Genomic DNA, 57,498 nt, shown 5'->3' with positions numbered 1-57,498 from the left:
GTCGCCCTCGGAGACCTGCGGCAGCCGGCGCTCGCGGTCGTCCAGCTCGGCGTTCGGGTCGTCGGCGCCCTCGACGTAGGCCTTCAGGAAGCCGTGGAAGGTGATCGTCTTGCCGGAGGCACTGAACTCGACGTCCCGGCCGTCGGCCGCCGTGCCGCCGATCTTCACCGTGACGCTGTTGCCGGTGGCGTCCTTCATCTGGGAGGCGACGGTCCGCTTCCAGATCAGCTCGTACAGCTTGAACTGGTCACCGGTCAGTCCGGTCTCGGCCGGAGTGCGGAAACGATCACCCGAGGGGCGGATCGCCTCGTGCGCCTCCTGCGCGTTCTTGACCTTCCCGGCGTACGTCCTCGGCTGCGGCGGCAGGTAGTCGGCGCCGTACAGCTGCGTGACCTGGGCGCGGGCGGCGGAGACCGCCGTGTCGCTCAGGGTCGTGGAGTCCGTACGCATGTAGGTGATGTAGCCGTTCTCGTACAGCTTCTGCGCGACCTGCATCGTGGCCTTCGCGCCGAAGCCCAGCTTGCGGCTGGCCTCCTGCTGCAGCGTCGTCGTACGGAACGGGGCGTACGGCGAGCGGCGGTACGGCTTGGACTCGACGGAGCGGACGGCGAACCGCGTCTGCTCCAGGGCGGCGGCCAGGGCGCGGGCGTTCGCCTCGTCGAGGTGGAGGGTGTTCGCGCTCTTCAGTTGTCCCAGGGAGTCGAAGTCGCGGCCCTGCGCGACCCGCCTGCCGTCGACGGTCTGCAGGCGCGCGACCAGCGACGACGGGTCCGACGAGTCTCCGGCGCGGCCGGTCGCGAAGGTGCCCGTCAGGTCCCAGTACTCAGCCGAACGAAACGCGATGCGCTCGCGTTCCCGCTCCACGACGAGTCGTGTGGCCACCGACTGGACACGGCCCGCGGACAGGCGCGGCATGACCTTCTTCCACAGGACCGGCGAGACCTCGTAGCCGTAGAGGCGGTCGAGGATGCGGCGGGTCTCCTGGGCGTCGACGAGCTTCTGGTTGAGCTCGCGCGGGTTGGCCACGGCAGCCTGGATCGCGGCCTTGGTGATCTCGTGGAAGACCATCCGCTTGACCGGGACCTTGGGCTTGAGCACCTCCTGGAGGTGCCAGGCGATGGCCTCGCCCTCGCGGTCCTCATCGGTGGCGAGGAAGAGTTCGTCGGACTCCTTCAGCAGGTCCTTGAGCTTCTTGACCTGCGCCTTCTTGTCGGCGTTGACCACATAGATCGGCTGAAAGTCATGTTCGACGTCCACACCGAGGCGGCGGACCTCGCCGGTGTACTTCTCGGGCACCTCGGCGGCGCCGTTGGGAAGGTCGCGGATGTGCCCGACGCTCGCCTCGACAATGTATCCGGGACCGAGATAGCCCTTGATCGTCTTCGCCTTGGCAGGCGACTCGACGATGACGAGTCGGCGGCCGCCCTTCGCGGTCTCGCTGGTCGGGGACAACTTCGCTCTTCTCTCCGGTCGACGCTGGGGCCTCCCCGGAGTCGCTTACCGGGGCTGGGTACGTGGTGACGCTGCGGAGTGTGACGGTACATCCCGCCCCCGTGTCAAACGGGAAAAGCCCGCAACGGCCACTCGAACGGTAACCCGACTACCACCAATCCTGCCGCCCGGAGTGCCCGGAGCAGGCCGGTCCCTGTGCGGAGTGCGACCTGCCGGTCACCGGCGGACACGTCCGCGGCGCGAGCCTCAGAGGCGGCCGAAGCACCACGTTCCGATGGCCAGGGCGAGCACCGCGACGACCCCCGCGAGCGTCGCGGACGGGACGGGCCTCACCCCGTGGGCGACGGGCCTGTGGTTGTGCACGCAGGTCGCGGTCCACACCAGCAGCCCGCCTCCGAACAGGGAGAACACCGCTCCCGCGAAGATCGCCGCTTCGCTCTCCATGGCCCGCCGTGCCCCCTTTCTCCTGTCCGCCCAGTGTCAGCCCCGGGAGGCTGACACGCGCGGGCGGCGGGCAGGCGAACCCGAGGTGAACAGGGGCGCCGCACAGCAGTGGATCAAAGGCGTCCGGTTCCTCACGGCCCGTCTCGAACGAGGTGTCCAAATCGACTCGAATTTGTTGGCGAGCCTCCTCGACGGACCCGGTGAAGCGGCTCTCGGCGAGGAATCTCCCCCGGCCCGCCCGCCCTCTCAGCGCACCGGCTCCAGGTACCCCTGCTCGACCAGCAGCCGGATCTGGGCCGGTGTGCGGTCGCGCAGCAGCACCGGGTCCTCTCCGATCAGCTGGGCGATGGCGTCGAGGATGCGGCCCGCGCTCATCGTGCCGTCGCAGACACCCGCGAAGCCCGCGCCGACCGTGTCCACCCGGGTCGCCCGGCGCATGCCGCGGTTCTGGCGCAGCACGACGTGCTCGGGGTCCTCGGCCCCCGGCAGCCCGACCTGCTCCTGGACGACCTCCGCGGCGAGCCGGAAACGCCCTTCGAGCAGCGCGGCGTCGTCGTGGTCGCGCAGGTGGTCGAGCCGGTCGAAGTGGGCCCGGATCGTGTCGCCGAGCGGCTGCTCCACCGGGTGCGGCCACTCCTCCGCCGTGATCGAGGGCACGGCCGCGCTCGTCCTGCGCAGGGTGATCCAGCCGAAGCCGACGGCCTTCACCTTGCGCGCCTCGAACTCGTCGAGCCATGCGTCGTACCGCGCCCGGTACTCCGCCGTGTCGCCCTGGTGGTCGCCGGCGTCACGCAGCCACAGCTCGGCGTACTGGTTGATGTCCTGCACCTCGCGCTGCACGATCCACGCGTCGCAGCCTCGGGGCACCCAGGACCTGAGCCGGTCCTGCCAGTCCTCTCCTTCCACGTGCTGCCAGTTGGCGAGGAACTGCGCGAAACCGCCCTCGTTCAGATACTCGCCCGCTTGCTGAACGAGCGTGCGGCACAGATCGTCCCCGCCCATCCCGCCGTCGCGGTAGGTGAGCCGCGCACCGGGAGAGATCACGAAGGGCGGGTTGGAGACGATCAGGTCGAACCTCTCATCGCTCCGGACCGGCTCGAAGAGGGATCCCTCACGCAGCTCGGCGGCCGCGGTGCCGGACAGTGCCAAGGTGAGGGCGGTGATGTGCAGGGCACGTGGGTTGAGATCGGTGGCCGCCACGCGCGTGGCGTGCTGCGCCGCGTGCAGGGCCTGGATGCCGGAACCGGTGCCGAGGTCGAGCGCGGCGGCGACGGGCGTGCGGACGGTGATGCCGGCGAGGGTCATGGAGGCGCCGCCGACCCCGAGGACGACCCCTTCGTCACGTCGGCCGATGCCGCCGGCGCCGCCGACCGCGCAGCCGAGGTCCGAGACGATGAACCAGTCCTCGCCGCCGGGCCCGCCGTAGGGCCGGACATCCACCGTGGCGGCGAGTTCGTCCCCGCCGGACCGGGCCAGCCAGCCGCTGTCCAGGCAGGCGTCGACGGGCAGGACGTCCGCCACGCGCGCGTGCGGCACGGGCTGCTGGAGCAGGAACAGCCGGACGAGCATCTCCAGCGGGGTGTCCCCGCGGGTCGCCCGGAGCGCGGGCACGGTCTCGCTCCGGGCCAGCGCCGCGTACGCGGGGGCGCCGAGCAGGTCGAGCAGTCCGTCGGCGGTGAAGGAGGCCGCGAGCAGGGCGTCCCGGAGCCGGGCGGCGACATCGGGGCGGTCGGAGGCGGGCAGCGGGGGCAGGGGTGATGGGCTGGCGTTACTCACGCCCCCATTGTGGCCGCCGGGACGGGTGCCGCGCGTGCCCGTCCCGGGGGTATCGCACGGGTGCTCGCGGGAACACCCGGACACTGCCGCCGTGACGAAAGTCGCACGGCGCGTGCCGAGGTATCGCACGGGTGCCTGCGGGAACACCCGAACACCGGTTGCGGCAAGCACGACGGCGACGGTCTGCCGTGCAGTGCGGCCGCGCGCGTACGTGCCGCCCGGCACATCAGGTGACCCGCCGGGGCGGGCCACCACCGGGTGAGCCGTCGTGCTCCCGCCTGCCGCCGGGCACATCAGGTGGCCCGCCGGTGCGGGGTCACCACCGGGTCAGCCGTCGTGTCCCGCGTCCCGGCCCCTCAGCTCTGGGTGGCTCCCGACGACGCCGTGGCCGCCTTGCAGCTGGACTGCCGGGCCATGGCCTGGCCGACCTCGCCCTCCTCCAGGTTCCTGAGGGCGTCGTTCCCGCTCTGGCTCAGCTTGTCCAGCTCGGTGGCGATGTCCTTCAGGCCGTCGGCGAACTTGCCCTGGTCCTTGGTGTCGAGCCCGTCGACCTGCTTCTTCAGGGAGGCGTACGAGGTGGCGATCGCGTTGAGCTCCTTGACCGCGTCCTGCTGCTTCTTCTCGCCGTTCTCGACGTTCGGCGCCCCGGCCTTGTCCACGGCGGTTCCGATCGCCTTGTAGGCGTCGGACATGTCCTGGAAGGCCTGCGCGTCGGTCTTCTGGACGTCCTCCGGCGTGCTGTTGTCGGAGGTCTCCTTCTGGATCGCGGCATTGGCCGACTCGATCTTCTTGGCCTGCGGCTGCACGGAGTCACAGACCTGCTTGGCCCAGGAGTCCAGCTTGTCGTTGCCGTCGTCGCCGCCGCAACCCGACAGCGCCAGTACCAGTACCGCACCGCCGGACAGTGCGGCCGCGAGCTTCTTGTTCACCGGTTTGGTCCCTTCCATGGCTCTCGGCCCCGGAACATACACGTCAGATGCACGGCAACCGCACGCCGAACGTCCATTAAGACCGTTTCGTAACCTATTGCACCAAGCGAGAGAAGGCTCACGCGTGATCCTCTACCCACAAGGTGCGGGCGGGCGACGCGCCAACGCGCACCGCCCGCCCGCACCTTGAGCTGGGGCTCGAAGATCCTCCCTACGAAACCACCGCCGTATCGGCCGACTTGGGCTCCGTCCCGGCGTTGTCTTCGTCACCCATGGCGATTCCTCGCCGCTTCGACACGTACACCGCCCCGGCGATCACGACGAACGCCAGGGCGGCGATCAGGATCCGCACCCCGATGCTCTCGTCCGGGCCGTAGGAGAACTTGATGACCGCGGGCGCGATGAGCAGCGCCACCAGGTTCATGACCTTCAGCAGCGGGTTGATCGCGGGGCCCGCGGTGTCCTTGAACGGGTCGCCGACCGTGTCGCCGATCACGGTCGCCGCGTGGGCCTCGCCACCCTTGCCTCCGTGGTGGCCGTCCTCGACGAGTTTCTTGGCGTTGTCCCAGGCGCCACCGGAGTTGGCGAGGAACACCGCCATCAGCGTGCCCGCGCCGATCGCGCCCGCCAGGAACGCGCCGAGCGGGCCGACGCCGAGCGTGAACCCGATGAAGACGGGCGCCAGCACGGCCAGCAGACCGGGGGTCGCGAGCTCGCGCAGGGCGTCCTTGGTGCAGATGTCGACGACCTTGCCGTACTCAGGAGTCTCGCTGTAGTCCATGATCCCTGGCTTCTCACGGAACTGCCGCCGCACCTCGTAGACCACGGAACCCGCCGAGCGCGACACGGCGTTGATCGCCAGCCCCGAGAAGAGGAAGACGACCGCCGCGCCGGCGACGAGACCCACCAGATTATTGGGCTGCGAGATGTCCATCATCAGACTCATCGGGGCACCGTCCCCGCTGAGTGCCTCGCCCACGTCCCGCGCGCCGGTGAAGATCGCGTCGCGGTACGACCCGAACAGCGCCGCCGCCGCGAGGACGGCCGTGGCGATGGCGATGCCCTTGGTGATCGCCTTGGTGGTGTTGCCGACCGCGTCCAGGTTGGTGAGCACCTGCGCGCCCGCGCCCTCGACGTCACCGGACATCTCCGCGATGCCCTGCGCGTTGTCGGAGACCGGCCCGAAGGTGTCCATCGCGACGATCACACCGACCGTGGTGAGCAGGCCGGTGCCGGCCAGTGCCACCGCGAACAGCGCCAGCATGATGGACGTACCGCCCAGCAGGAACGCCCCGTACACCCCGAGGCCGATCAACAGGGCGGTGTAGACGGCGGATTCGAGACCGACCGAGATTCCGGCGAGGACGACGGTGGCCGGGCCGGTGAGCGAGCTCTTGCCGATGTCCCTGACGGGGCGGCGGGTGGTCTCGGTGAAATAGCCGGTCAGTTGCTGGATCAGGGCGGCGAGCACGATGCCGATGGCCACCGCGACCAGCGCGAGGACCCGCGGGTCGCCGTCCTTGCCGAGGATCGCGGTGTCGGTGACCCCGTCGAGCTCGGAGTAGTTCCCGGGCAGATAGACGAAGACGGCCACCGCCACCAGCACCAGCGAGATCACCGCGGAGATGAAGAACCCGCGGTTGATGGCGCTCATGCCGCTGCGGTCGGCCCGCCTGGGCGCCACCGCGAAGATGCCGATCATGGCGGTGATCACGCCGATCGCCGGCACCAGCAGCGGGAAGCCGAGCCCGGCGTCGCCGAAGGCGGCCGAGCCCAGGATCAGCGCGGCCACGAGGGTCACGGCGTACGACTCGAAGAGGTCGGCCGCCATGCCCGCGCAGTCGCCGACGTTGTCGCCCACGTTGTCGGCGATGGTCGCGGCATTGCGCGGGTCGTCCTCCGGAATGCCCTGCTCGACCTTGCCGACCAGGTCGGCGCCGACGTCGGCGGCCTTGGTGAAGATGCCGCCGCCGACACGCATGAACATCGCGATCAGCGCGGCCCCGAGGCCGAACCCCTCGAGCACCTTCGGCGCGTCGGCCGCGTACACCAGCACCACGCAGGAGGCGCCGAGCAGGCCGAGGCCCACCGTGAACATGCCGACCACACCGCCCGTACGGAAAGCGATCTTCATCGCCTTGTGCGAGACGGTGGTCAGATCCTTTTCCGGCGCGCCTTCCGCCGGGGTGGCTTCACGCGCCGCCGCGGCGACACGCACATTGCTGCGTACGGCGAGCCACATGCCGATATAGCCGGTGGCCGCCGAGAACGCCGCTCCGATCAGGAAGAACACCGAACGTCCGGCACGCTGATTCCAGTCGTCCGCGGGCAGCAGCATGAGCAGGAAGAACACGACCACGGCGAATACGCCGAGCGTGCGCAGCTGACGGGCCAGATAGGCGTTCGCGCCTTCCTGGATCGCTGCCGCGATCTTCTTCATGCTGTCGGTGCCCTCGCCGGCCGCGAGTACCTGGCGCACCAGGACGCCCGCGATCGCCAGTGCCGCCAGTGCCACGACCGCGATGACCACGATGAGCACGCGGTTGCCATCGGTCAGTACGGCGGCTGCGAGGTCGGTGGGATGGCCCGACTGTGGTGAGAGGGAAAGCCCCGCCATTCGTCCTCCTTGACGCTTGGGCTGAGCTCAAGATGTGGACGGGATTCTAGGTACCGGAACCTGATCAAAACAGAGCGCGATAAGCGGAATTGGTCTTCCGAGGTAATGCCTTGAAAGCATTCTGAAGCTGCCGTGGAGCGCGCGAATGATCGTGAACGAATTCACGCGATGAACGGCACAGGAACCACTGTAAAGGCGAGAACTGACACCCGCACGTGACGAAGGGCCCCACGGGTGGGGCCCTTCGTCAAGAACGGGATGTGCGGTGGCGGGGTCAGACCAGAATCGTCGGCGGCGGTGTGGTCGGCCAGGTCATCTTGATCAGCCCGCCGTGCTCGCCCGCGCTGACCTCGACGTCGTCGACGAGTCCGCTGATGACCGCGAGGCCCATCTCGTCCTCGTCGGCCTCCCCGCCGGAGTCGCCGGGTCCGCCGCCGGGGCCGCGCTCGCCGGAGACCGCGTGCGGGGCCGCGTCGCCGACCTCGATGGAGAACTGCTTCTCCTCCTCGATCAGCAGCACCTTCACCGGTGCCGAGATCCCGCCGGTCTGGTGCAGCCCGACGGCCCGGCTGCACGCCTCGCCGACGGCGAGCCTGACCTCGTCGAGGACGGCCTCGTCCACTCCGGCCCTGCGCGCCACCGCTGCCGCCACCAGCCGGGCGGTCCTGACGTGCTCGGGCAGCGCGCTGAAGCGGAGCTCAACCGTGGCCATGCATCCCCCTCGCAACTACGGGCGTGCTGTCGGGAGGCGCCGGGCCGGCGAGACCCGGGCCCCCTCGCTTGTCACTTCTGCCGAATGCCGGCCGGCCCGGGCACATGGCCCGGGACCGGCGTCAGTCGGTGGCCGCAACCGCTTCCTCGACCGAGGTGTGAATCGGGAACACCTTGGTGAGGCCGGTGATGCGGAAGATCTTCAAAATGCGCTCCTGGTTGCAGACCAGGCGCAGGGAGCCCTCATGGGCCCGCACACGCTTCAGGCCGCCGACCAGCACGCCGAGCCCGGTGGAGTCGAGGAAGTCCACGCCCTCCATGTCGACGACAAGGTGGAAACTGCCGTCGTTCACCAGCTCGACCAACTGCTCGCGCAGCTTGGGCGCGGTATATACGTCGATTTCGCCACCGACCCTGACGATCGTGCGATCGCCCATGGTTTCGGTCGACAGGGACAGGTCCACGGATCCTCCAGCACCTTGCTATCGAGCGGTCGCCCTAGGGGCATTCGGCTTCAGCCCCTGGACGCTTCGCCAGCCGCGATGGCATTCAATCACTTACCGGCAGGCGTGCACGACGCCTTGGCTCCATTGTCCGTCACGCCAGTGACACACTCGGTGCCGATGGCCAAGAATCACCGATCCGATCGAACCCCGACGGACCCCGCCTCCCGGCCCGCGCCGAGCGCGATCCTGGACCGGCTCGCGTCCGGCCCGGGCAGGGCTTCGCGCATTACTCATACGGAGCACTTGCCCCCGCGCGCGGGTCGGCATGCCGTCTGGCCGGACCGGATCCGCACGGAGGTCGTCGCCGCCGTTCGGGCCGCGGGCATCGAACATCCCTGGGCCCACCAGGCACGCGCCGCCGAGCACGCTCTGGACGGCGACTCGGTCGTCGTGGCCACCGGCACGGCCTCCGGCAAGTCCCTGGCGTACCTGGTGCCGGTTCTGTCCACTCTCCTGGAGGGCGCGGAAGCTCCGAACGGCCGCGGCGCGACCACGCTCTACCTGGCTCCGACCAAGGCCCTCGCGGCGGACCAATGCCGCTCCGTGAAGGAACTTTCACATCCTCTGGGCAATTCGGTACGCGCGGCCGTGTACGACGGCGATACTCCGTTCGAGGAACGCGAGTGGATCCGTCAGTACGCCAACTACGTCCTGACCAACCCGGACATGCTGCACCGCGGCATCCTGCCCTCCCACCCTCGCTGGTCCTCCTTCCTGAAGTCGCTGAAGTACGTCGTCATCGACGAGTGCCACACCTACCGCGGCGTGTTCGGCTCCCACGTCGCCCAGGTGCTGCGTCGCCTGCGCCGCCTGTGCGCCCGCTACGGCGCCTCGCCGGTGTTCCTGCTGGCCTCCGCGACCGCCGCCGAGCCCGCGGTGGCCGCCCGCCGCCTCACCGGCGTGCCGGTGCTGGAGGTGGCCGACGACGCCTCCCCACGCGGGGAACTGGTGTTCGCCCTGTGGGAACCGCCGCTGACCGAACTGCACGGGGAAAGGGGCGCCCCGGTCCGCCGTACGGCCACCGCCGAGGCCGCCGACCTGCTGACCGACCTCACCGTGCAGGGCGTGCGCTCGGTGACCTTCGTCCGCTCCCGACGGGGCGCCGAGCTGATCTCGGTCATCTCCCAGGAGCGTCTGGCCGAGGTCGACCGGTCGCTGGCCCGGCGTGTCGCGGCGTACCGGGGTGGCTATCTGCCGGAGGAGCGCCGCGCACTCGAACAAGCCCTCCATTCGGGTGAACTGCTGGGCCTCGCGGCGACGAACGCCCTCGAACTCGGCATCGACATCTCCGGCCTCGACGCGGTCGTCATCGCCGGTTACCCGGGCACGCGTGCCTCTCTGTGGCAGCAGGCGGGCCGGGCCGGGCGGTCCGGGCAGGGGGCGCTGGCCGTTCTGGTCGCCCGTGACGACCCGCTGGACACCTTCCTCGTCCACCACCCCGAGGCCCTGTTCGACCAGCCCGTCGAGTCGACCGTCCTCGACCCCGACAACCCCTACGTGCTGGCCCCGCACCTGTGCGCCGCAGCCGCGGAGCTGCCCCTGACGGACGAGGACCTCGACCTGTTCGGCCCCGCCAGCGAGGGCCTGCTGCCCCAGCTGGAGGCCGCGAAGCTGCTGCGCCGCCGCACCAAGGCCTGGCACTGGACCCGCCGGGAGCGCGCCGCCGACCTGACGGACATCCGCGGCGAGGGCGGACGCCCGGTCCAGGTCGTCGAGACCGGCACCGGCCGGCTGCTCGGCACGGTGGACGCCGGCGCCGCGCACTCGACGGTGCACGAGGGGGCGGTCCATCTCCACCAGGGCCGTTCCTACCTGGTGCGGTCGCTGGATCTGGACGACTCCGTCGCCCTCGTCGAGGAGGCCGCCCCGCCCTACTCCACGGTCGCCCGGGACACGACGTCGATCTCCGTCCTGGAGACGGACGTCGAGATCCCCTGGGGTGACGGCCGCCTCTGCTACGGCTCCGTCGAGGTCACCAACCAGGTCGTCTCCTTCCTGCGCAGACGGCTCATCACCGGCGAAGTGCTCGGCGAGACCAAACTCGACCTCCCTCCCCGTACGCTGCGCACCCGCGCCGTGTGGTGGACCGTCACCGAGGACCAGCTGGACCGGGCGCGGATCAACCCGGAGATCCTCGGCGGCTCCCTGCACGCCGCCGAACACGCGTCGATCGGGCTGCTGCCCCTCTTCGCGACCTGCGACCGCTGGGACATCGGCGGCGTGTCGATCCCGCTCCACCCCGACACGCTCCTGCCCACGGTCTTCGTCTATGACGGCCATCCGGGCGGCGCGGGCTTCGCGGAGCGCGCCTTCCACACCGCCCGTACCTGGCTGTCCGCCACCCGCCAGGCCATCGCCTCCTGCGAGTGCGAGGCCGGATGTCCGTCCTGCATCCAGTCCCCCAAGTGCGGCAACGGCAACGATCCGCTGCACAAGAGGGGGGCGGTGCGCCTCCTCACGGTGCTGCTGGAGGGGGCTCCCGAGGAGAAGGAGGGCGCTGCGCAGGAGACGGAGAGGGCGGACGGGGCAGCTGAGCAGCCGACGAGAGGTCCGGCAGGGCCGTCGCAGGCCCCGCCCGCGCCCTGACCTGCGCCGTGAACGGCCCCCGTCCCGACGCCGCCGTGACGTCCGAGATCTGTCCGGTGACCTCGCACCGCACCAGCCGCACGCCCTGTGCCCGGGCGACCCGGCCGGCCCGGGCACAGGCAACCGCACCGCCCTCGGCCCAGTGATCCGCCGCGGCGAGCGCCGCGAGATCCGCACCGCCCGCCGCGCGATGCCGGATCACGACGGCCTGCCCGAGCGCGAGGACCACGCCGAACACCACGCACAGGACGGCGATGGCCCCCACGCTCCAGACGGTGGCGGACCCGCGGTCCGACCCGGCGCGCCGGCCCATGGCCGCCGTCCTCGAGCCGGATCCGGCCCTCGCCCGACGGCGCCTCATGTGCCCACCGCCTCCTCCACCGACGCCACGGCCTCCTCGCGCACGGTGAAGGACAGACCACGCAGCACCGGAGGCTCGGCCACGACGACCACCCGGACCTGCTCCGCGTCCCGGCTGACGGTCACCTTCGCACCGGGCGGCGCCGCCTCACGGGTCAGCTTCACGACCGCGCCGGGCGGGTCCTGGCGGGCCGCCGCACGCGCTCCCGTCCGCGCCGCGTCCACACACTGGATCTGCGCGGCCACGGCCAGCAGCCCCCACACCAGAGCCATCGCGAACATCACCAGCACGGGCAGCACCACGGCCGACTCCGCCGTGACGAACCCCCGGTCGGCGTCCCGCTCACATCCGCGCATTGAGGGCTCCCTTCACGATGGCTTGCAGCTCCGCGCTGACCGGCCCGCTCGTGACCACCTTGTAGAGCACCACCGCGAACGCCACCGCGGCGATGATTCCCATCGCGTACTCGGAGGTGACCATCCCCCTGTCGCTCCGCGCCGTGCGCATTCCGCTCACCAGGACACCCAGCCGTGCCCGTACCACCTGATACATCTCAACCCCCGTGGGAAAGAGTCCGAACTTCTGCTTTTTGCCGCTCACTTGCTTCCGGTCCCTCTTCGCGTCATCCACCACCCCCTCCGAGCACCCCGCCCGCGAGCCCGATCACCACGGGCAGCACACCGACCGCGATGAACGCGGGCAGGAAGCACAGCCCGACCGGCGCACTGACCATCACGCCCGCCCGGCGGGCCCTGACCGTCGCGGCGCGGCCCCAGTCGGCACGGGCCTCCGCGGCGAGCCGTGCGACCGGCACGGCGGCGGGCAGCCCGGACACATCGGCCCGTTCCAGCAGCCCGGCCAGGGCTCCGGCGCCCGGTAGGGCCCCCAACCTCCGCCAGGCCGCACCCGGTTCCCCACCCAGCCGCACCTCCGCCGCACCCCGGGCGAGGGCATCGCCGACGGGGCCACCGAGGGCCTCGCCCACCGCCTGCGCCGCGATCACCGGGCCGGCACCCGCCGCGATACAGGCCGCCAGCAGGTCGGCGGCGAGGGGCAGTTGCCGCGCCGCCTCGGCGAGGTCGGATACGCGCGGATCCGCGCCGGCCGTCTCCCGCCTCAGCCGCCACCGCCACACACCCACCGCGCCGGCCAGCCCCACGGCGACCCCGGCGAGACCCCCGACCAGCGCCCATCCGGCGCACGCCACGCCCGCCGGGGGCAGCCAAGCCCGGGCGATCCCGCCCACGGCCAGGCGTGGGACAGGCGCCGGCACATCCCGGGCCCTTGCCAGGCCGGCCAGTCGCCGGCGCGTCCTCCGGCGGCGCCGGGACGTGATCAGCCACCGCGCCGACCCTGCGCAGACCGCCACGATCCCCACAGCCACCCCCAGCCTGTGGACAATTTCTGTGCTCATGCCGCTCCCTCCGCCCTCCGTACGATCCGCCCCACCCACCACAGCCCGAGGCCCTCCAGCACCCCGCCGGTCGCCAGGCAGCCCAGCCCCGCCCCCGTATGCAGCAGGACGTGGAGAGGATCGGCGCCCAGCGCGGTGCCGATGACGAGGCCCAGGGCCGGCAGCCCGGCGAGCATCACCGCCGTGGCCCGGGCGCCCGCCAACTGGGCACGCAGGTCGGACCGTTGATCCCGTTCGGCGCGCAGGGCGGCGGCGAGCCGGTCGAGTCCGGCCGCCAGTCCCGCGCCCTGGTCCACGGCGACCCGCCAGCACGCCGCCAGGCCGAGCAGTCCCTCAGCACCCGGTTGCCGTGCCGCCGTCGCGAGCGCGTCCGGCACATCACCGCCGAACCGCGCCGCCGCCAGCACCGTCACCTGGGCGTCGGCGAGTCCGCCGCAGTCCCGCGCGGCCCGCAACAACGCCTCGCCCGGCTGGCGTCCGGCCCGCACCTCCCCGGCGAGCGTCCCGCACAGGGCGATCACCGCGTCGGCCCGCTGTTCCCGGTCCCGCCGCGCCCCGCCGGCCAGCCGGGCCCGCCTCAGCAACGGAACCCCGGCCGCCCCCAGGACGACCGGCAGTACCGACACCCCGGGCACAGCCAGCACCAGCCCGGCCACCACCGACCACCACTCGGCCCCCAGCCTCCCGCGGAGGCTCCGCAGCCCACCGGTCAGCCGCCGCCACCCGGCCGGTCCCTGCGCGACGGCCCCGTCACCCGCGAGCAGCAACCGTGCCCGCCGCGCCGCTTCCTCCCGCTCGGCCAGCAACCAGACGGCCGCCCCCATGCACACCACCGCCGCGCCCCTCGACATCTCAGGCACCCCCGTCATGACCGACCCCCTCCACCACGGCCTGGTCCGGCCCGCTCCCGCTCGCCTCACCCCGAAGCAGCCCCCGCAGGCGCTCCCAGCCCCGCTCCCGCACGAACGCCTGCGCTCCCCACCGCAGCGCCGGCACTGTCCGCACCAGCCCCGACGGGTCCCGCTCCAGCACGTGCACCTCGGCGATCCGTCGTCGCCCGGCACGGTCGCGCACCAGATGCAGCACCACGGAGAGCGCGGCCGCCAGTTGGCTGTGCAGCGCGGCCCGGTCGAGCCCGGCGGCCGTGCCGAGCGCCTCCAGCCGGGCCGGTACATCGGCGGCGGCGTTGGCGTGCACGGTCCCGCAGCCGCCCTCGTGGCCGGTGTTCAACGCGGCCAGCAGATACGCCACTTCGGGTCCGCGCACCTCACCCACGACCAGTCGGTCGGGCCGCATCCGCAGCGCCTGACGCACCAGATCCTCGAGGGTGACCAGGCCCGCGCCCTCCTGGTTGGCGGGTCTGGTCTCCAGCCGCACGACGTGCGGATGATCGGGTCGCAGTTCCGCCGAGTCCTCGGCGAGGACGATCCGCTCGTCCGGCCCCACCAGTCCCAGCAGGGCGCTCAGCAGCGTGGTCTTGCCGGTGCCGGTTCCTCCGCTGACCAGGAAGGACAGCCGGGCGTCGAGCAGTGCCCGCAGCACGCGGTCCCCGCCCGGCGGCACCGTGCCCGCCGCGACCAGCTCGCCGAGGGTGAAGGCACGGGGCCGCACGACCCGCAGTGACAGGCAGGCGCAGCCGACGGCCACCGGCGGCAGCACCGCGTGCAACCGCGTCCCGTCGGGCAGCCGGGCGTCGGCCCAGGGCCGGGCGTCGTCCAGTCGGCGTCCGGCCACGGCGGCGAGACGCTGGGCGAGACGCCGCACGGCCGCCGCGTCCGGGAACCGCACCGGCGTCAGCTCCAGTCCGCCGCCCCGGTCCACCCAGACCCGGTCCGGGGCCGACACGAGCACGTCCGTCACCGACGGATCGGCCAGGAGCGGCTCCAACGGTCCGCTGCCGACCAGCTCGGACCGCAACTGCGCGGCGGCCCCCAGGACCTCGGCGTCCCCGAGGACCCGCCCCTGTTCCCGCAGGGCCTGCGCCACGCATGCGGGGGTCGGCTCGGCCCCGCTCTCGGCCAGCCACCGCCGCACACCGTCGAGCAGCGCCGTGCCCTCATGAGTGGCCAGGGTGCTCATGCCGCACCCGCCTCGACGAGCGCCCGCTCCCAGAACCCCTTGCAGAACCGGGCGAGCGGTCCTCGAGGAGCGGCGCCCGGTGGCGCCGCGCCCTCGTCCGGGCGCGTCAGCCCCGGCTCGTCCGGTACCTCGCCGACCAGGGGCAGTCGGAGCAGCCGGGCCACCTCGCGGTCGTCGAGCCCCGGCGGGTACGGCCCGCGAACCGCCACGCGTAGGTCCCGCAGGACCATGCCGACCGCGGAGGCCACCCGCCCCGCGGCCGCGACGGCCCGCAGCTCGGCGGGCACCACCAGCAAGCCCAGGTCCAGCTGCGAGAGGACCTCGGCGACACCGTCGTCGATCCGGCGGGGCAGGTCGACCACGACCGTGCCTCCCCGGCGCCGGGCCGCCGCGAGCACCGCGCGCACCGCCTGCGGCGGGACGGCGATCCGGTCGCCGCGGTCCCAACTGAGCACCCGAAGCGAGTGCAGCTCGGGCAGCGACTCCTCCAGGGCTCCCCCGCCGACCCGTCCGCGTGAGGAGGCGAATGCGGGCCAGCGCAGCCCTTCGGCCGTCTCACCGCCGAGGAGCACGTCGAGTCCGCCGCCCAGCGGATCAGCGTCCACGAGGAGGGTGCGCAGTCCCTCCCGCGCGGAGGAGACGGCGAGGGCGCAGGAGAGCGTGGAGGCTCCGGCCCCGCCTCGGCCGCCGATGACACCCACGGTGAGGGCGGGCCGTCCGACGCCCTCGGCCACGTCGGCGATCCGGTCGACCAGCCACTGCTCGCCGTCGGGCAACATCAGCACGTGCTCGGCGCCGATCTCGACGGCCCGTCGCCACACCCCTGAGTCGTCCTGGTCCCGGCCGACGAGGACGACGCCCCTTCTGCGCGCGGCCCCGCGCAGCCTCCGCGCGGCGTCGTCGCCCACCAGGATCAGCGGCGCGGCCTCCCAGCCGCCTCTGCGCTCCGGCACCCCGTGGTGCACCTCGGGCGTGGCGCCCGCCGCCGCGCACAGGCGGAGCAGATCGTCGAGGAGTTCGGTGTCCTCGGTGACGATCAACGGTCCGCCCGGCCGGCCTCCGGCGGTCGGCGGCGGGTCGTGTGTGACGGTTCCGGCCACGGTTTCCATCCCCCTTCGCTGCGTGACTCGCGCGACCCCTGCGGCCCCGCGATTCCCAAACGTGGGAAGAACCGGCGAGCGGCCTCCCTGTGAACGGCCGACAGAAACCGGCCAAACGCTCCCGGTACTCGGAACCGGCCATGAACTCGCCGCGAGCGGGACGCGCAGGAATCACGGTGCAGCGATCCCGGAAATCGTGTGGATCTTGGTGGAAAACTGTGGACGTGCCGGGGGTTGTGAATATCGCCTTCACCCATACCGGTGAGCCGCGCAGACTCTCTGTGCGGCTTCCACAGAGCAGTCCGGCCGCGACACAGCGTGACAAGTCATGTCCATGCCAATAACCCGTCCGTGACTCTGCCGGACCGGCTGTCAGGCCGTGAGGAGAAGGAGAAAACCCACCCGGACATGCGACGACCCCCGCCGGGGGGGAGAGCGGGGGTCGTCCCCACGGCCGACTCGGGGGGGGGAGGAGTCGGGCCGGGTTAGCACGGTCGCGAACGATCCGTGACTTCCATGGTGTACCCGAGAGCCTTCTCAGGCAAACCCACGCGCCCCACCTTACGCCGAATGGGCTGCCCCTATGCTCTGGGACGTGGAAAACCACTCGTTGCCCCGCACAGCCGCCTTCTTTGACCTGGACAAGACGGTCATTGCGAAGTCGAGCACGCTCACGTTCAGCAAGTCGTTCTACCAAGGCGGTCTCATCAACCGCAGGGCCGTCTTGCGTACCGCATACGCCCAGTTCGTCTTCCTCGCCGGCGGCGCCGACCACGACCAGATGGAGCGCATGCGCGCATATCTGTCCGCCCTGTGCCGCGGCTGGAACGTGCGGCAGGTCAAGGAGATCGTCGCCGAGACGCTGCACGACCTGATCGACCCGATCATCTACGACGAGGCGGCCTCCCTGATCGAGGAGCACCACACCGCCGGACGCGACGTCGTCATCGTGTCCACGTCGGGCGCCGAAGTGGTCGAGCCGATCGGCGAGCTGCTCGGCGCGGACCGCGTCGTCGCCACCCGCATGGTCGTGGGCGAGGACGGCTGCTTCACCGGCGAGGTGGAGTACTACGCGTACGGCCCCACCAAGGCCGAGGCCGTCAGGGAACTGGCCGCGTCCGAGGGGTACGACCTCAGCCGCTGCTACGCCTACAGCGACTCGGCGACCGATGTGCCGATGCTGGAGTCCGTCGGCCATCCGCACGCCGTGAACCCGGACCGGGCGCTGCGCCGCGAGGCCCTCGCGCGCGGCTGGCCGATCCTGGACTTCCACCGCCCCGTCCGGCTCAAGCAGCGCATCCCGGCGTTCTCCGTGCCGCCGCGTCCGGCGCTCGTCGCGGTCGCCGCCATAGGCGCCGCCGCGGCCACCGCGGGACTCGTCTGGTACGCGAACAGGCGCCGGGCGACGGTCGCTTGACCTGCTACGAGGCACCGTCCCATGTGAACCCAAAAGTAAAGAAGTGCAGTCTGGACTTCCGCTCACTGCGGGGCAGGAGTACAAAGGAATCAACGGCCCGCGAGACCAGGGACATCCGAGAGGATCACCTTTTCAACGCATTTGGCCCCACGGACCGAGCATGAACACCGGGCACCCACGCGACGTCGACCCGTCGAATACGGGCCAGCCGCACCAGGGACGGGCAAAGTTCCCGACCTGATGGGCGTATATCGAGGACGCTTGGTAACCCGATGCTCATGCCAGCGGCGGTACGAGAACTCGTACCGCCGCATCATTTCTCACCGGGCCATGTCAGGCCGCTCCGCGTTGCAGCGCCTCGCACACCGCCATCGACTCGCGGGCCCCCAGTTCGACGGCCCTGCCGCAGTGGGCGATCCAGGCGGCCACGCCCTCGGGGGTACCGGAGACATACCCGCCCAGGGCCTTCAGGTAGGCGTCGCGTCCCAGCTCGGCGTGGCCGACCTCGGCCGCGCAGACCGACTTCGGGTCCAACCCGCTGCCCACCAGGACGATGCGTTCGGCCGTGCGCGCGACCAGGCCGTTGTGGGACGTGAAGGGGCGCAGCGCGAGGAGTTCGCCGTGCACGACGGCGGCCGTCACCAGCGCCGGTGCGGAGCCGCCGGCGATGATCAGTCCGGCCAGCCCGTCCAGCCGGCCGTGCGTCTCCGCGGCGCCGGGCAGCGGCAGCCCGACGACCGGTTCGTCGACCGGCTCGCCCTCCTTGCGGGGCCGCCCCACCTCGTCGCCCTTGCCGGCGGCCGCCACCAGGTGCAGCCGGGCCAGCACGCGCAGGGGCGACTGCCGCCAGATCGACAGCAGCTGGCCCGCCTCGGCGGTGAGCCGTAGGGCGGCACCCACGGTGCGGGCCTCGTCGTCGCCGCTGAAGTCCGTACGCCGGCGCACCTCCTCCAGGGCCCAGTCCGCGCCGGACAGCGCGGCCGAGCCCCGGGCGCCTCGCAGGGCGGCCTCGGAGGTGATCGCGTTGCTGCGCCGCCGCATGACCCGGTGCCCGTAGACCCGGTCGACGGCCTTGCGTACGGACTCCACGGAATCGGCCACTCCGGGCAGCGCCCCCAGGGCCGCGAGGGGATCGGCGGTCGCGCCTGCTGTACTCATGAGTACGACCCTACGCACCCCGGGGCCCCGCCCTGCGGCGGAGTGGCCTTCTTCACGCGCGCGTGCACCCGGCCACGTCCGCCCGAGGACTACCCCTTGGCCGCCGGAGCGCCGGGCACGCCCTTGGGCGCCGGGGCGGGACGGTCCGACAGGAAGGCCGCCCAGCCCTCCTTGGGCGCCTGGCCGACCGGCAGGCCGCGCAGCTTCTCCAGCGTCTTCGGGTCCTGCGCGTCCAGCCAGTCCACGAGCTGCCGGAACGACACGCAGCGCACCTCCTTCTTGGTGCACACGGTCTCGATGACCTCCTCGACGGCCCGCATGTAGGTGCCGCCGTTCCAGGACTCGAAGTGGTTGCCGATGATCAGGGGGGCGCGGTTGCCGTCGTAGGCCCGCGCGAAGCCCTGGAGCAGGCCGTCGCGCATCTGGTCGCCCCAGTAGTCGAACTTGGCGGGGTTGCCCTGGGTGGTGGTGCCCGACTGGTTGACCATGAAGTTGTAGTCCATGGCGAGCTGCTCGAAGGAGTGGCCGGGGAACGGCACGAGCTGCATGGAGACGTCCCACAGGCCCTGCTTCTTCTTCGGCCAGACCTGGTCGTTGACACCGCTGGTGTCATATCGGAAGCCCAGGTCACGGGCGGCCCTCATGAAGTTGCGCTGGCCTTCGAGGCAGGGGGTGCGGGCGCCGATGAGCTCCTTGTCGTAGTCGAAGGGCAGCGGGGAGGCATCCTTCAGGCCGGTGTTGGTCTTCCAGGTCTTCACGAACCGCTTGGCCTGGGAGATCTCGTCCTTCCAGTCCTGCACGGACCACTCGCCGACACCGCCCCCGCTGCCGCAGAAGTGGCCGTTGAAGTGGGTGCCGATCTCGTTGCCCTCCAGCCACGCCAGGCGCAGTTGCTTCACCGTGGCGGCGATGCCCCGGCGGTCGTTGAAGCCGATGTCGGAGCGGCCCGGGGAGTGCTGGGGCGGGCGGTACTGGTCACGCTCGTCGTTCGGCAGCATGTACACGCCGCTCAGGAAGTACGTCATGGTCGCGTTGTTCTTCTTGGCGACCTGACGGAAGTGGGAGAACAGCTTCTGGCCGTCCTCGCCCGCGCCGTCCCAGGAGAAGACGACGAACTGCGGGGGCTTCTGGCCGGGCCGCAGCCGTTCGGGCCTGGGCAGGTGGGGCTGGGCGCCGGTGTAGGCGGTGGAGCCGTCTCCGATCAGCCGGACCGCGCTCTTCGGCGCCTGGGCCGGCGTCGGCTTCTGCGGGTCGGGGTTGTCCTGCCGGGGGGTGCCGGTCGCGCAACCGGCGAGCGATGCGGCGCAGACCGCGGCGATCACGGAGCCCGCGGCGATCCTGGGGGTGGCGGCCATGTTCCGCCCACCTTCTTCCTTCTCTCGGGTGCGGACAGCGCCGCCACATTCACACGGGACCGAGAAGGAATTAACACGACAAGCCGATCAAATGACCACTTCACTCTTCAGAGTGATCTATTCACCCATTTGCCCGTAAAGTCTATGTTCGCCCTTTACTCTGCATTACGATCCGTTTACCGAGCGTTGATTCATCCCGCCGATTCACGCCGTGACCGCCGCGACCGAACCCCGCCCTGCGCGGGACCCCGAATGACGCGACCGCCGCAGCCCCGGAGGAGACGGGAAACCATGTCAGCATGCGTCCCCACACGCGCCGCCGACCCGAACCGAACCGAGCGCACGCATCCGCCCCACAGTCCGCCGCCGGCCGGGCCCCGCCGATTCCGCATCGCGGGTGCCGATGTGTCGGCCTCGATCGCGGTCTTCCTGATCGCCCTGCCGCTGTCCCTGGGCATCGCCCTCGCGACCGGCGCCCCTCTGCAAGCCGGCCTCGTCGCCGCCGCCGTCGGCGGACTGGTCGCCGGGCGGCTCGGCGGCTCCCCGCTCCAGGTGAGCGGACCCGCCGCCGGACTCACCGTGGTGACCGCCGACCTCATCCAGCGCTACGGCTGGCGGACGACCTGCGCCATCACCGTCCTGGCCGGCCTCGCGCAACTCGGCCTGGGCTGCCTGCGGGTGGCCCGTGGCGCTCTCGCCGTCAGCCCCGCCATCGTGCACGGCATGCTCGCCGGCATCGGTGTCACCATCGCCGTCGCCCAGCTGCACATCGTGCTCGGCGGCACACCGCAGAGCTCCGTCCCGGACAACCTCCGCGCGCTGCCGGCCCAGTTGGCGGACATGCGTCCCGCGGCCGTGTCGGTCAGCGTGCTGACCCTGGCGCTGCTCCTGCTCTGGCCGAGACTGCCCGGCCGGGCCGGAGACCTGCTGCGCAAGATCCCGGCCGCGCTCATCGCCGTCGCCGGGGCCACCGCGGTCGCCGCCCTCGCCGGTCTCCGGCTGCCCAAGGTCGACCTGCCGTCCTGGAGCAACCACGCACTGGCCGGGCTGCCCGAGGGCCCCGTGCTCGGCCTGGTCGCCGCCGTGCTCACGACCACGCTGGTGTGCAGCGTGCAGTCGCTGCTCGGCGCGGTCGCCGTGGACAAGCTGGTGGCCGGCCGCCCGGGCCTGTCCGCCCGCGTCGGGCGCTCCAACCTCGACCGCGAACTGCTCGGGCAGGGCACGGCCAATATCGTCTCCGGCTCGCTCGGCGGACTGCCCATCGCCGGTGTGGCCGTGCGGAGTTCGGCGAATGTGCACGCGGGAGCGGTCAGCCGGAACTCCACGATGCTGCACGGCGTTCTCGTAGTGATCGCCACGCTGCTGATGGTCCCCATCCTGGAGCTCATCCCGCTCGCCTCGCTCGCCGCGCTGGTGATGGCCATCGGCATCCAGATGGTGTCCCTGAACCACATCCGCACGGTGACGCGCCACCGGGAAGTGTGGGTCTACGCCGTCACCACCCTCGGCGTGGTCTCCTTCGGCGTCCTGGAGGGCGTGGCGCTCGGCATCGCCATGGCCGTCGGCGTCGCCCTGCACCGCCTCACCCGCACCCGCATCACGCACGACGAAAGGGAAGGAGTCCATCACGTCCACGTCAGAGGACAGTTGACGTTCCTCGCGGTGCCACGGCTCAGCCGAGCCCTGCATCTCGTCCCCCACGGTGCCGCCACCGTCGTCGAACTCGACGGGTCGTTCATGGACCACGCGGCGTACGAGACCTTGCAGGACTGGCAGAAGACGCACACCGCGCAGGGCGGCACCGTGGAGATCACCGGTCGGCACACCGGCACCCGCATCTCCGATCCCCGATCCCTCACCGACTGCCGTTGCCGGCCCTGGACACCCTGGCGCAACCACCAGTGCGACGGACCGCAGTCCGCACCCCCAGCCGAGAAGGACCCGGACGGGGCGGACCGCTCCGAGCAGGACGCGACGAGCACCGGCGGAGCCAGCGGGCATGAACTGGCGCGTGGCATCAGCGCGTTCCAGCGCAACACGGCCCCCCTGGTGCGCAACGAGCTGGCCCGGCTGGCGCGTGAGGGGCAGCGGCCCTCGCAGCTCTTCCTGACCTGCGCCGACTCCCGACTGGTCACATCGATGATCACCTCCAGTGGCCCGGGTGACCTGTTCGTCGTGCGCAACGTGGGCAACCTCGTCCCGCGACCCGGCGAGGAGAGCGGCGACGACTCGGTGTCGGCCGCGATCGAGTACGCCGTGGACGTCCTGCGGGTGCGGTCCATCACGGTGTGCGGGCACTCGGGATGCGGCGCCATGCAAGCCCTGCTCAACTCCGAGCCCGGAGGCGCCCGGACCCCGCTGAAGCGATGGCTGCGGCACGGGCTGCCGAGCCTGGAGCGCATGGCCGCCGACACCGCGTCCTGGGCCAGGCTCGCCGGGCGCCTCCCCGAGGACGCGGTCGAGCAGCTCTGCCTCACGAACGTGGTGCAGCAGTTGGAGCACCTGCGTGCCCACGACTCGGTGGCCCGGGCCCTTGGCGAGGGCACCCTGGAGCTGCACGGGATGTACTTCCACGTGGGCGAGGCCGAGGCCTATCTGCTGACCGGGACAGACACCGGCGGCGTCTTCGACCGGGTACGGGAGCCGGACCTGACGGCGTGAGCCCGACGCCGGGCGGGGCTCTGTCCCCGCCCGGCCGCCGCTGAGGGCGTGCCCCCGACCGGCACCAGCTCAGGGCGTCCGCCCCACCGGCACCGGCTGAGGGCGTGCCCTCCGGTCGGCAATGGGGCACACCCGACCGGCAGCGGGCACACCCGTGGGCCCACCCTGGCCCGACCGCACCCATCGGCACTCCGGACGGTCGCCCCACCGCCGGACCGGCCGGTCCGGCCGTCCGGGCCGCCGAGCGCAGGGATTACCGCCGAGCCTCGCAGGACTACCACCGCGGCTCTCCCGCCCCGCCACGGCTTCTCCCGCTCCGCCGCCCTCCGATGACGGGCAGCACACGCGGTGAACTTTCCCTGGTCGGCGTCCGTGCCTACGGATGACCCCCGCCGCCGACAACACCGTCCCACAGGTCTAAACCAATCGGCGGTCGGCCCTTGTCATCGCACCCCCGGGTCTGATGAGCTGTGGCCTGGGACACAACGGACACCCTGGGAAAGGCAGATGCCGTGAGCAACGAGAGCCTGGCCAACCTGCTCAAGGAAGAGCGCAGGTTCGCACCCCCCGCCGACCTGGCCGCGAACGCCAACGTCACCGCGGAGGCGTATGAGCAGGCCAAGGCTGACAGGCTCGGCTTCTGGGCCGAGCAGGCCCGCCGGCTGACCTGGGCCAAGGAGCCCACCGAGACGCTCGACTGGTCGAACCCGCCGTTCGCCAAGTGGTTCCAGGACGGCGAGCTCAACGTCGCCTACAACTGCGTCGACCGGCACGTGGAAGCCGGGCACGGCGACCGGGTCGCCATCCACTTCGAGGGCGAGCCCGGCGACAGCCGCGCCATCACCTACGCCGAACTCAAGGACGAGGTCTCCAAGGCGGCCAACGCCCTGCTGGAGCTGGGAGTCCAGGCGGGCGACCGGGTCGCCGTCTACATGCCGATGATCCCCGAGACGGCGATCGCGATGCTGGCCTGCGCCCGGATCGGCGCCGCGCACTCGGTCGTCTTCGGCGGTTTCTCCTCGGACGCGCTCGCCACCCGCATCCAGGACGCCGACGCACGCGTGATCATCACCTCCGACGGCGGCTACCGCCGCGGCAAGCCCTCCGCGCTGAAGCCGGCCGTGGACGAGGCCGTCGAGAAGGCGGGCACCGTCGAGCACGTCCTGGTCGTGCGACGCACGGGCCAGGAGGTCGCCTTCACCGAGGGCCGCGACGTGTGGTGGCACGACGTGGTGGGGCGGCAGAGCGCCGAGCACACCCCACAGCCGTTCCACGCCGAGCACCCGCTGTTCATCCTCTACACCTCGGGGACCACGGGTAAGCCGAAGGGCATCCTGCACACCTCCGGCGGCTACCTCACCCAGACCGCCTACACCCACCACGCCGTCTTCGACCTCAAGCCGGAGACGGACGTCTACTGGTGCACGGCCGACGTCGGCTGGGTCACCGGCCACTCGTACATCGTCTACGGCCCCCTGGCCAACGGCGCGACGCAGGTCATGTACGAGGGCACGCCGGACACCCCGCACCAGGGCCGTTTCTGGGAGATCGTGCAGAAGTACGGGGTCACGATCCTGTACACCGCGCCGACCGCGATCCGTACGTTCATGAAGTGGGGCGACGACATCCCCGCCAAGTTCGACCTGTCCAGCCTGCGTGTGCTGGGCTCGGTGGGCGAGCCGATCAACCCCGAGGCGTGGATCTGGTACCGCAAGAACATCGGCGGCGACCGCACCCCGGTCGTCGACACCTGGTGGCAGACCGAGACCGGCTCGATGATGATCACCCCGCTGCCGGGCGTGACCGCCACCAAGCCCGGTTCGGCGCAGACACCGCTGCCCGGCATCGCCGCGACGGTCGTCGACGACGAGGCCAACGAGGTGCCCAACGGCGGTGGCGGCTACCTGGTGCTGACCGAGCCGTGGCCGTCGATGCTGCGCACCATCTGGGGCGACGACCAGCGTTTCCTCGACACCTACTGGTCGCGCTTCGAGGGCAAGTACTTCGCCGGTGACGGCGCCAAGAAGGACGACGACGGCGACATCTGGCTGCTCGGCCGGGTCGACGACGTCATGCTCGTGTCCGGGCACAACATCTCCACCACCGAGGTCGAGTCCGCGCTGGTCTCCCATCCCTCGGTCGCCGAGGCGGCCGTGGTCGGCGCGGCGGACGAGACGACCGGACAGGCGATCGTCGCCTTCGTGATTCTTCGCGGCACGGCCACGGAGACCGAGACCCTGGTCGGTGAGCTGCGCACCCACGTCGGCAACACCCTCGGCCCGATCGCCAAGCCCAAGCGGATCCTGCCGGTCGCCGAGCTGCCCAAGACCCGCTCCGGGAAGATCATGCGCCGGCTGCTGCGGGACGTCGCCGAGAACCGTCAGCTGGGTGACGTCACCACCCTGACCGACTCCACGGTCATGGACCTCATCCAGGCCAAGCTGCCCGCCGCCCCCAGCGAGGACTGATCGCGGCATCGGAATGACGGGACCGGCGGAGGGCATCCGATCATGGGGTGCTCTCCGCCGGGGCATCCCGGCGCCGAGGACCGCCGGATGCGCACAGCCGTACGTTTACTAAACTGAGCAAAACAAGTGATCCATGGTGCGCCGGGAAGTCTGGTCGGCATGTGCTTCGCCCTGCCCACCCGACCGGAGGTTCTCTGTGACCGCGCCCCGCTCCACCACCCGCAAGGTCCTCGGCCGGCTGTCACTGCCCGAGCGGACCTACGTGACGGACGCGCTGCGCACCGAGACCGTCGGCGGGGTGCTGCTGCTCGCCGCCGCGGTCGTGGCGCTGCTCTGGGCGAACATCCCCGCCCTGCGTGACAGCTACCAGAGCGTCTCCCACTTCCACGTGGGCCCCGCCGCCCTCGGCCTCGACCTGTCGATCGCGCACTGGGCCGCCGACGGGCTGCTGGCGGTCTTCTTCTTCGTCGCGGGGATCGAGCTCAAGCGGGAACTCGTGGCGGGTGACCTGCGCGATCCGAAGGCCGCCGCGCTCCCGGTCGTCGCCGCGCTCTGCGGCATGGCCGTACCGGCGCTCGTCTACACCGTCACCGTCGTCGCCGGGGGTGGCTCCCTGGCCGGCTGGGCCGTGCCGACCGCCACCGACATCGCGTTCGCGCTCGCCGTGCTCGCCGTCATCGGCACGTCCCTGCCGAGTGCGCTGCGGGCCTTCCTGCTCACCCTCGCCGTCGTCGACGACCTCTTCGCGATCCTGATCATCGCGGTGTTCTTCACCGCCGACCTCAACTTCGCCGCCCTCGGCGGTGCCGCCGCCGGTCTGCTGCTCTTCTGGCTGCTGCTGCGCAAGGGCGTCCGCGGCTGGTACGTGTACGTGCCGCTCGCCCTCGTCATCTGGGCGCTGATGTACAACAGCGGCATCCACGCCACCATCGCCGGTGTCGCCATGGGCCTGATGCTGCGCTGCCACCGCCACGAGGGCGAGGACCGCTCCCTCGGCGAGCGCGTCGAGCACCTCGTACGGCCGCTGTCCGCGGGGCTCGCGGTCCCCCTGTTCGCCCTGTTCAGCGCGGGGGTGTCAGTGTCCGGCGGGGCGCTCGCCGATGTGTTCACCCGGCCCGAGACCCTGGGTGTCGTCCTCGGTCTCGTCCTCGGCAAGGCATTCGGCATCTTCGGCGGGACGTGGCTGGCGGCCCGTTTCACCCGGGCGTCGCTCAGCGACGACCTCGCCTGGGCGGACGTGTTCGCCGTGTCGGCCCTCGCCGGCATCGGCTTCACCGTCTCGCTGCTCATCGGCGAACTCGCCTTCGAGGGCGACCAGGCGATGACGAACGAGGTCAAGGCCGCCGTCCTGCTGGGGTCGCTGATCGCCGCGACACTCGCGACCGTCCTGCTGAAATTGCGGAACGCCAAGTACCGCAGGTTGTGGGCGGACGAGGAGCGCGACGAGGACGCCGACGGCATCCCGGACGTCTACGAGGAGGACGACCCGGCGTACCACCTGCGGCTCGCCGCGCTGTACGACCGCAAGGCCGCCGAACACCGCAGGATCGCCCAGGAGAAGACAGCCGCGCGCCACGGGCTTGCCGAAGTGCCGGGCGGGGCAGGCGAGGACCACCACCGTCCGGCATGATCTGACGAGACGGTACAAAAGACGGGACCGTACGCAGTCATGGCGTGCGCAGTCGGACGACCGCGCACGAGTCGGACAGAAGACGCGGACATCGGACCGTACGCAGAAGAGGGAGACCGCGATGAGCGCACCCGACGGCAGCCCGGTCGGCGCCGAACGCAGCATCGGCCAGCTGTTCGCCTCGGCGACGGCGGAAATGTCGGCGCTGGTGCACGACGAGATCGCACTGGCGAAGGCGCAGCTCAGACAGGACGTGAAGCGCGGCGCGACCAGCGGCGGGGCCTTCTCGGCGGCCGGTGCGGTGCTGATCTTCTCTCTGCCGATGCTGAACTTCGCGCTGGCGTACGGCATCCGCACCTGGAGCGACTGGAACCTCGCGGTCTGCTTCCTGCTGTCGTTCGCGGCCAACGTGCTGGTCGCGCTCGTCCTCGCGCTGATCGGCGTGGCCTTCGCGAAGAAGGCCAAGAAGAGCAAGGGCCCGCAGAAGGTCGCCGCGTCGATGAAGGAGAGTGCGGTCGTGCTGCAGAAGGCCAAGCCGCACCCGCGGCCCGAGCTCCCGAAGGACCGGGTCCCCGAGGCCATCGAGGCTGTGGCACGCTCGTCCTCATGACGGACCCCGCCACACCTTCGGAACCCCCGGCTCCGGCCGTCCTGCTGGACGGCCCCTGGAGTCACCGCGATGTCGCCGCCAACGGCGCCCGCTTCCACATCGCCGAGCTGGGTGACGGGCCGCTGGTGCTGCTGCTGCACGGCTTCCCGCAGTTCTGGTGGACCTGGCGGCACCAGCTGGTGGCGCTCGCCGACGCGGGCTTCCGGGCCGTCGCCATGGACCTGCGGGGCGTCGGCGGCAGCGACCGCACGCCGCGCGGCTACGACCCCGCCAATCTCGCGCTCGATGTCACCGGCGTCATCCGCTCCCTCGGCGAGCCGGACGCCGCGCTGGTCGGCCACGACCTGGGCGGATACCTCGCGTGGACGGCGGCCGCGATGCGCCCCAAGCTGGTGCGGCGGCTCGCGGTCGCGTCCATGCCGCACCCGCGGCGCTGGCGCTCGGCCATGCTGAGGGACGTCAAGCAGACCCGCGCCGGTTCACACATCTGGGGGTTCCAGCGGCCCTGGATCCCGGAGCGGCAGCTCACCGCCGACGACGGGGCGCTCGTCGCGGAGCTGATCCAGGAGTGGTCCGGGCCGCGCCCGCCCGAGGAGGAGGCGCTGCAGACGTACCGCCGCGCCATGTGCATCCCCTCCGCCGCACACTGCGCGGTCGAGCCGTACCGCTGGATGGTGCGCTCCCTGGCCCGCCCGGACGGCATCCAGTTCAACCGGCGGATGAAGCGGCCCGTGCGGGTGCCGACGCTCCATCTGCACGGCTCGCTCGACCCCGTGATGCGCACGCGCAGCGCCGCCGGGTCCGGCGAGTACGTCGAAGCCCCCTACCGCTGGCGCCTGTTCGACGGCCTCGGACACTTCCCGCATGAGGAGGACCCGGCCGCTTTCTCCTCGGAACTCATCAACTGGCTGCGGGATCCCGAACCCGACCGGTGATCGGCCGGCCCCACCCGCCCCACCGGCACCTGAACGCTTGTCCTACGAACGGCCAATTGCCCGGCGCATAGGCCAATTGGACGCCCCCGGGGCGGTTATCGACCATGGGGCGGGGGCACACGTCGGGGTATGGGCTGGACGCACGACTACAGTGACGCAACCCGCAATCGCCGCTCGGCGGGCGGTGCGAACCCCTACCGGCGAAGCGGCGCACCTCAGATGGCGACCGCGGACCCCCGGGTCGGGATTCCGCGGATCCTCCGCCGCCGGGCCCGCTGGGTCTCCGTACGACTGCGTCCCACGCGCGACTGAGGCGTCGCTCACGCGAGTGACGCCCCGACACCTCCCGCTTCCGGACCGCTCGTAGGGCCTGTCACGGGAGTGGCGTCGCCGCCCGACGGGCGGCCGCGCGGCGTCCGGTGGTGCTCTCGGCGTGCCGCCCGGAATCCCTTGTACTCGGAATTCCTTGTACTGGGCGTACTCGGGCTGTCGGGCGGTGCGGCGCGTGGGGGCACCCCCAGCTCCCAGAGCTTGGGGAGCGTGCCGGGCGTCGCGCGGCAGACGCCGCTCTCGCAGCAGGCCTAGAGCGCGCAGCTGTCGCTGCCCACCTGCTGGTCGGCGGTGCGCCCCTTGGCGATGTCCTCCTGGATCTCGTCCACGGTCAGCGCGTATCCCGTCTGGGCGTCGTCGAGCGACTTGGCGAAGACGACGCCGTAGACCTTGCCGTCGGGCGTGAGCAGCGGGCCGCCGGAGTTGCCCTGGCGGACGGTCGCGAAGAGGGAGTAGACGTCGCGGCGGACCGTGCCGCGGTGGTAGATGTCCGGGCCGTTGGCCGTGATGCGACCCCGCACGCGCGCGGCCCGCACGTCGTACGCCCCGTTCTCCGGGAAGCCGGCGACGATCGCGCTGTCACCGCTGCTCGCCTCCTTGTCGGTGAACCGCAGCGCGGGCGCCTTGAGATCCGGCACGTCGAGGACGGCGATGTCGCGCCGCCAGTCGTAGAGCACGACCGTGGCGTCGTACTTCCTGCCCTCGCCGCCTATCTGCACGGTCGGCTCGTCGACCCCGCCCACCACGTGCGCGTTGGTCATCACGCGGCGGCCGGAGAAGACGAAGCCGGTGCCCTCCAGGACCTTGCCGCAGCTCGGGGCCGTGCCCACGACCTTGACGATGGAGCGCTGGGCACGGTTCGCCACGGAGCTGTTCGCCAGCGCCGGGTCGGGCGGCTGGACGTCGGTGATCGGCTCGTTCGAGAACGGGCTGAAGACCTGCGGAAAGCCGTTCTGCGCGAGGACGGAGGAGAAGTCCGCGAACCAGGTGGCCGCCTGGTCCGGCAGCGCCTGGGAGACGCCCAGCAGCACCTTGGAGCTGCGGACCTCCTTGCCGAGGGTCGGCAGCGTCGTGCCCGCCAGCGCGGAGCCGATCAGCCAGGCGACCAGGAGCATCGCCACGACGTTGACCAGGGCACCGCCGGTGGCGTCCAGGGCCCGGGCCGGGGACCAGGTGATGTGCCGGCGCAGCTTGTTGCCGAGGTGGGTGGTGAGGGCCTGGCCGACGGATGCGCAGACGATGACGACGACGACCGCGACGACGGCGGCGGTCGTGCTCACCTCCGCGTTGTCCGTCAGCGCGTCCCAGATGACGGGCAGCAGGTAGACCGCGACGAGACCGCCGCCCAGGAAGCCGATCACCGACAGGATGCCGACGACGAACCCCTGGCGGTATCCCACGACCGCGAACCACACGGCGGCGACCAGCAACAAGATGTCCAGCACGTTCACGGAGGCCACCCTGTCATGCGCGCCAGTCGAGCGGGACCTGCTTCTCCCGGTCCCAGGGCCGCTCCCAGCCCGCGAAGTGCAGCAGCCGGTCGATGATTCCGGCCGTGAAACCCCAGACAAGGGCCGATTCGACCAGAAATGCCGGACCTCGGTGGCCGCTGGGGTGAACGGCGGTCGCACGATTGGCGGGATCCGTGAGATCCGCCACGGGGACGGTGAAGACGCGGGCGGTCTCGTTCGGATCGACGACTCCCACCGGGGTCGGTTCGCGCCACCAGCCCAGCACCGGTGTGACGACGAAGCCGCTGACCGGGATGTACAGCCGGGGCAGGGCGCCGAACAGCTGGACGCCCGCGGGGTCCAGGCCGGTCTCCTCCTCCGCCTCACGCAGGGCGGCCCGCAGGGGGCCGTCGCCGGACGGGTCGCCGTCCTCCGGGTCGAGGGCACCGCCCGGGAAGGAGGGCTGGCCGGCGTGCGAGCGCAGGGAGCTCGCACGCTCCATCAGCAGCAGCTCCGGTCCGCGCACGCCCTCACCGAACAGGACCAGCACCGCGGACTGGCGCCCGGCCCCGTCCGCCGGCGGCAGGAACCGGCTCAGCTGCCCGGGCCGGACCGTCTCCACGGCGTGCGCCACCGGGTGCAGCCAGCCGGGCAGCCCGTCCTTGCTCAGTGCCACCGGGCCGCCCTGTGTGTCGCTCGCCCGCTTCATCGTCACCCCCGTCGTCCTGCCGCATCCAACGCGCGGCGGGCCCGAGATCGTTCCACGAGCGCCCTCGATCCCCTGAAAGAGCGGCGCGTCGGGCTCGCCGGGGGGCCTGCCGGAGGGCTCGGACGGCGCACCGGGGGGCTCGGGCAGCTCATCCGGCCCCCAGCGGCGGCGCCGGTGTGCCGCCCGCGTCCAGATAGGCCTGCGGAGGCTTCAGACGCTGGCCGGGGAAGCCGCCCTTCTCATACTTGAGGAGCTTCTTCGCCTTCTCCGGGTCCGTCTCGCCCTCGCCGTACGCCGGGCAGAGCGGGGCGATCGGGCAGGCGCCGCACGCGGGCTTGCGGGCGTGGCAGATACGGCGGCCGTGCCAGATCACGTGATGCGAGAGATCCGTCCAGTCGCTCTTCGGGAACAGCGCGCCCACGGCGGCCTCGATCTTGTCCGGGTCGGTCTCGGCGGTCCACCGCCAGCGGCGCACCAGTCGCTGGAAGTGCGTGTCGACGGTGATACCGGGGCGCCCGAAGGCGTTGCCCAGCACGACGAACGCGGTCTTGCGGCCGACGCCGGGCAGCTTGACCAGGTCCTCCAGCCGGCCGGGCACCTCACCGCCGAAGTCCTCCACCAGAGCCTTCGAAAGCCCTATGACCGACTTCGTCTTGGCTCGGAAGAAGCCGCACGGGCGGAGGATCTCCTCGACCTTCTCGGGGTTGGCGGCGGCCAGGTCCTCCGGGGTCGGGTACGCGGCGAAGAGGGAGGGTGTCGTCTGGTTGACGCGCAGGTCGGTCGTCTGGGCGGACAGGACGGTGGCGACGACCAGTTGGAAGGGGTTCTCGAAGTCCAGCTCGGGGTGCGCGTACGGATAGACCTCGGCGAGCTCGCGGTTGATACGGCGGGCCCGGCGGACCAGGGCGGTGGCCGACTCGTCGCTCGGCGGGTGGACGACGGCCTTGGCGGGCGCGGCGCCCTTGATACGGGCGGTGGCCTTCTTCGGCGCGACCACGACCTTCTTGGCCGCGGGCGCCTTCCTCACGGCGGCACCCTTCGAGCCCTCCTTGGCCGCGGGCGCCTTCCTCACGGCGGCCCCCTTCGAGCCCTCCTTGGCCGCGGGCGCCTTCCTCACGGCGGCCCCCTTCGAGCCCTCCTTGGCCGCGGGCGCCTTCTTCACGCCGGCACCCTTCGAGTCCTTCTTCGTGACGGAGGCCTTGGACGCGGTCTTCTTCGCCGTCGCCGTCTTCTTCACGGTCGCCGTCTTCTCCGCAGACGGGGCCTTCTCCGCAGACGCCGTCTTCTTCACGGAAGCCGTCTTCTCCGCGGACGCGGCCTTCTTGGTGGACGCCGCCCTCTTCGCAGACGCGGCCTTCTTCGAGGAAGCCGTCTTCTTCACCGGTTCCGTCTTGTTCTCTTTCGCCGTTTTCCTACCGCCATCGGGGCCCTGTTCGCCCACAGCGGAATCGCGACGTACAACCACCCGCGCAGCCCCCTCGGCCTGTGCTCTCACCGGCGATTTGGACACCCGGCCAGCCTAAGGCCCGGCACCGGCATCCGCCCCGGCCCCTGAAGATCGGCGCCCAATTGGACCCCTGCCGCGTACCCCGGGACACGTGTGCGGCATCCTTGTGACAGATCACACTGTTTGGACCGCCCGACAAAATGGGCACTACGGTCCCTCGGTACACGGGGGAGCAAGATCCCCTGAGCAGGTCGAATAGGAGAGAACTCGTGGACGACGTTCTGCGGCGCAATCCGCTCTTCGCGGCGCTCGATGACGAGCAGGCCGCGGAGCTCCGCGCCTCCATGAGTGAGGTGACCCTCGCCCGCGGTGACTCGCTGTTCCACGAGGGCGACCCCGGTGACCGCCTGTACGTGGTCACCGAGGGGAAGGTGAAGCTCCACCGCACCTCCCCCGACGGCCGCGAGAACATGCTCGCCGTCGTCGGCCCCAGCGAGCTCATCGGTGAGCTCTCGCTGTTCGACCCGGGCCCGCGCACCGCGACCGCCACGGCTCTGACCGAGGTCAAGCTCCTCGGCCTCGGCCACGGCGACCTCCAGCCCTGGCTGAACGCCCGCCCCGAGGTGGCCACAGCGCTCCTGCGCGCCGTCGCGCGCCGGCTGCGCAAGACCAATGACGCGATGTCCGACCTCGTCTTCTCGGACGTCCCGGGCCGTGTCGCCCGCGCGCTGCTCGACCTGTCCCGCCGGTTCGGCGTGCAGTCCGAGGAGGGCATCCACGTCGTCCACGACCTCACGCAGGAGGAGCTGGCCCAACTGGTCGGCGCGTCCCGCGAGACGGTCAACAAGGCCCTCGCGGACTTCGCCCAGCGCGGCTGGCTGCGCCTGGAGGCCCGCGCGGTGATCCTCCTGGACGTGGAACGCCTCGCCAAGCGCTCGCGCTGACGCGCGTACCGCTGCCGTACGTCATCGGGCCCCCTCTCCTCATGAGACGGGGCCCGACGTCGTGTCCGGGGGCGGTCAGATGAGCCCGTGCTCCTCCAGGTAGTCCATCTGGGCGCGTACCGACAGTTCCGCCGCCGGCCACAGGGAGCGGTCCACGTCGGCGTAGACGTGGGTGACGACTTCCGTGGGGGTGCGGTAGCCGTCCTCGACGGCTGTCTCGACCTGGGCGAGGCGGTTGGCGCGGTGGGCGAGGTAGTACTCGACGACACCCTGGGCGTCGTCCAGGACCGGGCCGTGGCCGGGCAGGACCGTGTGGACGCCGTCGTCGACCGTGAGGGAGCGCAGGCGCCGCAGGGAGTCCAGGTAGTCGCCGAGGCGGCCGTCGGGGTGTGCCACGACCGTCGTGCCGCGGCCGAGGATCGTGTCGCCGGTGAGAACCGCCCGGTCGGCCGGGAGGTGGAAACAGAGGGAGTCGGCGGTGTGGCCGGGGGTCGGTACGACGCGCAGTTCCAGCCCGCCGGTGGTGATCACGTCCCCGGCGGCCAGGCCCTCGTCGCCCAGGCGCAGTGCCGGGTCGAGGGCACGCACGCGCGTGCCGGTCAGTTCTGCGAATCGGGCGGCGCCCTCGGCGTGGTCGGGATGGCCGTGGGTCAGCAGGGTGAGGGCGACGCGCTTGCCGGCCTGTTCGGCCGTGGCGACGACCCGGCGCAGGTGCGTGTCGTCCAGCGGGCCCGGGTCGACCACGACGGCGAGGTCCGAGTCGGGCTCGGCGAGGATCCAGGTGTTGGTGCCGTCCAGGGTCATCGCCGACGCGTTGGGCGCCAGGACGTTCACGGCCCGCGCGGTGGCGGGCCCCGAGAGGACTCCGCCGCGGGGCTGGCCTGGGAGGGCTGCTGCGTCCGTCATGCGGTGGCTCCACCGGTCGGGATGTGCTTGGTGAACTCGTCGTGGCCCGGCCAGGACAGCACGATCTCGCCGTCCACCAGGCGGGCGGTGGCCAGGACGGGCGTGAGGTCACGGCCCGGGGCGGCGTCGAGCGCCCGGGCGGCCGTCTCGTACGCCGTCAGCTGGCGCAGGGTCGCGATGGTCGGCGGCATCATCAGCAGCTCGCCCTTGTCGTAACCGGCCGCCGCCTCGCGCGGGGCGATCCACACCGTGCGGTCGGCCTCCGTCGAGGCGTTGCGGGTGCGCTGCCCCTCGGGGAGCGCGGCCACGAAGAACCAGGTGTCGTAGCGGCGGGACTCGAACTCCGGGGTGATCCAGCGGGTCCAGGCGCCGAGCAGGTCCGAGCGCAGGACCAGCCCGCGGCGGTCCAGGAACTCCGCGAAGGACAGGTCCCGGGCGACCAGGGCGGCACGGTCCGACTCCCAGTCGGCGCCCGTGGTGTCACCGACGACCGAGTCGGGGGCCGGCCCGGCGAGCAGCACGCCCGCCTCCTCGTATGTCTCCCGTACGGCCGCGCAGACGATCGCCTGGGCCGCCGTCTCGTCGACGCCGAGCCGGTCCGCCCACCACGCGCGCGTGGGGCCCGCCCAGCGGACGTGATGGTCGTCGTCGCGCGGATCGACCCCGCCGCCCGGATAGGCGTACGCGCCTCCGGCGAAGGCCATGGAGGCGCGTCTGCGCAGCATGTGGACGGCGGGGCCGCTGCCGGTGTCCTTCAGGAGCATGACGGTGGCCGCGCGCTTCGGCGTCACCGGGGTGAGGGTGCCGGCCGCGAGTGCGCGGATGCGGTCCGGCCACTCCGGGGGGTACCACTGACCGTTCGCCATGGGCGCGAATCTATCCCGTGACGGGCGGATGTTCGAGTGGCCCCGGGGACAAATTCCGCAGCTCGGACCGTCGAAGAGAGTGCACGGCGGGTGCTACGCGAGCTCCACCTGGATCTCGACCTCGACCGGCGCGTCCAGCGGCAGCACGGCCACGCCCACCGCGCTGCGCGCGTGCACACCCTTGTCGCCGAGCACCTGGCCGAGCAGCTCGCTCGCGCCGTTCAGCACCGCGGGCTGACCCGTGAAGTCGGAGGCCGAGGCCACGAAACCGACGACCTTCACCACGCGCGCGATGCGGTCCAGGTCACCGGCGACGGACTTGACGGCGGCCAGTGCGTTCAGCGCACACGTGCGTGCCAGCTCCTTGGCCTCCTCCGGGGTGACCTCCGCACCGACCTTGCCGGTGACCGGAAGCTTGCCGTCCACCATCGGGAGCTGCCCGGCGGTGTAGACGTAGGGGCCGGACTGCACGGCCGGCTGGTACGCGGCCAGCGGCGGGACCACGTCGGGCAGGCTCAGGCCGAGCTCGGCCAGTTTCGCCTCGACGGCGCCCACTACTGCTTCGCCCGCTTCAGGTAGGCCACGAGCTGCTCGGGGTTGTTCGGCCCGGGCACGACCTGGACGAGCTCCCAGCCGTCCTCGCCCCAGGTGTCCAGAATCTGCTTCGTGGCGTGGACGAGCAGCGGCACGGTTGCGTATTCCCACTTGGTCATGCGGCCGACTCTAGCCGTTGCCGCAGAGGGTCACACGGCCGCCCACGGCCCCGGTCGTCCACAGGCCACGGCCCCGGTCGTCCACAGGCCACGGCCCCGGTCGGCCACAGGCCACGGCCCCGGTCGCCCACAGGCCACGGCCCCGGTCGCCCACAGGCCACGGCCATGGTTGTCCACAGGCCACGGCCGCGGTCGTCCACGGGCCACGGCCGTGGTTGTCCACAGCCTCCCGCGTAGCCCGGGCGCGAACTGGTTAGGCTCGAATACGTGAGCAGGCTCCAGGTCGTCAGCGGCAAGGGCGGTACCGGCAAGACCACGGTGGCCGCAGCCCTAGCGTTGGCCCTGGCCACGGAGGGGAAGCGGACGCTTCTCGTCGAGGTCGAGGGCCGTCAGGGCATCGCGCAGCTCTTCGAAACGGAGGCGCTGCCTTATGAGGAACGGAAAATCGCGGTAGCACCCGGGGGCGGGGAGGTGTACGCACTCGCCATCGACCCCGAACTGGCCCTTCTGGACTACCTCCAGATGTTCTACAAGCTGGGCAGCGCCGGGCGGGCCCTGAAGAAGCTCGGCGCGATCGACTTCGCCACCACCATCGCGCCCGGCCTCAGGGACGTCCTCCTGACCGGAAAGGCCTGCGAGGCGGTGCGGCGCAAGGAGCGCAGCGGCCGCTTCGCGTACGACTACGTCGTCATGGACGCCCCGCCGACGGGGCGGATCACCCGCTTCCTGAACGTGAACGACGAGGTCGCGGGCCTCGCCAAGATCGGCCCGATACACAATCAGGCGCAGGCCGTGATGCGGGTGCTGAAGTCGCCGGAGACGGCCGTGCACCTGGTGACGCTGCTGGAGGAGATGCCCGTCCAGGAGACCGCGGACGGCATCGCCGAGCTGCGTTCGGCCCGGCTACCGGTGGGGCGGATCATCGTGAACATGGTCCGCCCGGAGGTGTTGGACGAGACCGATCTGGAACTCGTACGCACGGTCCCGCGTTCCACTGTCGCGCGGTCCCTGTCGGCCGCCGGGCTCGGTGGGGCGCGGCGCGGCGGGCACGCCGAGCGGCTGGTGGACCCGCTGCTCGCGCAGGCCGCGGAGTACGCCGAGCGGTACACGCTGGAGCACGAGCAGCGTGCGGTCCTGACCGAGCTGGACCTGCCGCTGCACGAACTGCCGCTGTTCGCCGAGGGCATGGATCTGGCGGGGCTGTACGAGCTGGCCCGCGAGCTGCGCGAGCAGGGCGTGTCATGAGCCAGGACAGACGGTCAAGGCCCGTCATGAGTCGGAAGCAGGGGATGTCATGAGCCGTCCGGACCCGGCGCACACCCACGACCCGGCCCGCCCGCACCTCGCCCCCGCACGCCTGCTCGACATCGATCCGCTGCTGGAGGACCCCACCACTCGGATCGTGGTCTGCTGCGGCTCGGGCGGGGTCGGCAAGACCACCACCGCGGCGGCGCTGGGCCTGCGCGCGGCCGAGCGGGGCCGCAAGGTGGTCGTCCTGACCATCGATCCGGCCCGCCGGCTCGCCCAGTCCATGGGCATCGACTCGCTGGACAACACCCCGCGCCGGGTGAAGGGCATCGACGACTCCGCGGGCGGCGAGCTGCACGCGATGATGCTCGACATGAAGCGCACCTTCGACGAGATCGTCGAGGCGCACGCGGACGGTGAGCGGGCGGCCGCCATCCTGGGCAACCCCTTCTACCAGTCGCTCTCCGCGGGCTTCGCGGGCACGCAGGAGTACATGGCGATGGAGAAGCTCGGGCAGCTGCGCGCCCGGGACGAGTGGGACCTGATCATCGTCGACACCCCGCCGTCCCGCTCGGCGCTGGACTTCCTGGACGCGCCCAAGCGGCTCGGGTCGTTCCTGGACGGCCGGCTGATCCGGCTGCTGACCGCACCGGCGAAGCTGGGCGGTCGCGCCGGGATGAAGTTCCTGAACGTCGGGATGTCGATGATGACCGGCACCCTCGGCAAGCTGCTCGGCGGTCAGCTCCTCAAGGACGTCCAGACGTTCGTCTCGGCGATGGACACGACCTTCGGCGGCTTCCGCACCCGCGCGGACGCGACGTACAAGCTGCTCCAAGCGCCCGGCACGGCGTTTCTCGTGGTCGCGGCCCCGGAGCGGGACGCGCTGCGCGAGGCCGCCTACTTCGTGGAGCGGCTGGCCGCGGAGGACATGCCGCTCGCCGGTCTGGTGCTCAACCGGGTGCACGGCAGCGGCGCCGACCGGTTGTCGGCCGAGCGGGCGCTCGCCGCCGCGGAAAATCTTGAAGAGCCCCGCATTGTGGATCAGGAGGGCGGGAAAGCAGTACTTCGTAACTCCCCCGACACACACAACAGTTCAGACTCTCCCACGCCCGGAACACCAGCTCGGGCTCCGGCATCGGCTCCCGAGGGTGGCTCCCCCACCGAAGACGCCGAGGCGACCGAGCACGCGGAGGACCCCGAGCGGTCCGTCGACCAGCTCACGGCCGGCCTGTTGAGGCTGCACGCCGATCGCATGCAGTTGCTCTCCCGTGAGCAGCGCACGCGTGACCGCTTCACCGCGCTCCACCCCGAGGTGGCCGTGACGGAAGTGGCCGCGCTGCCCGGCGATGTGCACGACCTCGCGGGACTGCGCGCCATCGGCCACCGGCTCGCGGCCGACGAGCGAGAGCTTCCCGACCCCGCCGACCAGCCCGAACCGCCCGAGGCGACCGCCTGAGGGCAACCCGGCGAGGGCGTAACGCCCGTGAGCGACGACTGTAGGGCTCATAGTCGATGGCAGGGCTCACAGGCAATGGTGAGGCTCCAGTCGGTGGCGAAGGGCCCGGCAACGGGCCCTCGGACCTGGACCTGAACAACTCCCGGAGAGGAGTCCCTCCGCGAGGGAAGTCTGAGCTCACCGCCGCCTGGATCTGGTCGCGGAGGGGAGTCGGAGTCCTCAGCTCACCGCCGCGTAGTTCTCGTAGATCTCGTCGTCGTCGAGGGGCATGACACCGCACCCCCGCTCGTACTCCGTGCGCGCCGTCTCCAGGAGCCGGCGCCAGGAGGTCACGGTGGGACGCCTGCGCAGCAGTGCGCGGCGCTCCCGTTCCGTCATGCCTCCCCACACGCCGAACTCGACGCGGTTGTCGAGCGCGTCGGCCAGGCACTCCGTGCGCACCGGGCATCCGGTGCACACCGCCTTGGCCCTGTTCTGCGCTGCTCCTTGAACGAACAGTTCATCCGGATCGGTAGTGCGGCAGGCCGCCTGCGCACTCCAGTCGGTTACCCAGCCCATACCGGCGCCGTCCTCTCCCGAATCGAGGCTCCCCCACGGCGGCAGCGGCATATTCACCGCCGCCAGTTGAGGACGTTACGGAAGGTGGGCACAGCGCAACACCCCCTTCGGGCCCAATCTTGAATGGCCCGAACGGACTATGGGTAAGCGGCAGATCACCCGGGGGAGTGAGCTGACGACATACGCAACTTTCCCGACAAACCGGTACAGTTCAGTTGCGTCACAACGGACGCCGCATGACACACGAGGCGGATTCGGACACGGCCCCACCAAAAAATCGGGGAACACCCGGAACGATTCGGGGTCGCCGGACGTATTGATACGTGACCTCGCTGCTGTGACAGTGAGAGCAGCTTAGGCCAAGGCCTATACGCCTGTCCGGCGAATGAGAACGTAGGCTGCCCTCATGCCAAAAAAGCGTTCGGGCGGTGGTCTGTCTCCCACGCAGCAGGCCGCCAAGTTCCTCGGTGTCAGCGTCCTCGCGGGAGCCGTGCTGGCCGGCATCGCGCTCCCGGCGGTGGGCGCGCTGGGACTGGCGGCCAAGGGATCGGTCGAGAGCTTCGACGATCTTCCGGCCACCATGAAGGCACCGCCGCTGAGTCAGCGCACCACCATCCTCGACGCCGACGGCGGCCCCATCGCCACGGTCTACTCACGCGACCGCACGGTGGTCCCCCTCAAGGACATCTCGCCGTACATGCAGAAGGCGATCGTCGCCATCGAGGACTCGCGCTTCTACCAGCACGGCGCGGTCGACCTGAAGGGCGTCCTGCGCGCCCTCAACAAGAACGCCCAGACCGGCGAGGTCTCCGAGGGCGCCTCCACCCTGACGCAGCAGTACGTGAAGAACGTCTTCGTCGAGGAGGCGGGCGACGACCCGACCAAGGTCGCGCAGGCCACCCAGCAGACCATCGGCCGCAAGATCCGCGAGCTCAAGTACGCGATCCAGGTCGAGGAGGAGCTGGGCAAGAAGAAGATCCTCGAGAACTACCTGAACATCACGTTCTTCGGCCAGCAGGCCTACGGTGTCGAGGCCGCCGCCCAGCGTTACTTCTCCAGGTCCGCCAAGGACCTCAGCCTGGAGCAGTCGGCCCTGCTCGCCGGCATCGTCCAGTCGCCCAGCCGGTACGACCCGGTGAACGACGAGGCGGAGGCCACCAAGCGCCGCAACACCGTGCTGCGGCGCATGGCGGCCGTCGGAGACATCTCCAAGGCGCAGGCCGCCGAGGCGATGAAGGCACCGCTCGGCCTGAAGGTCAGCAAGCCCAAGAACGGCTGCATCACCGCCGTCAAGGGCGCCGGCTTCTTCTGCGACTACGTGCGCGAGGTCTTCCTGAACGACCCGGTCTTCGGCAAGACCAAGGAGAAGCGCGCGAAGATCTGGAACCAGGGCGGTCTCACCATCCGCACGACCTTGGACCCGCAGGCCCAGAAGGCGGCGCAGGCCTCCATCAAGGAGCACGTCTACCAGAGCGACGACGTGGCCACCGCCGCCACCCTCGTCCAGCCCGGTACCGGCAAGATCCTCGCCATGGGCCAGTCCCGTCCCTACGGCGTGAACACCAAGAAGGGCGAGACGACCCTCAACCTGTCCGTCGACGGCGACATGGGCGGCGGCATGGGTTACCAGCCCGGTTCGACGTTCAAGCCGATCGTGGCCGCCGCCGCCCTCGAGGACGGCATGCCGGCGAACAAGGTGTACTCGTCGCCGTACCAGATGCCGTACCCGAGCCCGGTCTCGGCCTGTGGCGGCAAGCGGTGGGTGAACGACCCCGACAACCCGGCCAAGCTGGAGAACGAGAACTCCTCCGAGGTCGGCCCCTACGACATGCGGGAGGCGACCGCCAAGTCGGTCAACACCTACTACGTGCAGATGATCAGCGACATCGGCATCTGCCCGGTGACGACGATGGCGAAGAAGATGGGCGTCGTGCGGGCCGACGGCGACAAGATGCCGCAGGTGCCCTCCATCGCCCTGGGCACCCAGGAGATGTCCCCGCTGACCATGGCGAACGCGTACGCGACCTTCGCCTCGCGCGGCATGTACTGCACGCCGGTCGCCATCGAGTCGGTCAACCGGCGCGTCGGCGACAAGACCACGTCGTTCAAGGTCCCGAAGTCGACCTGCTCGCGCGCGATGTCGGAGAACACCGCCGACACCATCAACACCCTGCTGAAGGGCGTCGTCGAGGACGGTACGGGTAAGAAGGCCGGCCTCGGCAGCCGCCCCAGCGCCGGTAAGACCGGTACGACGGACGAGCGCTACGCGGCCTGGTTCGTGGGCTACACGCCGAACATGGCCGGTGCCGTGTGGGTCGGCGACCCCGCGCACAAGCGGAAGATGATCGGCATCACCATCGGCGGCCGGTCCCACAGCAAGGTCTTCGGTGGCGAGGTTCCCGGCCCGATCTGGGGCGACATGATGTCCGGCGCGCTGGAGGGCAAGCCCGTCGAGGACTTCAACGACGTCCACATCCCCGACAGCAGGCCGCGGGACCGCGGCGACGGTGACCGCGAGGACGGGGGCGGCGGCCGCGACGACGGGGGCAACGGCGACAACGACGGCTTCATCGGCGGTCTGGTCGGCGGCAACAACGGCGGAGGCGGCGACGAGCCCACGCCTTCGTTCTCCATCCCGGAGGGCTTCTTCCGGGGCCAGGGCAACGGCGGAAACGGCAACGGCGGCCGGTCCGGCTGAGCCGCGGCAGTGACGCGACGGCCCCCTTCCTCCCCGTGCGGGGAGGAAGGGGGCCGTCTTCGTCCGGCTGAGAGGTCAGCCGGCCAGCAGCTTCTTCACCACGGCGGCGACACGGCCGCCCTCGGCCTGGCCCGCCACCTTCGGGTTCACGATCTTCATGACCGCGCCCATGGCCCGCGGCCCCTCGGCACCGGCCGCCTTGGCCTCCTCGACGGCCTGGGCGACGATCTCCTGGAGCTGCTCGTCCGACAGCTGCTGCGGCAGATAGGTGGCGAGCACCTCGCCCTCCGCCTTCTCCCGCTCGGCCTGCTCGGCACGACCACCCTGCGCGAAGGCGTCGGCCGCCTCACGCCGCTTCTTCGCCTCCCGCGTGATCACCTTCTGGACCTCGTCGTCGGAGAGCTCGCGCTTCTCCTTGCCCGCGACCTCCTCCTTGGTGATCGCGGCGAGCGTCAGCCGGAGCGTCGAGGAGCGGAGCTCGTCGCGCTCCTTGATCGCAACGTTGAGGTCTTCCTGCAGCTTCGACTTGAGCGTGGTCATGGGGCCGATTGTCGCAGGTGCGGGACGAGCGGCGCCCCTCGATTTGCTCGGCGTCCACCGAAAGCCCCAGTGCCGTCAAGGATTTCGGACGGCGCCCGGGCACGGGCAGCGGCCGGGCACGGGCAGCGGCCGGGCACGGGCAGCGGCCGGCATCTGACACGATGGTCGTATGCGCGCGCGATACGGAGTCCCCCTGGGAATCACGGCGGCTGGTGCCGCCGGTCTGCTGTACGCCGCGGGCTTCGAGGCCCGCTCCTTCCGCCTCCGCCGGGTCACCGTCCCGGTCCTGCCCCCGGGAACGCGCCCCCTGCGTGTGCTGCAGGTCTCCGACATCCATATGGTCGGCGGGCAGCGCAAGAAGCAGCGCTGGCTGCGGTCCCTGGCGGGTCTGCGCCCCGACTTCGTGATCAACACGGGCGACAACCTCTCCGACCCGGAGGGCGTGCCGGAGGTCATGGACGCGCTCGGACCCCTGATGGAGTTCCCCGGCGCCTACGTCTTCGGCTCCAACGACTACTACGGCCCCAAACTGCGCAACCCCGCCCGCTACCTGCTCGAGAAGGCGCAGGGCCGCCATGGGCTCAACGGCAACGCGCCGGCCGAGGGCGTGGTGCACAACCCGTGGGAGGACCTGCGCGACGGTTTCGACGCGGCGGGCTGGCTGAACCTGACGAACGCGCGCGGCGAGCTCAAACTCGAGGGCGTTTCGGTGGAGCTCACGGGCCTGGACGACCCGCACATCAAGCGGGACCGCTACGCGCGGGTGGCGGGCGGCCCGTCCGAGGCGGCGGACTTCTCGATGGGCGTCGTGCACGCCCCGTACCTGCGCACCCTGGACGCCTTCACAGCCGACGCCTACCCCCTGATCCTGGCCGGCCACACCCACGGCGGCCAGCTGTGCATCCCCTTCTACGGCGCCCTGGTCACCAACTGCGACCTCGACACGGACCGGGTGAAGGGCCTGTCCACGCACACGGCGCAGGGTCGTACGTCGTACCTCCACGTCTCGGCGGGCTGCGGCACGAACCGCTACACACCCGTACGGTTCTCTTGCCCTCCGGAGGCCACGTTGCTGACGCTGGTCGAGCGTGAGGACGTGGGGAGGTAGGGCGGGCAAGGGGCCGAGCGGAAGCGCGACGGGTCCTACGGGGTAGGGGGACGATCCGGGGGCAGCGCGGCGATCCTCCACGGAGTGGCGCGAGCCCGAGGCCAGGCGACGATCCCACGGGGTAGCGCGAGGGCCCGAGGCCAGGCGACGACCCCACGGGGTAGCGCGAGGGCCCGAAGGGAAGCGCGCGGGCATCAGCGGAGGCAGACCAAGGAGCCCGGGCCGAGCCGACGGGTGGACACCAGAGGTAGCGCGAGGGGACCCGGCCGGGTACCCCACACGGCCCCACCCAGATCGCCCCCTTTGTCCGTTCCTGCCAGCGTGAGGGCATGACCGCCCCGATACCCCGGGACATCCCGGACCTCCCCGCGATCCCGTCCCCGCCGGCGCTGAAGCACACTCCCGTGCCCGCCACGGCCGTCGTCACCCCGGTGCGCCGCCCCGCGGCCGCCGCCTACCGCCTGCTGGTCGCCCTCGTGGCGGCCGCGGGCGTGACACTGGAGCTGTTCCTCGGCGACCCGTCCCGGGCCCTCAGCCACTTCGCGATCCAGAGCAACATGCTGCTGGCGCTGGTCATGGCCCTCTCCGCCCGCCGCGCGTGGACGGCCCGCCGCCCCTTGTCCAGTGCCCTGCTGGGCGCGACGCTGCTCTACGTCGTCATCGCGGCCCTGGTGCACCACCTGCTGCTGGCGAACCAGTCAAGCCCCTTCTCCCTCACGGGCGAGGCGGCCGCCCCGACGGGCTGGCAGGCCCTCTCCCACGGCCTGCTGTACACGGTGACCCCGATAACAGCGGTACTGGACTGGCTCCTGCTGACGCCCCCCGGCCGCCTGCACCTCCGCCAGGCCAGCACCTGGCTCCTCTACCCCCTGGCCTACCTGGCCTTCTGCCTCGTCCGAGGCGAGCTGCTCCTCCCGGGCACCCAGGACCGCTATCTCTACCCGTTCCTGGACGTCGGCCAGGACGGCTTCAAACGCGTCCTCGGCAACGCCCTCCTCCTGGGCCTCTCCTTCTACGCCCTGGCCGCGCTCCTCGTGGCCCTCGACCGCGCCCGCCGCCCGAAACCCATCCGCCACCGCTGGAAAACCGGATTTCGTCTCTAGCCACCGGTGGGCTAAAGTAAACGTCGTCGCCGCGACAGCAGCGACATCGGGGTGTAGCGCAGCTTGGCAGCGCGCTTCGTTCGGGACGAAGAGGTCGTGGGTTCAAATCCCGCCACCCCGACAGTGGAATGACCAAAGGGGCCTGATCCAGTGGACCAGGCCCCTTTCGGGTCTCTGTGGATGTCCGGCTACGTCGACGCTCCTGTCACTATGCCCAGCAGCGTGAGTGTGACGAAGGCGGTGCCCCACGCCAGTGCGTGGCGTATGCAGCGGTACTTGGTCCAGGCGGTCTGGGACAGGATGGCCAGTTGGCTCAGGTCCCGGGAGACCGGGTCGGTGTGGCGGACCGTCCGTTCCAGGTGGGCGACCGACATCGCCAGCGCCGCGTCGCCGAAGTAGTGGGATCGGAGATGCCGGGGCTTTCCCAGCCGCGGGGTCACGGCCAGGCCCAGCAGGACGAGTGCCGGCACGCAGGCGGCGCAGCCCGCCCAGAGGAGGAACTGCGCGACCGGTGCGTACAGCCGCGGGGCGATCACACCGCTGCCGATCGCGCCGAGCAGGGCGGTGAGGGCCGCGCCGAGGGACGCCAGCATCAGACCGGCCTTGTTGTCGGCTCTCACCAGTTCCTCACGAACCTCGGCCAGCAGGACCCTGGCGAGTTCCGCCCCTCGGCCGGCGCCGATGTCCGGGTCCGGGCCTGCATCGCCTCCGGGTGGGGTCATGTGTCCCTCCTCCTTGCCGTCGGTGCCGGGCGGCCGCCCCGGCGTGCGGGGCGGCCGTTGTGCGGGCGGGTGCGTCAGACCGTCGACGACCGGCGGATCTCGTCCTCCAGCGCGTTCACGGCCTGCCTGACCCGGATGTTCATCGCCGCCGTGTGCTCCCTGGACTCCGCCTCCGACTCGGCGCGGTGCCGCCGGACGTCCTGTTCGATGGCGTCCTGGGCGATCTCGAGGTCCGCCATGGCCCGGCGCTCGGCGAGCCGGACCTCCTCGCCGTGGATCTTGACCGCGCTGTTGCTCTCGCTGCTGAGCATCCGGTCGTACGCGGTGTCCCCGCTCAGGTACTTCACCAGCACGGGGAGCATGTCGAGGAGGACGAACAGCAGGCGGACCAGCCAGATGCCCACGAACAGCACCGCGTTGCCGGCGGCCAGTTCGTCGAGCGCCCGGATCCGTTCCAGGACGCCGATCTCCTTCTGCTTGGCGCGCTCCTCCTCCAGCCGCCGCTCGATGCCGTCGGCGCGGGCCTTGAGGAACGCCCCGCGCGACGAGGTCAGCTCGCCCTCGATCTTCGAGATGCGGTTGTTCATGCCGGTGAGGCGCTTCTCGTTCTCGCTCGTGCGGTGAGTGGTCCGGTAGTCCTGTGCCTTGTCGCGCAGGCGCAGGCACTCGGAGGTCCGCTGGTACAGGCCGCTCGCGGCCATGCGGACCAGCCGGCGGCACTCGTCCCGCACCTCGGAGTCGATGGCCTCCAGCCTGGAGGTGTCCCGGTCCACTCGCTTCTGCAGGGTCGCGGCGTCCGAGCGCAGGGCGGCCAGTTCCTCGCCCCGTTCACCGGGCGTCGCGCCGAAGGAGAGGACGTACGTCCCGTCGCAGCCCTTGGGCGTGACGGGCCGCGTCGTGGCCGGTACGGGGTTGCAGCGGACGAGGTTCGTGCGCAACCGGTCGACGGCATCCGTACGTTCGTCCGCCACGCGTTCCTCGATGGCCGTCTGGAAGATGCGCAGCACCAGCGGCTCCGCGATCACCACACCGAGCAGGAGCGCGATCAGCAGTCGCGTGACGAGGGGGCCGGCCCGTCGGCGGGCGTTCGGCTGGGGCGTGACCAGCCAGCGGTCGAGGTTGAGGACGAACAGCATCCAGATGACCGTCGGGACCAAGGCCACGAGGGAGACCCTGCCGAGCGCCTCGGTGGCGAAGTTCCACATGGAGAACGCCGCTATGACGGAGGTGCCCAGCACCACCCCGCCGAGGGCCGTGTACTTGCTCCGCTCGTACCTGACCCTGGCCAGCAGTTCCTCGTCGACACCGGTGAGGGAACGCAGGCGTCGTGCGGCGTCGAGGTCGACGGGGCGGCGGGTGATGCGGGCCCTGGGCCGGTTCCCCGTGCCGCGAGCCGGCGGCTCCGCCCCTGTGCCACGCGACGCGGCTCGGCGGGCCTCGGGGCGGGCGGCGGTCGCGTCACCGGTTCTCGTGCCGTCCGGCGGACCGGGGTTCGTCACAGGGTGCGTGAGGGAGTCAGTCAACGAGATCGTCCTCGTCCCTGACGAAACCGCCCTGCGCTTCGTGCGATCCGCCCCGGCCGGCTGCCGGGCGGGCCGGGCGTCCCTGGCCCGACTCCACCATGCGGGCGGTGTCGGCGGCGGCGATGCCGGACACCGCCTGGCCGCCCGTCTCCCGCAGGACCTGGTCCAGGACCTGGTGGTAGTCGACGTACTCGCTGGTTCCCATCTGCCGCAGCAGCGTCAGCAGCATGTCACGGCGGATCTGTGCCTCCGCCGTCTCCCGCGCCTGCGCGTGGGCCCGGTCGGACGCCTCGGCCGCGTGGCGGCGGGCCGACTCCTCATCGGTGAGCCGGTGGATGCGGGCGGCCGCCTGCGTGACGTCGATCTCCTGCCGGGCGATGCCGAAGGCGTCCACGTGGTCGGACCCCTGGGAGAGCAGTTCCGCGATGCGCCGGGCGTCCTCGGTCTCGAAGTCGCGCTGACCCCGCTGGAGTTCCCAGGCGCGCCGCTCGTCGCGCACCTTCTGTTCCCAGTCGCGCAGATCGTCGGAGGCGTGCACCTCGGCGCTGACGAACTCCACGCTCATGCCCGCGACCCGCGGCGGCACGATCGCGCTGTAGGCGGTCATACGGTGACTGACCTCTGTCCGTACGGCGTTGACCTCCTCGACGCGGTGTCCGGCGCTCACCCTCGGCAGGTCGGCGTCGCCCATCAGGTAGGCGCGCAGCGGCACGGTGACATCGATGATGCCCTGCCGGGCGATGACGGTCGGGTCGGTCACCTGGCAGGTGAAGGCCGCCCGCACCGTGAAGTTGTCCGCCTCGCTCACCGACGGGAGCGTGCGCTCCACCTCGACCAGTCGGGCCCGGGTGTCGACCAGGCTGACCGAGGAGGCGTCGAGCACGTCCGGGTGGGACGCGTCGAACACCATGCCCTCGGGGAACGTGCGGTAGTTCCCGCCGATCCTGAAGACGTGGACCGCGCCGGGCGGCAGCGGCGGCACGTCCTCGCGGCGGCGGCGCCGAGACCACCAGGTGCCCTGGACCGTGGCCAGGATGTGCTCGGCGATGACCGGGTAGTTCACTTGCTTCGGCCTCCTTGTGCGGAAGGGAAGGGCGGGGTGGATATGAGGGGGGCGGCGGAGCGCCGGGGGCCCGCCGGCGGCCGGCCGCGCAGTGAGCCGAGGAGCACCTGTGCCAGTTGGCGGGCACCGGGAATCGCGTAGTCGGGGTGCTTCAGGGCGATGGACAGGTGGTGGCACAGGGCGGCCCACTGGCGTGGCGTCATGGTCGTGCGCATGGCCTCGCCCAGTTCGTGCACGGCGCCGGTGACGGACGGGTCGTCCCGCAACTGCACCAGCGTCCGGCACAGCGCGCTCACCGCCCGGCTCCGGTTGCCGCTGTGCAGGACGTCGGCCCACAGGGAGCCGAGGTGGCGGGCGCTGTCCGGCACGGTGCGCAGGAGGGCCGCGGTGACGGGCTCGGCTGTCTCCAGCCGGACGGCCTCCAAGAGCTGGACGCTGATCCGCAGCGCGACCGACCGCTCCCGCGACCCCTGCGCCGACCTCACGATCACGGTCCGCACGTACCGGAGAATGAACAGGGCGCCTTCGGGGTCGTGTTCCGCGGTCTGCAGCAGCAGGACCAGCGAGCGGCGGGCCGAGAACGCGACCCGCTCCCCGCGCAGGCTCAGGAACCACAGCTGGTTGAGCGCCTCCAGACGGTAGAGGGAGCCCAGGCGGCCCGTCAGTGCCATGGCCGCCGTCACGGCACGGCCCTGGCCGCTGTTGTCCGTCCAGCTCAGGACGATGTTGAGGGCCTGCGACGCCAGGTGCTCGACGTCGCACATGAACTGGAGCGTCAGCGCGGCGGTGACCCGTTGGTTGGTGAGTCCCTCGGACCACACCTTCAGCAGGTTCTCGTCGACCTCGACGAGGGCGTGTCGGGCCAGGAGAGCGACACCGCGGGCCACTTCGGTACGGGTGTCCAGGTCGCCGTTCAGGGCGAGGTCGCCCAGCCACAGACGCAGCGGGTACCAAAGCTCGTAGCCGTACAGGTCGTGCAGCGCCGCGATGACGAGCTCCCGGACGCGCGGTGAGGTGAAGACCAGACGCCGTTCGCTGCGCCGGGCGTCCCGGCCCGGCCCGGGGCGGTGCTCGGTGGTCACGAGTTCGACCGCCCGCTCCTTCCACCGGGCCCGGGACTGCCGGGCGACGGCGCCGCCCGGCGGCTTCACCGCCTCGTCGTCCGGCTCGGCGACGGGCGTCTCGCCGCTCTGCTCCCAGTTGCGCACCTGGGCGGCGAGGGCGGCGCACTCCTTTTCGAACGTCCGCTCCGGGATGCCTTCCAGGAAGGCCAGTGCGGCGAGCGGGAGGAGGTCGTCCGCGGACGGTTTGCCACGGAACCACTCCTCGACCCGTTCCCGGCACGTGTCCCGCAGGATGTCCAGTGCCTTGTCCGCACCGTCCCGGGACAGGGCCAGGGCCGCCTCGACGACATCCCTCGGCCGCCTCTGCTCGCTGACGCGCTGCTCCAGTTCCCGTTCGGTGTCCGGCGTGAGGCCCGGATCGGGCAGCTTCCTCCGGCAGTGGCCGAACAGCTCGGCGGGGTCCGGGGCCCGCCACGGCACGCAGTGGTCTCGCAGCGCCAGTCGCCGGCGGGCCGTGTCGCCCGCCGTGATCACCAGGTACGACCCCTTGTGGCCCAGTTCCTCGCTCAGCCGCCTGATGTCGTAGGCCTGCACGGCGTGGTGGGCCGGCTCCCCGACGTAGTCGAGGATGACGTACCCCTGCCCTCGCCTGAGGTCCTGTGACGCGGCGAGGTCGGCGAGGGCGTTGGCGGGTGAGAGGCTGCGCAGCCTGGCGTCGTCCCCCAGGATCTCCCTGAGCAGGGCGAGCGCCCCCGCGCCCCGGCCGCAGCCGTCCTGGCCGGTCAGCACCACGAGCGCGTTCTCGCGCAGCTTGCCGAGCGCCTCGTCGAAGCAGGGCCGCGGGGGCAGGTGGAACCGCAGGGCCCGGTCCGCCTCCTCGGGCTCGATGGTGCCGGGGGCGAGGCCCGGGGACGAGGGGGCACCGAAGCCGAACGCCGCTCCCGCGGCGTCGACGACGCCGTAGAAGTTGTTGTTGACGAGCTGGTGGACGCGGCGGAGGTCGTCGTAGCCGCGGTCGTCCTCCTGCCGTTCGTCCGGCTCCCCGCGCTGCTCGGAGGGCTTATCCGGACCCACGCCCTCGTCACCGGCCTGCCGTGCGCCGCCGGTGTCGTCCGCAGGGCTCAGCTCGGCGACCTCGTCGGGGGTGGCGACTGGTGGAATGTCCAGACCGCCGTCCGCGTCCGTGCCGTCAGCCACCGGCACTCCCGAAGCCGAAGACGGCCCCGCGGGCGTCCACCGGGCCGGCGATGTTGGTCACGTTGAGATGGTCGCTCTGATACTCGTTGCTGATCGCCGGCCCGCCCGCGGCGGCCGGCTCCGACCGGCCCGCCGCGGGCTCCCCCGGCACCGGGGCCGCGTGCTTCCCCCGCTGCGCGGCCCCGGGCTCACGCGAGGCTACGGCCGGCGCGGGCACCCACAGCCAGGCCGTGGCCTCGTACTCCTTCACCCGCACGGTGACGCGGGTGAAGTCCACGGTGGACAGGGTCGTGTGTCCGCCCGCCACGGTGGACCGGAACACGTCGTCGGACAACAACAGCGCCAGGTCGGCGTCGGGGTGTGCGGCCAGGGCGTCGTAGAGCGGACGCCCGGTCAGCAGGCGCGCGGTGGCCACCACGGCCGTGCCGGCGAAGCCGTTGTCGGCGAGCTCCACCAGCCCCTGGTGGACGACCGCCCGCAACCGCATCCGGGCCTCGGGGAGCCGCTGGGAGTTGTATGCGCGCAGCTCGGCGACGAGATGGCGAATGTAGTCGTCGACCAGACGCGGCTCGGTGCCGTCCAAGGGACGCACCGCGAGCTGCTCGTCACCCTTGCGCTGGATCTGCCACTGTGCGCGGTCCAAGCCGGCGCCTCTGGCGGCGGCGTCGAGAATCCGCGGCAGATCGTGCTGCGCCTGGGACTGTCTACGGTCGTTCTTTCCACCATAGGCCTCCGCGTCCACGGCTATACAGGCGCAGGGACAGAAACCGGACCACTCCACCACCGGATCATTCCTCTCTCATGCCATGAGCGGACACCGCTCACGAAGTGCTGCACGAGAGGCTAGGAGAGGGGGCGAGAAGTGATCCCGTACTAATACGGGTTGTCGGCCACGACTTTGGCGAATTCAAGCAGTTTCGGGACGTCACAGATGGTTATGTTTCGGTAACTGCGTTCCACCAGTCCCTGTGCTGTCAGTGCGGCCAGGCTCTTTTCGGCCGTGTTGAGCTTCAGCCCGGCCAGCGAGGCGAGTTCCCTCTGGGTGAGCGTCACCCCGAGGTCGCACCGCCGGCCGTCGCCGTCCTGAACGGGCTGGGCATAGGCCTGGCTCAACTCGGCCAGGACACGGGCCAGACGGGTGAGGGAGTCGTAGGCCTGGAAGTCGACCCGTCGCCGGTTGGCCCAGCGCAGCCGGGCGGACAGCATGTGAAGGATGGCCCGCATGGCGTCCGGGTGGCGGCCGAGGAAGGTCTCCAGCACCCGCACCTGGATGATCCGCGCGGTCACATCGCTGCACGCGATCACCGTGCCGGACCGCGGGCGATCCTCGAAAGCCGCCATCTCACCCACCAGGTCCCCGGCTATGCGGACGGCGAGCAGCATGTCGTAGCCGCTCTCCGCGCTGGCGACGACCTTGACGACACCACTCGTGATCAGCAGGACGTGCCGGCTCTCGTCGCCCTGCTGGAGCAACGCGCGATGCGGCGGATAGGCGATCGAGGTGCCCTGCGTCAGGAGTTCTTCGCGTGTCGTGTTCCGCAGCCGGCCAAGAAAGGTGGACGGCGGCCACGCGTGATTCACCAGCACCTCCGACGGTCTCACTCCGCGGCGCACCGCGCCGTTCAAGCCTGACCATGCTGCCGTCGGGGCGTGCTCCGGCAAACAGACGGGAAGAGATGTGGCCTGATTTCTCGCGTCCGAGCCTGAATTGACCGAACGGGCGTTCCTTACGGAGACGACCGGCCGTAATACCGGCGAGTAGACGGACTGGTGCGCCGGTCCGTTTTCGACGCCCGGTGTGTGGCCCGTTCGGCGCTAGGACAGCAGCCCGGCGAGCGTCCCCGCCAAAGTGAGGGCCAGGAAAACCACACCCCACGCCATCGCCTGGCGTATGCGGCGGCGCTTGGTGGAGGCGGTGTGGGTCAGGAGCTGGGGTGGGGACCCAGCGGTCGTGGCCGGGTGGGACCTTCTCGCCAGGCTCAGGAGGACCAGGGAGGGGGCGCAGGCCGCGCAGCCGGTCCAGAGGAGGAGTTGGGAGATCGTCGCGTACTGGGTGGGGGTGATGACGCCGGCGGTGATCGCGGTGAGGAGGGCGGTCAGGGTCGCGCCGAGGGTGGCCAGGGTCAGGCCCGCCCGGTGGTCGGCCTTCGCCAGTTCCTCGCGGACCGCCTCCGGCTGGAACGGCCGGTCCCATGGCGCCGTGTGCTCGCTCTGGAGTGTGGTCATGCGTATCCCTCGCTCATCAGCGGTTCTTCACGGGTACCCCAAAGGGCCGGTGCCAAGCCGCAGTTCAGGCGTTCCACGTCTCGTCGTACGGATCGTGCGGGGTGGGGACCGGCCTGGCCGTCGTGACCTGGAGGTACGGGATGGGGCCGTTGTTGACCGGGTCCTTCGTGCGGCGGGGGGTGTACCTGCCGGTGACCTCCAGCCAGGTGTCCGGTCGCAGGACCGGGGGGACGTCGCCCGTCAGTGCGATCTTGACCGGCTGGGCGTCCGCCGCGCAGCAGTTGAGGCCCATGCGGACCAGATAGGGGGTGCCCGTCCGGTCCAGGGTGATGAAGCCGGTGATCTTCAACTCACGGTCGCGCAGGGAGCGGCCGCCGTCGTAGATCGCGCGGCCGGCGTAGTCGGCCACGGCGAGGCGCAGGGGTGCCTCACCGGTGGGGAGGGCCGGGAAGCCCAAGGGCTTCGTCAGGGCCGTGCCGGTGTGGGCCGCGCTGTAGGAGCCCAGGGCCGGCGGGGCTACCAGGATCAGGGCGAGGACCGGGAGCGTGAGGAGCCAGGACACGCGGGGTTCGTGGTGGTGGTCGTGGGCGTGGGGGCTGCGGCGGTCGTACCAGAGGGTTGCCGCCGCCGTGGTGATGAGGACCGCGCCCGCCAGGAGGACCAGGGGGCGCAGGCCCTCCTTGACGTAGCGCAGGTAGAGGTCGGTCGTGCCGGCGTGCAGGAGGGTCGCGCCGAGGAGGAAGAGGAGGGCCGTCTGGGCCAGTCGGTTCACAGCAGGACCGTTCCGGTCAGGGCCGATACCGCGACGGCCAGGGCGAAGGTGGCGGGGGCGAAGCGCAGGGCGAAGGCGCGGCCGAAGGTGCCCGCCTGCATCGCGAAGAGTTTCAGGTCGATCATCGGGCCGACCACCAGGAACGTCAGACGGGCGGTCAGGGAGAACTGGGTCAGGGACGCCGCCACGAACGCGTCCGCTTCCGAGCAGAGGGAGAGCAGGACGGCCAGAACGGCCAGGACCAGGACCGACAGCACGGGGTGGCCGGCCGCGAGGCCCAGCCAGTCCGCCGGGACCATCGCCTTCAGAGTCGCCGCGGCCATCGCGCCGATCACCAGGAAGCCGCCCGCGTGCGTCACGTCGTGCCGGACCGAGCCCCAGAAGGCCGCTCCCCTGCCCTGGCCCTCGTACGACGTCCGCTCCGGGGGACGCAGCCAGTCGGCGCGGCCGAGGCGGTGCCAGAGCCAGCCCATCGAGCAGGCCACCAGCAGGCTCGCTACGAAGCGGGCCAGGACCATCTCCGGGTTGCCGGGGAACGCCACGGCCGTGGCCGTCAGCACGATCGGGTTGATGGCGGGCGCCGAGAGAAGGAAGGCCAGGGCCGCCGCGGGTGTGACGCCTCGGCGGACCAGAGCGCCGGCCACCGGGACGGAGGCGCACTCGCAGCCCGGCAGTACCGCGCCCGCCGCGCCCGCGACGGGGACCGCCAGGGCGGGGTGTTTCGGCAGGGCCCGGGCGAAGAACGACGGCGGCACGAACACCGCGATCGCCGCCGACAGCAGCACGCCGAGCACCAGGAACGGCAGGGCCTGGACCATGACGGCGACGAACACCGTCATCCAGCTCTGCATCACAGGCGCGGCCAGGGCCCCGCGGATCGGGTCCTGGAACATCACCGCCGTGAGCAGCAGAAGGGTCAGCAGGAGGGGGGAGTCGAGGCGCCGGTCCTCTTCCGCGCCGCCGCCCGCCTCGGTGTCCTCGCGCTCGGCGTTGTCGTGCGGGGCGGTCTTCGTGGTGGCCACGGGCCCGGTACCTCCGGTGGTGCGCGAGGGCATTGCCCATTCCCTCCCCTGGCGTACGGACGAGGACGGCCGGGCGTTCAGGCAGCACCGTCCCCTTCTGGAACCGGTCGTCCCGGTGAGGCGGTCCTCTCCTCGTGGGGAGCGTTCCCGACCAAGGTCATACCGAGCGGTCCGCACCACCCGGACCGGCGGCATCACTGCCGACCCGGCCGCACAACCCAAGCCGACGGCATCACTGCCGACCCGGCCGCGCAGCCGGGTCGGCGGTATCACCACCGGCCCGGCTGCGATGCCGTCGGCGCCCGCCGGCCCGGGTTACGGACGTGAGCCCAAGTGCCGCTCGGCGAACTCCAGCTCCAGCCTGACCTGCTTGATCCGCTCGTCCACCACCAGGGAGCCGTGACCGGCGTCGTAGCGGTAGACCTCGTGGACCGCGCCGCGCGCCTCCAGGCACTTGACGTAGTTCTCGATCTGGCGGATCGGGCAGCGCGGGTCGTTGACACCGGCCGAGATGTAGACCGGGGCCTTGACCTGGTCGACGTAGGTGAGGGGGGACGAGGCCTCGAAGCGCTCGGGGACCTCCTCGGGGGTGCCGCCGAGGAGGGTGCGGTCCATCGCCTTCAGCGCCTCCATCTCGTCGTGGTACGCCGTGACGTAGTCGGCGACCGGGACCGCCGCGATGCCGAGGGCCCACACGTCGGGCTGGACGCCGAGGCCGAGAAGTGTCAGGTAGCCGCCCCAGGAGCCGCCGGTGAGGATCAGGCGCTCGGGGTCGGCCAGGCCGGAGCCGACGGCCCACGCGCGGACGGCGGCGATGTCCTCGAGCTCGATGAGGCCGACCCGGTGCTTCAGGGCGTCCGTCCAGGCACGGCCGTAGCCCGTGGAGCCGCGGTAGTTGACACGGATCACCGCGTAGCCGTGATCGACCCAGGCAGCCGGGGCCGCGGCGAAGGAGTCGCTGTCGTGCCAGGTGGGGCCGCCGTGGATGTCGAAGACCGTGGGGAGCGGGCCGTTGGTGCCCTGCGGCTTCTGGACGAGGGCGTGGATGCGCCCTCCCGGCCCCTCCACCCACACGTCCTCCACCGGCACCGAGCCGGGGGACTTCATGCCGGGCGGGTCGAGCACGACACCGCCCGTCGTGGAGCGGACCGCCGGCGGCTCGGCGGCCGAGGACCACAGGTACTCCACACTGCCGTCGGGCCGGGCCGTCGCGCCGGAGACCGTGCCGGGCGGGGTCGGGATCTCCGTCAGGGCGCGGCCGGCCAGGTCGTAGCGGAAGAGCTCGCTGCGGGCCTCGAAGCTGTGCGCGATGAGCAGACCGCTGCCGTCCGGGTACCACTCGGCGCTGACGTCGCCCGGCAGTTCCAGTGCCAGGTCCGTCTGCTCGCCGGTGGCCACGTCCCACACCAGGGGCTCCCAGCGGCCGCGGCGCTGGTGGCCGATGAGCAGCCGCGTGTCGCCGTCGACGGGGGCGAAGCCGAGGACCTCCAGGCCCAGCTCGCGGGTGCCGCCCTCGGTGTCGTCGAGGTCGGCGACCGCCGTGCCGTCGGGGCGCAGGACGCGCAGCGCCGAATGCATCGCGTCGCCGTGCTCGGTGTGCTCGACGGCGATGAGCGAGCCGTCGTGGGAGAGGTCCCCGACGCCGGCCGATTCGCGGTGACGGTAGATCTCCACCGGTTCCCCGCCGCTGCGCACGAGGTGGATGGTCGTGCCGTCCTCGTCCGTGGAACGGCCCACGACGGCCGTACCCCCGTCGCGCCCGAGGGCGAGGCCCGCCGGGTAGGAGGCCTCCAGACCCGCGGCGGCCGGTTCGTCCGGGCCGCCCTCGAAGGGCTGGCGGCGCCACACGCCGAACTCGTCGCCGTCCTTGTCGTCGAACCACCAGATCCACGCGCCGTCCGGGGACAGCACGCCGTCCGTGGTGCCGTTCGGCCGGTCCGTCACCTGACGCTGCTCGCCCGTCGACCGGTCCCAGGCGTACAACTCGTAGGTCCCGGTGGCGTTCGAGACGAACAAGGAGCGGTCCGGTGCGTCCTCCGCCCAGTCGGGCAGGGACACCCGCGGCGCCCGAAAGCGCTTCTCCCACTCCGGCATCCGCTCCTGCTGCCCCGGCCGTACGTCCTGCTCGTGCTGGTCCCGCTGATGACGCGCGTCGGACCCGTTGCTCTCAGTCATGGCCCCATAGTGCCCGTCCCGGCCGACAATCCGCTGGCGAGGTCCCCAGCCTGTGGATAACCTCCACCAGTCCCCCTCCGCGCAGGTCAGGAATCGCACTTTCGCACTCTCCCACCCGGCCGACTGGAACGAGGCCAACCGCGCCCGGTCAGGACCCCCTGCCCCTCGAGCTCGCCGAGGTGGGCGAGGTCGGCAACCGCTCTCTGCTGCACCTGCGGTGCCACATCGGGCCGACACTCCGTCCTGGGCCCGGCACGGCGCCGCCCGCGTCGTCGGCTCGACTTCTCCGAACCCCGCGATCGACTGGCCCGGGGGCCGGGCCGGGACCTCGGCCTCGGCCCGTACCGGGCGGCGTTCGTCGCGGCGGACGTGCACGACGCGGCGGACGCGGGCGCGGTCCCGGCCCCGGCGTACGACGTCGTCTGCACCGCCCTCGGCCCGCCCCGGCGCCGACCCCGCGGGCCGGGGCCGCCCGGGAGCCCCGTACCGTGGGGGTGTGTACCGGTTTCTGCTGACGCCCCGATGGTGGGGGATCAACATCTTCGTGCTGTTGTCCATCCCCTTCTGCATCTTCATGGGGTCCTGGCAGCTGGGCCGGTTCGAGGATCGTGTGCAGGACCATCGCGCCGCGACCGAGCAGGTCTCCGAGGCGCGGCGCGAGGCGCCCCGGCCGCTCGCGGACATGCTGCCGGTGGACAAGGCGACGTCCGGGAAGCTCGTCACCGCGACCGGACGCTACGGCAAGCAGTTGCTGGTGCCCGGGCGGGAGCTCGACGGCAGGCAGGGCTTCTACGTGCTGACGCTGCTGCGGACCGGCTCGGGCCAGGCGCTGCCGGTGGTGCGGGGCTGGCTGCCCGGTTCCGCCGGCACGGCGAAGGTGCCCGCCCCGCCGGCCGGTGAGGTCACCGTCACCGGGGCGTTGCAGGCGTCGGAGACGCCGGGGGACAACGGGGTCAGTGCGCGGGGCGGGCTGCCCGCCGGGCAGACGTCGGCGATCAGCGCGGCGTCACTGGTGAACCTGGTGCCGTACGACGTGTACGACGCCTGGGTCACGTTGTCGAAGGCCGACGCGGGGATGACGGCGGTGCCGGCCGCCGCGCCACCGGACTCGGGGCTGGATCTGAAGGCCTTCCAGAACCTGGGCTACACGGCCGAGTGGTTCGCCTTCGTGGGCTTCGTGATCTTCATGTGGTTCCGGCTGCTGCGGCGTGAGGTGGAGTTCGCGCGGGATGCGGAGCTGGGGCTGGTGGCGGACGAGGAGCCGGTCGCCGTGGATGCCGCCGTGAGGTGAGCGGCATGGTGTACAGCCCCGTCCGGCGGGCCCACAGCCCGAACCACCGGGTCTGCGTCTCCGCCCGAGCCGGTGCCGGGGCGGAACGGGCCGCCGGTGCGCCCGCCCCGACCCGCCCGCACGCAGGCTCGCGTCCGCACGCAGGCTCACGTCCGGG

The 57,498-nt window shown here is 71.4% G+C and carries 49 protein-coding genes, 1 tRNA gene and 2 pseudogenes (1 of these 52 only partly in view); 17 read left to right on the top strand and 35 right to left on the bottom strand.

Features of this window, described 5'->3' with window-relative positions:
- From topA to bldG, 7 genes are all read right to left on the bottom strand, one after another.
- A protein-coding gene (gene topA / locus ABTX62_RS08860; RefSeq protein WP_352115507.1) for a type I DNA topoisomerase crosses the window boundary here: on the bottom strand, positions 1-1,452 show its 5' portion. 1,404 nt of this gene lie to the left of the window's left edge; only the first 1,452 of its 2,856 coding nucleotides appear in the window; the start codon lies at positions 1,450-1,452; its stop codon lies beyond the left edge, outside the window.
- 246 nt (positions 1,453-1,698) lie between these two features.
- Complete coding sequence (locus ABTX62_RS08855; protein ID WP_352115506.1) at positions 1,699-1,896, bottom strand: hypothetical protein; 198 nt, start codon at positions 1,894-1,896, stop codon at positions 1,699-1,701.
- Between the two features lie 246 nt (positions 1,897-2,142).
- Complete coding sequence (locus ABTX62_RS08850; RefSeq protein WP_352115505.1) at positions 2,143-3,672, bottom strand: DUF7059 domain-containing protein; 1,530 nt, start codon at positions 3,670-3,672, stop codon at positions 2,143-2,145.
- Positions 3,673-4,028: 356 nt separating this feature from the next.
- A complete protein-coding gene (locus ABTX62_RS08845) occupies positions 4,029-4,619 on the bottom strand; it encodes a small secreted protein (protein WP_352115504.1) in 591 nt (196 codons plus the stop codon).
- Positions 4,620-4,812: 193 nt separating this feature from the next.
- Positions 4,813-7,218, bottom strand: a complete 2,406-nt coding sequence (locus ABTX62_RS08840) for a sodium-translocating pyrophosphatase (protein WP_352115503.1) — start codon at positions 7,216-7,218, stop codon at positions 4,813-4,815.
- A gap of 274 nt (positions 7,219-7,492) precedes the next feature.
- Positions 7,493-7,930 (bottom strand): ATP-binding protein, encoded by a 438-nt coding sequence (locus ABTX62_RS08835; RefSeq protein ID WP_283968041.1) that lies wholly within the window; start codon positions 7,928-7,930, stop codon positions 7,493-7,495.
- Positions 7,931-8,051: 121 nt separating this feature from the next.
- Positions 8,052-8,393, bottom strand: coding sequence for an anti-sigma factor antagonist BldG (bldG, locus tag ABTX62_RS08830; protein WP_003991900.1), 342 nt, complete (start codon positions 8,391-8,393; stop codon positions 8,052-8,054).
- 78 nt (positions 8,394-8,471) lie between these two features.
- Here bldG and ABTX62_RS08825 point away from each other — a divergent pair, with 78 nt between their 5' ends.
- Positions 8,472-11,021 (top strand): DEAD/DEAH box helicase, encoded by a 2,550-nt coding sequence (locus tag ABTX62_RS08825; RefSeq protein WP_352115502.1) that lies wholly within the window; start codon positions 8,472-8,474, stop codon positions 11,019-11,021.
- Between the two features lie 40 nt (positions 11,022-11,061).
- Here ABTX62_RS08825 and ABTX62_RS08820 read toward each other — a convergent pair.
- From ABTX62_RS08820 to ssd, 7 genes and pseudogenes are all read right to left on the bottom strand, one after another.
- Positions 11,062-11,334: pseudogene (locus ABTX62_RS08820) on the bottom strand (Rv3654c family TadE-like protein); the annotation flags it as partial.
- Positions 11,335-11,378: 44 nt separating this feature from the next.
- A complete protein-coding gene (locus tag ABTX62_RS08815) occupies positions 11,379-11,738 on the bottom strand; it encodes a TadE family type IV pilus minor pilin (RefSeq protein ID WP_352115501.1) in 360 nt (119 codons plus the stop codon).
- Complete coding sequence (locus tag ABTX62_RS08810; protein ID WP_352115606.1) at positions 11,725-11,934, bottom strand: DUF4244 domain-containing protein; 210 nt, start codon at positions 11,932-11,934, stop codon at positions 11,725-11,727. Before ABTX62_RS08810 ends, ABTX62_RS08815 begins: the two co-directional genes overlap by 14 nt.
- 70 nt (positions 11,935-12,004) lie before the next feature.
- Complete coding sequence (locus ABTX62_RS08805) at positions 12,005-12,796, bottom strand: type II secretion system F family protein (RefSeq protein WP_352115500.1); 792 nt, start codon at positions 12,794-12,796, stop codon at positions 12,005-12,007.
- On the bottom strand, positions 12,793-13,665 hold the full coding sequence (locus ABTX62_RS08800) for a type II secretion system F family protein (protein ID WP_352115499.1): 873 nt from the start codon (positions 13,663-13,665) through the stop codon (positions 12,793-12,795). The genes ABTX62_RS08805 and ABTX62_RS08800 overlap by 4 nt, the downstream gene beginning before the upstream one ends.
- Entirely contained in the window at positions 13,649-14,875 is a 1,227-nt protein-coding gene (locus ABTX62_RS08795) for a TadA family conjugal transfer-associated ATPase (protein ID WP_352115498.1), read from the bottom strand. Before ABTX62_RS08795 ends, ABTX62_RS08800 begins: the two co-directional genes overlap by 17 nt.
- Positions 14,872-15,984, bottom strand: a complete 1,113-nt coding sequence (ssd, locus tag ABTX62_RS08790; protein WP_352115497.1) for a septum site-determining protein Ssd — start codon at positions 15,982-15,984, stop codon at positions 14,872-14,874. Before ssd ends, ABTX62_RS08795 begins: the two co-directional genes overlap by 4 nt.
- Before the next feature lie 574 nt (positions 15,985-16,558).
- Here ssd and ABTX62_RS08785 point away from each other — a divergent pair.
- Positions 16,559-17,392 (top strand): HAD family hydrolase, encoded by an 834-nt coding sequence (locus ABTX62_RS08785; protein ID WP_352115496.1) that lies wholly within the window; start codon positions 16,559-16,561, stop codon positions 17,390-17,392.
- A 333-nt stretch (positions 17,393-17,725) separates the two neighbouring features.
- On the opposite strand, the gene ABTX62_RS08780 is transcribed toward ABTX62_RS08785, so the two are convergent.
- The gene (locus ABTX62_RS08780) at positions 17,726-18,550 is read right to left on the bottom strand and encodes a Fic family protein (RefSeq protein ID WP_352115495.1); all 825 of its coding nucleotides are present in this window, start codon (positions 18,548-18,550) and stop codon (positions 17,726-17,728) included.
- Between the two features lie 89 nt (positions 18,551-18,639).
- Entirely contained in the window at positions 18,640-19,905 is a 1,266-nt protein-coding gene (locus tag ABTX62_RS08775) for a polysaccharide deacetylase family protein (protein WP_352115494.1), read from the bottom strand.
- 291 nt (positions 19,906-20,196) lie between these two features.
- On the opposite strand from ABTX62_RS08775, the gene ABTX62_RS08770 reads away from it, so the two are divergent.
- From ABTX62_RS08770 to ABTX62_RS08745, 6 genes are all read left to right on the top strand, one after another.
- A complete protein-coding gene (locus ABTX62_RS08770; RefSeq protein ID WP_352115493.1) occupies positions 20,197-22,566 on the top strand; it encodes a bifunctional SulP family inorganic anion transporter/carbonic anhydrase in 2,370 nt (789 codons plus the stop codon).
- Between the two features lie 512 nt (positions 22,567-23,078).
- The gene (acs, locus tag ABTX62_RS08765; protein ID WP_352115492.1) at positions 23,079-25,034 is read left to right on the top strand and encodes an acetate--CoA ligase; all 1,956 of its coding nucleotides are present in this window, start codon (positions 23,079-23,081) and stop codon (positions 25,032-25,034) included.
- Positions 25,035-25,230: 196 nt separating this feature from the next.
- Complete coding sequence (gene nhaA / locus ABTX62_RS08760; protein WP_352115491.1) at positions 25,231-26,664, top strand: Na+/H+ antiporter NhaA; 1,434 nt, start codon at positions 25,231-25,233, stop codon at positions 26,662-26,664.
- Positions 26,665-26,785: 121 nt separating this feature from the next.
- Positions 26,786-27,274, top strand: a complete 489-nt coding sequence (locus ABTX62_RS08755; protein ID WP_352115490.1) for a phage holin family protein — start codon at positions 26,786-26,788, stop codon at positions 27,272-27,274.
- The gene (locus ABTX62_RS08750) at positions 27,271-28,209 is read left to right on the top strand and encodes an alpha/beta fold hydrolase (RefSeq protein ID WP_352115489.1); all 939 of its coding nucleotides are present in this window, start codon (positions 27,271-27,273) and stop codon (positions 28,207-28,209) included. Before ABTX62_RS08755 ends, ABTX62_RS08750 begins: the two co-directional genes overlap by 4 nt.
- Before the next feature lie 129 nt (positions 28,210-28,338).
- Entirely contained in the window at positions 28,339-28,521 is a 183-nt protein-coding gene (locus tag ABTX62_RS08745) for a hypothetical protein (protein ID WP_352115488.1), read from the top strand.
- 269 nt (positions 28,522-28,790) lie between these two features.
- Here the strand turns inward: ABTX62_RS08745 and ABTX62_RS08740 are convergent, their stop codons facing one another.
- The 3 genes from ABTX62_RS08740 to nth all read right to left on the bottom strand — a co-directional run bounded on the left by ABTX62_RS08740 (position 28,791) and on the right by nth (position 31,936).
- The gene (locus ABTX62_RS08740; protein WP_352115487.1) at positions 28,791-29,990 is read right to left on the bottom strand and encodes a MarP family serine protease; all 1,200 of its coding nucleotides are present in this window, start codon (positions 29,988-29,990) and stop codon (positions 28,791-28,793) included.
- A 13-nt stretch (positions 29,991-30,003) separates the two neighbouring features.
- Entirely contained in the window at positions 30,004-30,699 is a 696-nt protein-coding gene (locus ABTX62_RS08735) for an NUDIX hydrolase (RefSeq protein ID WP_352115605.1), read from the bottom strand.
- Positions 30,700-30,847: 148 nt separating this feature from the next.
- Positions 30,848-31,936, bottom strand: a complete 1,089-nt coding sequence (gene nth, locus ABTX62_RS08730; RefSeq protein WP_502997924.1) for an endonuclease III — start codon at positions 31,934-31,936, stop codon at positions 30,848-30,850.
- Between the two features lie 479 nt (positions 31,937-32,415).
- Here nth and ABTX62_RS08725 point away from each other — a divergent pair, with 479 nt between their 5' ends.
- Positions 32,416-33,090: a Crp/Fnr family transcriptional regulator gene (locus tag ABTX62_RS08725; RefSeq protein WP_020129286.1), complete on the top strand. Its 675-nt coding sequence runs from the start codon at positions 32,416-32,418 to the stop codon at positions 33,088-33,090.
- A 75-nt stretch (positions 33,091-33,165) separates the two neighbouring features.
- Here the strand turns inward: ABTX62_RS08725 and ABTX62_RS08720 are convergent, their stop codons facing one another.
- The 4 genes from ABTX62_RS08720 to sp36 all read right to left on the bottom strand — a co-directional run bounded on the left by ABTX62_RS08720 (position 33,166) and on the right by sp36 (position 35,575).
- Positions 33,166-33,996 carry an MBL fold metallo-hydrolase gene (locus ABTX62_RS08720; RefSeq protein ID WP_352115486.1) on the bottom strand — a complete coding sequence of 277 codons (831 nt, stop codon included), beginning with the start codon at positions 33,994-33,996 and terminating at the stop codon, positions 33,166-33,168.
- On the bottom strand, positions 33,993-34,862 hold the full coding sequence (locus tag ABTX62_RS08715; RefSeq protein ID WP_352115485.1) for an NUDIX hydrolase: 870 nt from the start codon (positions 34,860-34,862) through the stop codon (positions 33,993-33,995). Before ABTX62_RS08715 ends, ABTX62_RS08720 begins: the two co-directional genes overlap by 4 nt.
- Before the next feature lie 93 nt (positions 34,863-34,955).
- Positions 34,956-35,417: a RidA family protein gene (locus ABTX62_RS08710; protein WP_283968062.1), complete on the bottom strand. Its 462-nt coding sequence runs from the start codon at positions 35,415-35,417 to the stop codon at positions 34,956-34,958.
- Positions 35,417-35,575, bottom strand: a complete 159-nt coding sequence (gene sp36, locus ABTX62_RS08705; protein ID WP_093708112.1) for a Sp36 family protein — start codon at positions 35,573-35,575, stop codon at positions 35,417-35,419. The genes ABTX62_RS08710 and sp36 overlap by 1 nt, the downstream gene beginning before the upstream one ends.
- A gap of 267 nt (positions 35,576-35,842) precedes the next feature.
- Here sp36 and bagA point away from each other — a divergent pair, with 267 nt between their 5' ends.
- On the top strand, positions 35,843-36,820 hold the full coding sequence (gene bagA, locus ABTX62_RS08700) for an ATPase BagA (protein WP_283968063.1): 978 nt from the start codon (positions 35,843-35,845) through the stop codon (positions 36,818-36,820).
- A 49-nt stretch (positions 36,821-36,869) separates the two neighbouring features.
- Positions 36,870-38,279, top strand: a complete 1,410-nt coding sequence (bagB, locus tag ABTX62_RS08695; RefSeq protein ID WP_352115484.1) for an ATPase BagB — start codon at positions 36,870-36,872, stop codon at positions 38,277-38,279.
- Between the two features lie 219 nt (positions 38,280-38,498).
- Here the strand turns inward: bagB and wblA are convergent, their stop codons facing one another.
- Positions 38,499-38,837 carry a transcriptional regulator WblA gene (gene wblA, locus ABTX62_RS08690; RefSeq protein ID WP_352115483.1) on the bottom strand — a complete coding sequence of 113 codons (339 nt, stop codon included), beginning with the start codon at positions 38,835-38,837 and terminating at the stop codon, positions 38,499-38,501.
- A 406-nt stretch (positions 38,838-39,243) separates the two neighbouring features.
- Between wblA and ABTX62_RS08685 the strand changes: the two genes are divergently transcribed.
- Positions 39,244-41,535, top strand: a complete 2,292-nt coding sequence (locus ABTX62_RS08685) for a transglycosylase domain-containing protein (protein WP_352115482.1) — start codon at positions 39,244-39,246, stop codon at positions 41,533-41,535.
- A 75-nt stretch (positions 41,536-41,610) separates the two neighbouring features.
- On the opposite strand, the gene ABTX62_RS08680 is transcribed toward ABTX62_RS08685, so the two are convergent.
- Positions 41,611-42,075 carry a GatB/YqeY domain-containing protein gene (locus ABTX62_RS08680; RefSeq protein ID WP_352115481.1) on the bottom strand — a complete coding sequence of 155 codons (465 nt, stop codon included), beginning with the start codon at positions 42,073-42,075 and terminating at the stop codon, positions 41,611-41,613.
- A 169-nt stretch (positions 42,076-42,244) separates the two neighbouring features.
- On the opposite strand from ABTX62_RS08680, the gene ABTX62_RS08675 reads away from it, so the two are divergent.
- The 3 genes from ABTX62_RS08675 (at position 42,245) to ABTX62_RS08665 (ending at position 44,407) form a co-directional block, all read left to right on the top strand.
- A complete protein-coding gene (locus tag ABTX62_RS08675; RefSeq protein WP_352115480.1) occupies positions 42,245-43,183 on the top strand; it encodes a metallophosphoesterase in 939 nt (312 codons plus the stop codon).
- Between the two features lie 329 nt (positions 43,184-43,512).
- Positions 43,513-44,286, top strand: coding sequence for a Pr6Pr family membrane protein (locus ABTX62_RS08670; protein WP_352115479.1), 774 nt, complete (start codon positions 43,513-43,515; stop codon positions 44,284-44,286).
- A gap of 47 nt (positions 44,287-44,333) precedes the next feature.
- Positions 44,334-44,407, top strand: a tRNA-Pro gene (locus ABTX62_RS08665).
- A 67-nt stretch (positions 44,408-44,474) separates the two neighbouring features.
- Here ABTX62_RS08665 and ABTX62_RS08660 read toward each other — a convergent pair.
- The 10 genes from ABTX62_RS08660 to ABTX62_RS08615 form a co-directional block, all read right to left on the bottom strand.
- Entirely contained in the window at positions 44,475-45,008 is a 534-nt protein-coding gene (locus ABTX62_RS08660) for a Pycsar system effector family protein (RefSeq protein ID WP_352115478.1), read from the bottom strand.
- A 74-nt stretch (positions 45,009-45,082) separates the two neighbouring features.
- Entirely contained in the window at positions 45,083-46,531 is a 1,449-nt protein-coding gene (locus tag ABTX62_RS08655; RefSeq protein WP_352115477.1) for a DUF4407 domain-containing protein, read from the bottom strand.
- Positions 46,524-47,594: a hypothetical protein gene (locus ABTX62_RS08650; RefSeq protein ID WP_352115476.1), complete on the bottom strand. Its 1,071-nt coding sequence runs from the start codon at positions 47,592-47,594 to the stop codon at positions 46,524-46,526. The genes ABTX62_RS08655 and ABTX62_RS08650 overlap by 8 nt, the downstream gene beginning before the upstream one ends.
- Entirely contained in the window at positions 47,591-49,855 is a 2,265-nt protein-coding gene (locus ABTX62_RS08645) for a hypothetical protein (RefSeq protein WP_352115475.1), read from the bottom strand. Before ABTX62_RS08645 ends, ABTX62_RS08650 begins: the two co-directional genes overlap by 4 nt.
- Complete coding sequence (locus tag ABTX62_RS08640; RefSeq protein WP_352115474.1) at positions 49,848-50,498, bottom strand: hypothetical protein; 651 nt, start codon at positions 50,496-50,498, stop codon at positions 49,848-49,850. The genes ABTX62_RS08645 and ABTX62_RS08640 overlap by 8 nt, the downstream gene beginning before the upstream one ends.
- Positions 50,499-50,728: 230 nt before the next feature.
- The gene (locus ABTX62_RS08635; protein WP_352115473.1) at positions 50,729-51,436 is read right to left on the bottom strand and encodes a Crp/Fnr family transcriptional regulator; all 708 of its coding nucleotides are present in this window, start codon (positions 51,434-51,436) and stop codon (positions 50,729-50,731) included.
- A 234-nt stretch (positions 51,437-51,670) separates the two neighbouring features.
- Complete coding sequence (locus ABTX62_RS08630; RefSeq protein WP_352115472.1) at positions 51,671-52,081, bottom strand: Pycsar system effector family protein; 411 nt, start codon at positions 52,079-52,081, stop codon at positions 51,671-51,673.
- Positions 52,082-52,145: 64 nt separating this feature from the next.
- Entirely contained in the window at positions 52,146-52,853 is a 708-nt protein-coding gene (locus ABTX62_RS08625; RefSeq protein WP_352115471.1) for a TIGR03943 family putative permease subunit, read from the bottom strand.
- Positions 52,850-53,875 (bottom strand): permease, encoded by a 1,026-nt coding sequence (locus tag ABTX62_RS08620; protein ID WP_502997920.1) that lies wholly within the window; start codon positions 53,873-53,875, stop codon positions 52,850-52,852. The genes ABTX62_RS08625 and ABTX62_RS08620 overlap by 4 nt, the downstream gene beginning before the upstream one ends.
- A 315-nt stretch (positions 53,876-54,190) precedes the next feature.
- Positions 54,191-56,050, bottom strand: a complete 1,860-nt coding sequence (locus ABTX62_RS08615; protein ID WP_352115469.1) for a S9 family peptidase — start codon at positions 56,048-56,050, stop codon at positions 54,191-54,193.
- A 158-nt stretch (positions 56,051-56,208) separates the two neighbouring features.
- Between ABTX62_RS08615 and ABTX62_RS08610 the strand changes: the two are divergent.
- Positions 56,209-56,488 (top strand): annotated as a pseudogene (locus ABTX62_RS08610) (SAM-dependent methyltransferase); the annotation flags it as partial.
- A 58-nt stretch (positions 56,489-56,546) separates the two neighbouring features.
- Positions 56,547-57,341, top strand: coding sequence for an SURF1 family protein (locus ABTX62_RS08605; RefSeq protein ID WP_352115468.1), 795 nt, complete (start codon positions 56,547-56,549; stop codon positions 57,339-57,341).
- The last annotated feature ends 157 nt before the right edge of the window (positions 57,342-57,498 follow it).

This window comes from Streptomyces sp. NPDC096046 (assembly GCF_040303285.1).
Taxonomy (GTDB): domain Bacteria; phylum Actinomycetota; class Actinomycetes; order Streptomycetales; family Streptomycetaceae; genus Streptomyces.
The sequence above is the reverse complement of the archived record's forward strand: the minus strand, read 5'-3'. Positions and strand labels throughout refer to the sequence as shown.

Coding starts and splice junctions, on each gene's coding strand:
- ABTX62_RS08855 (WP_352115506.1), bottom strand. CDS start 1,896: ATGGAGAGCGAAGCGGCGATCTTCGCGGGAGCGGTGTTCTCCCTGTTC.
- ABTX62_RS08845 (WP_352115504.1), bottom strand. CDS start 4,619: ATGGAAGGGACCAAACCGGTGAACAAGAAGCTCGCGGCCGCACTGTCC.
- ABTX62_RS08840 (WP_352115503.1), bottom strand. CDS start 7,218: ATGGCGGGGCTTTCCCTCTCACCACAGTCGGGCCATCCCACCGACCTC.
- ABTX62_RS08835 (WP_283968041.1), bottom strand. CDS start 7,930: ATGGCCACGGTTGAGCTCCGCTTCAGCGCGCTGCCCGAGCACGTCAGG.
- ABTX62_RS08825 (WP_352115502.1), top strand. CDS start 8,472: ATGGCATTCAATCACTTACCGGCAGGCGTGCACGACGCCTTGGCTCCA.
- ABTX62_RS08815 (WP_352115501.1), bottom strand. CDS start 11,738: ATGCGCGGATGTGAGCGGGACGCCGACCGGGGGTTCGTCACGGCGGAG.
- ABTX62_RS08810 (WP_352115606.1), bottom strand. CDS start 11,934: ATGTATCAGGTGGTACGGGCACGGCTGGGTGTCCTGGTGAGCGGAATG.
- ABTX62_RS08805 (WP_352115500.1), bottom strand. CDS start 12,796: ATGAGCACAGAAATTGTCCACAGGCTGGGGGTGGCTGTGGGGATCGTG.
- ABTX62_RS08800 (WP_352115499.1), bottom strand. CDS start 13,665: ATGACGGGGGTGCCTGAGATGTCGAGGGGCGCGGCGGTGGTGTGCATG.
- ABTX62_RS08795 (WP_352115498.1), bottom strand. CDS start 14,875: ATGAGCACCCTGGCCACTCATGAGGGCACGGCGCTGCTCGACGGTGTG.
- ssd (WP_352115497.1), bottom strand. CDS start 15,984: ATGGAAACCGTGGCCGGAACCGTCACACACGACCCGCCGCCGACCGCC.
- ABTX62_RS08785 (WP_352115496.1), top strand. CDS start 16,559: ATGCTCTGGGACGTGGAAAACCACTCGTTGCCCCGCACAGCCGCCTTC.
- ABTX62_RS08780 (WP_352115495.1), bottom strand. CDS start 18,550: ATGAGTACAGCAGGCGCGACCGCCGATCCCCTCGCGGCCCTGGGGGCG.
- ABTX62_RS08775 (WP_352115494.1), bottom strand. CDS start 19,905: ATGGCCGCCACCCCCAGGATCGCCGCGGGCTCCGTGATCGCCGCGGTC.
- ABTX62_RS08770 (WP_352115493.1), top strand. CDS start 20,197: ATGTCAGCATGCGTCCCCACACGCGCCGCCGACCCGAACCGAACCGAG.
- ABTX62_RS08755 (WP_352115490.1), top strand. CDS start 26,786: ATGAGCGCACCCGACGGCAGCCCGGTCGGCGCCGAACGCAGCATCGGC.
- ABTX62_RS08750 (WP_352115489.1), top strand. CDS start 27,271: ATGACGGACCCCGCCACACCTTCGGAACCCCCGGCTCCGGCCGTCCTG.
- ABTX62_RS08745 (WP_352115488.1), top strand. CDS start 28,339: ATGGGCTGGACGCACGACTACAGTGACGCAACCCGCAATCGCCGCTCG.
- ABTX62_RS08735 (WP_352115605.1), bottom strand. CDS start 30,699: ATGAAGCGGGCGAGCGACACACAGGGCGGCCCGGTGGCACTGAGCAAG.
- ABTX62_RS08720 (WP_352115486.1), bottom strand. CDS start 33,996: ATGACGGACGCAGCAGCCCTCCCAGGCCAGCCCCGCGGCGGAGTCCTC.
- ABTX62_RS08715 (WP_352115485.1), bottom strand. CDS start 34,862: ATGGCGAACGGTCAGTGGTACCCCCCGGAGTGGCCGGACCGCATCCGC.
- sp36 (WP_093708112.1), bottom strand. CDS start 35,575: ATGACCAAGTGGGAATACGCAACCGTGCCGCTGCTCGTCCACGCCACG.
- bagB (WP_352115484.1), top strand. CDS start 36,870: ATGAGCCGTCCGGACCCGGCGCACACCCACGACCCGGCCCGCCCGCAC.
- wblA (WP_352115483.1), bottom strand. CDS start 38,837: ATGGGCTGGGTAACCGACTGGAGTGCGCAGGCGGCCTGCCGCACTACC.
- ABTX62_RS08685 (WP_352115482.1), top strand. CDS start 39,244: ATGCCAAAAAAGCGTTCGGGCGGTGGTCTGTCTCCCACGCAGCAGGCC.
- ABTX62_RS08680 (WP_352115481.1), bottom strand. CDS start 42,075: ATGACCACGCTCAAGTCGAAGCTGCAGGAAGACCTCAACGTTGCGATC.
- ABTX62_RS08675 (WP_352115480.1), top strand. CDS start 42,245: ATGCGCGCGCGATACGGAGTCCCCCTGGGAATCACGGCGGCTGGTGCC.
- ABTX62_RS08670 (WP_352115479.1), top strand. CDS start 43,513: ATGACCGCCCCGATACCCCGGGACATCCCGGACCTCCCCGCGATCCCG.
- ABTX62_RS08660 (WP_352115478.1), bottom strand. CDS start 45,008: ATGACCCCACCCGGAGGCGATGCAGGCCCGGACCCGGACATCGGCGCC.
- ABTX62_RS08630 (WP_352115472.1), bottom strand. CDS start 52,081: ATGACCACACTCCAGAGCGAGCACACGGCGCCATGGGACCGGCCGTTC.
- ABTX62_RS08615 (WP_352115469.1), bottom strand. CDS start 56,050: ATGACTGAGAGCAACGGGTCCGACGCGCGTCATCAGCGGGACCAGCAC.